At 72.3% G+C, this 57671-nt stretch carries 45 protein-coding genes (1 of these 45 only partly in view); 20 read left to right on the top strand and 25 right to left on the bottom strand.

Translation table 11 applies throughout. The annotated features are described in order from the left end of the window. The 3 genes from ACZ6QO_RS29560 to ACZ6QO_RS29550 form a co-directional block, all read right to left on the bottom strand. On the bottom strand, nucleotides 1-1489 hold the 5' portion of the coding sequence (locus ACZ6QO_RS29560; protein WP_465855324.1) for an alkaline phosphatase D family protein. Its footprint begins 20 nt before the window's first position; only the first 1489 of its 1509 coding nucleotides appear in the window; it begins with the start codon at nucleotides 1487-1489; its stop codon lies off the left edge, out of view. A gap of 201 nt (nucleotides 1490-1690) precedes the next feature. Next, entirely contained in the window at nucleotides 1691-2608 is a 918-nt protein-coding gene (pdxS, locus tag ACZ6QO_RS29555) for a pyridoxal 5'-phosphate synthase lyase subunit PdxS (protein WP_465855322.1), read from the bottom strand. A gap of 233 nt (nucleotides 2609-2841) precedes the next feature. After that, entirely contained in the window at nucleotides 2842-3858 is a 1017-nt protein-coding gene (locus ACZ6QO_RS29550; protein ID WP_465855320.1) for a DUF3048 domain-containing protein, read from the bottom strand. A 689-nt stretch (nucleotides 3859-4547) separates the two neighbouring features. Here ACZ6QO_RS29550 and ACZ6QO_RS29545 point away from each other — a divergent pair. Then, nucleotides 4548-4943, top strand: coding sequence for a VOC family protein (locus tag ACZ6QO_RS29545; protein WP_465855319.1), 396 nt, complete (start codon nucleotides 4548-4550; stop codon nucleotides 4941-4943). Nucleotides 4944-5020: 77 nt separating this feature from the next. On the opposite strand, the gene ACZ6QO_RS29540 is transcribed toward ACZ6QO_RS29545, so the two are convergent. From ACZ6QO_RS29540 to ACZ6QO_RS29525, 4 genes are all read right to left on the bottom strand, one after another. After that, complete coding sequence (locus ACZ6QO_RS29540; RefSeq protein ID WP_465855317.1) at nucleotides 5021-6067, bottom strand: hypothetical protein; 1047 nt, start codon at nucleotides 6065-6067, stop codon at nucleotides 5021-5023. Continuing rightward, nucleotides 6064-6612, bottom strand: coding sequence for an RNA polymerase sigma factor (locus ACZ6QO_RS29535; RefSeq protein ID WP_465855315.1), 549 nt, complete (start codon nucleotides 6610-6612; stop codon nucleotides 6064-6066). The genes ACZ6QO_RS29540 and ACZ6QO_RS29535 overlap by 4 nt, the downstream gene beginning before the upstream one ends. Nucleotides 6613-6699: 87 nt before the next feature. Continuing rightward, nucleotides 6700-7596, bottom strand: a complete 897-nt coding sequence (locus ACZ6QO_RS29530; RefSeq protein ID WP_465855313.1) for an aminoglycoside phosphotransferase family protein — start codon at nucleotides 7594-7596, stop codon at nucleotides 6700-6702. A 266-nt stretch (nucleotides 7597-7862) separates the two neighbouring features. After that, on the bottom strand, nucleotides 7863-9239 hold the full coding sequence (locus ACZ6QO_RS29525) for a helix-turn-helix domain-containing protein (protein ID WP_465855311.1): 1377 nt from the start codon (nucleotides 9237-9239) through the stop codon (nucleotides 7863-7865). A gap of 257 nt (nucleotides 9240-9496) precedes the next feature. Between ACZ6QO_RS29525 and ACZ6QO_RS29520 the strand changes: the two genes are divergently transcribed. From ACZ6QO_RS29520 to ACZ6QO_RS29510, 3 genes are all read left to right on the top strand, one after another. After that, nucleotides 9497-10252: an ATP-binding protein gene (locus tag ACZ6QO_RS29520; RefSeq protein ID WP_465855310.1), complete on the top strand. Its 756-nt coding sequence runs from the start codon at nucleotides 9497-9499 to the stop codon at nucleotides 10250-10252. A gap of 358 nt (nucleotides 10253-10610) precedes the next feature. Continuing rightward, the gene (locus ACZ6QO_RS29515; protein WP_465855308.1) at nucleotides 10611-11198 is read left to right on the top strand and encodes an RICIN domain-containing protein; all 588 of its coding nucleotides are present in this window, start codon (nucleotides 10611-10613) and stop codon (nucleotides 11196-11198) included. Next, entirely contained in the window at nucleotides 11198-12223 is a 1026-nt protein-coding gene (locus ACZ6QO_RS29510) for a hypothetical protein (RefSeq protein WP_465855306.1), read from the top strand. Before ACZ6QO_RS29515 ends, ACZ6QO_RS29510 begins: the two co-directional genes overlap by 1 nt. A gap of 148 nt (nucleotides 12224-12371) precedes the next feature. Here the strand turns inward: ACZ6QO_RS29510 and ACZ6QO_RS29505 are convergent, their stop codons facing one another. The 4 genes from ACZ6QO_RS29505 to pgsA form a co-directional block, all read right to left on the bottom strand. Then, nucleotides 12372-12917 (bottom strand): hypothetical protein, encoded by a 546-nt coding sequence (locus ACZ6QO_RS29505; RefSeq protein ID WP_465855304.1) that lies wholly within the window; start codon nucleotides 12915-12917, stop codon nucleotides 12372-12374. Nucleotides 12918-12999: 82 nt separating this feature from the next. Then, nucleotides 13000-14145, bottom strand: a complete 1146-nt coding sequence (locus ACZ6QO_RS29500; RefSeq protein WP_465855302.1) for a glycosyltransferase family 4 protein — start codon at nucleotides 14143-14145, stop codon at nucleotides 13000-13002. Then, the gene (locus ACZ6QO_RS29495; protein WP_465855300.1) at nucleotides 14142-15053 is read right to left on the bottom strand and encodes a phosphatidylinositol mannoside acyltransferase; all 912 of its coding nucleotides are present in this window, start codon (nucleotides 15051-15053) and stop codon (nucleotides 14142-14144) included. Before ACZ6QO_RS29495 ends, ACZ6QO_RS29500 begins: the two co-directional genes overlap by 4 nt. 93 nt (nucleotides 15054-15146) lie before the next feature. Then, a complete protein-coding gene (pgsA, locus tag ACZ6QO_RS29490; RefSeq protein WP_465855298.1) occupies nucleotides 15147-15746 on the bottom strand; it encodes a phosphatidylinositol phosphate synthase in 600 nt (199 codons plus the stop codon). A 291-nt stretch (nucleotides 15747-16037) separates the two neighbouring features. Between pgsA and ACZ6QO_RS29485 the strand changes: the two genes are divergently transcribed. From ACZ6QO_RS29485 to ACZ6QO_RS29475, 3 genes are all read left to right on the top strand, one after another. Beyond that, nucleotides 16038-18197, top strand: coding sequence for an elongation factor G-like protein EF-G2 (locus tag ACZ6QO_RS29485; protein ID WP_465855296.1), 2160 nt, complete (start codon nucleotides 16038-16040; stop codon nucleotides 18195-18197). 496 nt (nucleotides 18198-18693) lie between these two features. Beyond that, the gene (locus ACZ6QO_RS29480) at nucleotides 18694-20394 is read left to right on the top strand and encodes a glycoside hydrolase family 10-like protein (RefSeq protein WP_465855294.1); all 1701 of its coding nucleotides are present in this window, start codon (nucleotides 18694-18696) and stop codon (nucleotides 20392-20394) included. Nucleotides 20395-20635: 241 nt separating this feature from the next. Beyond that, nucleotides 20636-22783: a hypothetical protein gene (locus ACZ6QO_RS29475; RefSeq protein ID WP_465855292.1), complete on the top strand. Its 2148-nt coding sequence runs from the start codon at nucleotides 20636-20638 to the stop codon at nucleotides 22781-22783. A gap of 40 nt (nucleotides 22784-22823) precedes the next feature. On the opposite strand, the gene ACZ6QO_RS29470 is transcribed toward ACZ6QO_RS29475, so the two are convergent. From ACZ6QO_RS29470 to ACZ6QO_RS29460, 3 genes are all read right to left on the bottom strand, one after another. Beyond that, the gene (locus tag ACZ6QO_RS29470; RefSeq protein WP_465855290.1) at nucleotides 22824-23366 is read right to left on the bottom strand and encodes an HIT family protein; all 543 of its coding nucleotides are present in this window, start codon (nucleotides 23364-23366) and stop codon (nucleotides 22824-22826) included. Between the two features lie 69 nt (nucleotides 23367-23435). Further along, nucleotides 23436-25403 carry a threonine--tRNA ligase gene (gene thrS, locus ACZ6QO_RS29465; protein WP_465855288.1) on the bottom strand — a complete coding sequence of 656 codons (1968 nt, stop codon included), beginning with the start codon at nucleotides 25401-25403 and terminating at the stop codon, nucleotides 23436-23438. 85 nt (nucleotides 25404-25488) lie between these two features. Continuing rightward, nucleotides 25489-26106 (bottom strand): glycoside hydrolase family 25 protein, encoded by a 618-nt coding sequence (locus ACZ6QO_RS29460; RefSeq protein WP_465855286.1) that lies wholly within the window; start codon nucleotides 26104-26106, stop codon nucleotides 25489-25491. A gap of 146 nt (nucleotides 26107-26252) precedes the next feature. Between ACZ6QO_RS29460 and ACZ6QO_RS29455 the strand changes: the two genes are divergently transcribed. The 3 genes from ACZ6QO_RS29455 (at nucleotide 26253) to ACZ6QO_RS29445 (ending at nucleotide 27817) form a co-directional block, all read left to right on the top strand. After that, nucleotides 26253-26519 carry a DUF1876 domain-containing protein gene (locus ACZ6QO_RS29455; RefSeq protein WP_465855284.1) on the top strand — a complete coding sequence of 89 codons (267 nt, stop codon included), beginning with the start codon at nucleotides 26253-26255 and terminating at the stop codon, nucleotides 26517-26519. Nucleotides 26520-26660: 141 nt separating this feature from the next. Continuing rightward, the gene (locus ACZ6QO_RS29450) at nucleotides 26661-27086 is read left to right on the top strand and encodes an Hsp20/alpha crystallin family protein (RefSeq protein ID WP_465855282.1); all 426 of its coding nucleotides are present in this window, start codon (nucleotides 26661-26663) and stop codon (nucleotides 27084-27086) included. A gap of 89 nt (nucleotides 27087-27175) precedes the next feature. Further along, complete coding sequence (locus ACZ6QO_RS29445; RefSeq protein WP_465855280.1) at nucleotides 27176-27817, top strand: response regulator transcription factor; 642 nt, start codon at nucleotides 27176-27178, stop codon at nucleotides 27815-27817. Here the strand turns inward: ACZ6QO_RS29445 and ACZ6QO_RS29440 are convergent. The 3 genes from ACZ6QO_RS29440 to ACZ6QO_RS29430 form a co-directional block, all read right to left on the bottom strand. Beyond that, the gene (locus ACZ6QO_RS29440; RefSeq protein ID WP_465855278.1) at nucleotides 27795-29234 is read right to left on the bottom strand and encodes a GAF domain-containing protein; all 1440 of its coding nucleotides are present in this window, start codon (nucleotides 29232-29234) and stop codon (nucleotides 27795-27797) included. The genes ACZ6QO_RS29445 and ACZ6QO_RS29440 overlap by 23 nt on opposite strands. Nucleotides 29235-29306: 72 nt before the next feature. After that, on the bottom strand, nucleotides 29307-30200 hold the full coding sequence (locus tag ACZ6QO_RS29435) for a universal stress protein (protein WP_465855276.1): 894 nt from the start codon (nucleotides 30198-30200) through the stop codon (nucleotides 29307-29309). Between the two features lie 199 nt (nucleotides 30201-30399). After that, nucleotides 30400-31068 carry a CBS domain-containing protein gene (locus tag ACZ6QO_RS29430; RefSeq protein ID WP_465855274.1) on the bottom strand — a complete coding sequence of 223 codons (669 nt, stop codon included), beginning with the start codon at nucleotides 31066-31068 and terminating at the stop codon, nucleotides 30400-30402. A gap of 240 nt (nucleotides 31069-31308) precedes the next feature. Between ACZ6QO_RS29430 and ACZ6QO_RS29425 the strand changes: the two genes are divergently transcribed. After that, nucleotides 31309-31755, top strand: a complete 447-nt coding sequence (locus tag ACZ6QO_RS29425) for an Hsp20/alpha crystallin family protein (protein ID WP_465855272.1) — start codon at nucleotides 31309-31311, stop codon at nucleotides 31753-31755. Between the two features lie 73 nt (nucleotides 31756-31828). Then, complete coding sequence (locus ACZ6QO_RS29420) at nucleotides 31829-32146, top strand: MerR family transcriptional regulator (protein ID WP_465855270.1); 318 nt, start codon at nucleotides 31829-31831, stop codon at nucleotides 32144-32146. 76 nt (nucleotides 32147-32222) lie between these two features. On the opposite strand, the gene ACZ6QO_RS29415 is transcribed toward ACZ6QO_RS29420, so the two are convergent. The 3 genes from ACZ6QO_RS29415 to ACZ6QO_RS29405 all read right to left on the bottom strand — a co-directional run bounded on the left by ACZ6QO_RS29415 (nucleotide 32223) and on the right by ACZ6QO_RS29405 (nucleotide 35324). Then, nucleotides 32223-33398 carry a zinc-dependent alcohol dehydrogenase gene (locus tag ACZ6QO_RS29415; protein ID WP_465855268.1) on the bottom strand — a complete coding sequence of 392 codons (1176 nt, stop codon included), beginning with the start codon at nucleotides 33396-33398 and terminating at the stop codon, nucleotides 32223-32225. Then, a complete protein-coding gene (locus tag ACZ6QO_RS29410) occupies nucleotides 33395-33868 on the bottom strand; it encodes a hypothetical protein (protein ID WP_465855266.1) in 474 nt (157 codons plus the stop codon). Before ACZ6QO_RS29410 ends, ACZ6QO_RS29415 begins: the two co-directional genes overlap by 4 nt. A 1123-nt stretch (nucleotides 33869-34991) precedes the next feature. Next, the gene (locus ACZ6QO_RS29405; protein WP_380842871.1) at nucleotides 34992-35324 is read right to left on the bottom strand and encodes a histone-like nucleoid-structuring protein Lsr2; all 333 of its coding nucleotides are present in this window, start codon (nucleotides 35322-35324) and stop codon (nucleotides 34992-34994) included. Between the two features lie 423 nt (nucleotides 35325-35747). On the opposite strand from ACZ6QO_RS29405, the gene ACZ6QO_RS29400 reads away from it, so the two are divergent. The 4 genes from ACZ6QO_RS29400 (at nucleotide 35748) to ACZ6QO_RS29385 (ending at nucleotide 37965) form a co-directional block, all read left to right on the top strand. Beyond that, nucleotides 35748-36611, top strand: a complete 864-nt coding sequence (locus ACZ6QO_RS29400) for an NAD(+)/NADH kinase (protein WP_465855264.1) — start codon at nucleotides 35748-35750, stop codon at nucleotides 36609-36611. A gap of 148 nt (nucleotides 36612-36759) precedes the next feature. Continuing rightward, a complete protein-coding gene (locus ACZ6QO_RS29395) occupies nucleotides 36760-37179 on the top strand; it encodes a fluoride efflux transporter FluC (RefSeq protein WP_465855262.1) in 420 nt (139 codons plus the stop codon). Then, the gene (locus tag ACZ6QO_RS29390) at nucleotides 37176-37529 is read left to right on the top strand and encodes a DUF190 domain-containing protein (protein WP_465855260.1); all 354 of its coding nucleotides are present in this window, start codon (nucleotides 37176-37178) and stop codon (nucleotides 37527-37529) included. The genes ACZ6QO_RS29395 and ACZ6QO_RS29390 overlap by 4 nt, the downstream gene beginning before the upstream one ends. A gap of 73 nt (nucleotides 37530-37602) precedes the next feature. Next, on the top strand, nucleotides 37603-37965 hold the full coding sequence (locus ACZ6QO_RS29385; RefSeq protein WP_465855258.1) for a fluoride efflux transporter FluC: 363 nt from the start codon (nucleotides 37603-37605) through the stop codon (nucleotides 37963-37965). Here the strand turns inward: ACZ6QO_RS29385 and ACZ6QO_RS29380 are convergent. The 5 genes from ACZ6QO_RS29380 to ACZ6QO_RS29360 form a co-directional block, all read right to left on the bottom strand. Beyond that, complete coding sequence (locus tag ACZ6QO_RS29380; RefSeq protein WP_465855256.1) at nucleotides 37955-38929, bottom strand: alpha/beta hydrolase; 975 nt, start codon at nucleotides 38927-38929, stop codon at nucleotides 37955-37957. The two genes, ACZ6QO_RS29385 and ACZ6QO_RS29380, sit on opposite strands and share 11 nt — an antisense overlap. A 231-nt stretch (nucleotides 38930-39160) precedes the next feature. Further along, nucleotides 39161-39985, bottom strand: a complete 825-nt coding sequence (locus ACZ6QO_RS29375; protein WP_465855254.1) for a DUF3618 domain-containing protein — start codon at nucleotides 39983-39985, stop codon at nucleotides 39161-39163. Continuing rightward, complete coding sequence (locus ACZ6QO_RS29370; protein WP_465855252.1) at nucleotides 39982-40404, bottom strand: phage holin family protein; 423 nt, start codon at nucleotides 40402-40404, stop codon at nucleotides 39982-39984. The genes ACZ6QO_RS29375 and ACZ6QO_RS29370 overlap by 4 nt, the downstream gene beginning before the upstream one ends. Nucleotides 40405-40458: 54 nt before the next feature. Beyond that, nucleotides 40459-41457 (bottom strand): DNA topoisomerase IB, encoded by a 999-nt coding sequence (locus ACZ6QO_RS29365; RefSeq protein ID WP_465855251.1) that lies wholly within the window; start codon nucleotides 41455-41457, stop codon nucleotides 40459-40461. 123 nt (nucleotides 41458-41580) lie between these two features. Then, nucleotides 41581-42006: an SPW repeat protein gene (locus ACZ6QO_RS29360; protein ID WP_465855249.1), complete on the bottom strand. Its 426-nt coding sequence runs from the start codon at nucleotides 42004-42006 to the stop codon at nucleotides 41581-41583. A gap of 380 nt (nucleotides 42007-42386) precedes the next feature. Between ACZ6QO_RS29360 and ACZ6QO_RS29355 the strand changes: the two genes are divergently transcribed. The 4 genes from ACZ6QO_RS29355 to ACZ6QO_RS29340 all read left to right on the top strand — a co-directional run. Continuing rightward, a complete protein-coding gene (locus tag ACZ6QO_RS29355; protein WP_465855247.1) occupies nucleotides 42387-43106 on the top strand; it encodes a GNAT family N-acetyltransferase in 720 nt (239 codons plus the stop codon). A 116-nt stretch (nucleotides 43107-43222) separates the two neighbouring features. Further along, entirely contained in the window at nucleotides 43223-44563 is a 1341-nt protein-coding gene (locus tag ACZ6QO_RS29350; RefSeq protein ID WP_465855245.1) for a lysine N(6)-hydroxylase/L-ornithine N(5)-oxygenase family protein, read from the top strand. Beyond that, nucleotides 44560-48330 (top strand): amino acid adenylation domain-containing protein, encoded by a 3771-nt coding sequence (locus ACZ6QO_RS29345; RefSeq protein ID WP_465855243.1) that lies wholly within the window; start codon nucleotides 44560-44562, stop codon nucleotides 48328-48330. The genes ACZ6QO_RS29350 and ACZ6QO_RS29345 overlap by 4 nt, the downstream gene beginning before the upstream one ends. Continuing rightward, nucleotides 48323-57671 (top strand): non-ribosomal peptide synthetase (locus ACZ6QO_RS29340; protein WP_465855241.1); only part of this gene is annotated, 9349 nt, incomplete at its 3' end. The genes ACZ6QO_RS29345 and ACZ6QO_RS29340, both read left to right, overlap by 8 nt.

Raw genomic sequence — 57671 nt, 5'->3', positions numbered from 1 at the left:
CGGGGAGCCGGTCGGCGACGGTGAAGCCCGCGGCGGTCAGGGCGGGGGCGCCGGGGACGCTCACCCGCCGCACGATCTTGAAGTCGGCCCTGACCGAGGCGGGCTCCACCTTCAGCAGCAGATAGCCGCGCCGGCGCAGGTGGAACTGCAGGTGCGGGTTGGTGTCCAGGAGGGCGTCCCTGGCGTGGTCGTGGTCGTGGCCGTCGCCGCCGCTGGTGATCGAGGTCACGGCCAGTTCGGTGCCCACCAGGGGCGAGTCCTCGTCGTCGTAGTCCACGGCCAGGTCCCCGGCCCAGTGCGAGTGCACGTCGCCGGTCAGCACGACGGCGTTGCGGACGCCGGCGTCGAGCCAGCCGCGGGTGACCCTGGTGCGCGACGCGGAGTAGCCGTCCCAGGCGTCCTGCCGCACCACCCTCTCCGGCCCGGGGTACCTGGTCCGCTGGCCGAAGAAGACCTGCTGGCCGATGATGTCCCACCGCGCCTTGGACTCGCGGAACCCCTCCAGCAGCCAGCGTTCCTGCTCGGTGCCGGTGATCGTGCGGTCGGGCTCCTCGGCCTCTGGGCACTCCGCGAAACCGGTCCCGCACAAGGGGCGGTCGCGGTACTGGCGGGTGTCCAGCAGGTGCAGGGTGGCGAGGGTCCCCCACCGCAGGCGGCGGTACAGGCGGATCACCGGGCCCTTGGGGATGGCGGCGCGGCGCAGCGGCATGTGCTCGTAGTAGGCGCGGAAGGCCGCCTCGCGCCTGGCGGCCGGCAGCAGGCTCGTCCAGTTGTTGCGCACCTCGTGGTCGTCCATGATCGGCACCCAGGGCGCCGCGGCGTGGGCGGCCCTCAGGTCGGGGTCGGTCTTGTAGAGGGCGTGCCTGCGCCGGTAGTCGGCGAGGCTGGTGGCCTCGCCCCCCTCGTGCTCGCGCACGTTGCCGCCGGGGCACGGATGCTCCCCCTTGCCGTGCTCGTAGATGTAGTCGCCGAGGTGCAGGACCAGGTGCGGGTGCTCCTGGGCGACCCTGGTGTAGGCGGTGAAGTGCCCGTGCTGGTAGTTGGCGCACGAGGTCACCGCGAGGGTGAGCGCCGTGACCGGCGAGCCGGGGGCGGGGGCGGTCACCGCGCGGCCGATGGGCGAGATGTAGGGGCCGGCCTTGAACCGGTACCAGTACTCCCGGCCCGGCTCCAGGCCGCCGACCTCGGCGTGCACGGCGTGGGCCCATTCGCGTACGGCGTCCTCGCTGCCGCGCCGCACGACGCGGGCGCAGGCGGGGTCGGTGGCGACCTCCCAGTACACCGGGACCGGCGCGGGCGGCATGCCGCCGTAGCCGTCCTCGGCGAGCGGCACGGGGGCGAGGCGGGTCCATAGGACGAAGCCGTCGGGCGCCGGATCTCCGCAGGCGACGCCGAGCGTGAAGGGCTCGCCGTAGGGAGCGCTCAGGGGTGGCACCCCTGGCACTCCCGCTATCAGCCCCATCACGAGGAGCGATCGCCTGTCGATCACATGACGATCATCAACTATGCCCAGCAAACGCCAGGTATAGCCACACCCAGGTCAGAGCGGATATTTCCGGACGATCAGCACCGGACGCCGATCAGGCGGCAGATCCCGGGCGACATATCAGCATTCCGGATGGCAAATCATCACGTACTGGCATAACGCCCTCCCGGTGGCCGCACGGCGGCGCCGGGAAGGCGTGGAAGACTACCAGCCGCGGGTGGCCAGGCGCTCGGCCTCGGGCAGCGTCGCGACGTTGATGCCTACCATGGCCTCGCCCAGGCCGCGGGAGACCTTGGCGATCACGTCGGGGTCGTCGTAGAAGGTGGTGGCCTTCACGATCGCCGCGGCGCGCTTGGCCGGGTCGCCGGACTTGAAGATGCCCGAGCCGACGAACACGCCCTCGGCGCCGAGCTGCATCATCATCGCGGCGTCCGCCGGGGTGGCGATGCCGCCGGCGGTGAACAGCACCACCGGGAGCTTGCCGGTCTTGGCGATCTCGGCGACCAGCTCGTACGGCGCGCGCAGCTCCTTGGCGGCGGCGTAGAGCTCGACCTCGTCCAGGGTGGACAGCCGCTTGATGTCGCCGCGGATCTGCCGCATGTGACGGGTGGCCTCCACGACGTTGCCGGTGCCGGCCTCGCCCTTGGAGCGGATCATCGCGGCGCCCTCGGCGATGCGGCGCAGCGCCTCGCCGAGGTTGGTCGCCCCGCAGACGAAGGGCACCGTGAAGGCCCACTTGTCGATGTGGTTGGCCTCGTCGGCGGGGGTCAGCACCTCGGACTCGTCGACGTAGTCGACGCCGATGGCCTGCAGGACCTGCGCCTCGACGAAGTGGCCGATGCGGGCCTTGGCCATGACCGGGATCGAGACGGCGGCGATGATGCCGTCGATCATGTCGGGGTCGCTCATGCGCGAGACGCCGCCCTCGGCCCGGATGTCGGCGGGCACGCGCTCCAGCGCCATGACGGCGACCGCGCCGGCGTCCTCGGCGATCTTGGCCTGCTCCGGGGTGACGACGTCCATGATCACGCCGCCCTTGAGCATCTCGGCCATGCCGCGCTTCACGCGGGCGGTGCCGGTGACGGCGGTGGTCTCGGTGACTTCGGGGGTGCTGCTGGACACGGTCTTACCTCACGAGCGTGACGACGGGTTCCCGTCCCATGTTAGGCGCTGATCAGCCCCGCCCTTGACGTCCGGATCGTCACAACTCGACGGGGACTTTGGACATGTTGTACGAGTGGCGGCGGCCCGCCCGGCCGACCAGGGCCGCACGGCTGCGAGGCCGCGCGGGATCAGGACCGCATGGATCAGGGCCGCGAGGGATCAGGGTTGCACGGGATCAGGGTTGCACGGGATCAGGGTTGCACGGGCTTGGGGGCGGCCAGGACGACCCACACCTGGCCGCGGCTGAAGTTCATCGGCTCGCCGTCGGCGGTGGTGAACGTCGTGCCGTCCTTCTCCGAGGAGCGCGACCATTTCGCCTTGTAGGCCTTGCCGTCGCGCAGGACGACCGCCTTGCCGGTGCCGGTGGTGTGGATCAGCGGCGTGTAGCTGCCGGTGAAGTCGTGGAACTCCGAGCGGGTGGTCTTGGCGTACTGGACGACGATGGTGGGCGCGCCGAGCTGGCCGCCCTCGGCCGCCATGTCCTTCTTGCCGTCCTGGGTCACGAGCCAGCGCTTCTGCGTGGCCGACCAGGCGAAGGTGAAGGTGGCGGCCGGATACCGCACGGTGTACGACTTCCTCGCGGTGCCGCCCTCGGGCGCGTCGCCGAAGGTGAAGCCGATGTCGCGCGCCCTGGTCGCCTTGGGCGCCTTGGCCAGCAGCTTCTTGGTGTCCGCGAACAGGTTGTAGGGGGCGAAGCGGCCCGGCTGGCGGAAGTAGGCGCCCGGCGCGGCGCTGTCGGACACGTCGAACAGCGACGCCTGCTGTACCAGCGGGATCATCTTGCTCTGGACGCCCGAGTAGGCCAGGGCCGGCTTGCCGAACATCGACAGCAGGTGCAGGTCGGAGATGCGGGCGCTGCGCACGGGGCCGACCTTGGCGGGGATCTTGGAGGAGAAGACCGCCATGAGACGGGTGAGGCCGCCCTCGACCTGCTCGACGAACACCAGGTCGGCGCTGCGCAGGCCGAGCTGCGGCTTGCCTGCGGAGGTGTTCTCGATCTTCACGGCGAGCACCGGCCTGCGGCCCGCCACCGGCTGCCCGGTGAACGGGTGCTCCGGCGGCGGGGTCGGCGTCGCCGACGCCGAGGCGGCGGGCTCGACGCCCTGCGACGCGGGCGACGCGCCGCCGCCGGAGGAGGAGCAGGCCGCCACGGGCGCGAGGACGGCCGCCCCCGCCAAGACGACGCCGATCACCCGTTTTGCTGGCACAGCTGCGGCTCCTCCCGATACGTCGTGAAACGCCACGAAGCTTACCTATGGAGGCCCCAGCGAATACGCAAGATCGGTCGTATCGTCCGAATAGAGGGCAAGTCGTTGCCAGGACTTGCCTAATCCGTACCAACGGCGGTGCCCAGCCTGCCACCGCCGGACATCCCCGCCCCTCCACCAGCCCCTCCACCGCGCGCCGTCCCCCCAGGCGACCACGCACCCGAAGCCCCAGCCCACTGGTCCCCACGGCCCGCCATACAGGACCGTTGACCGGCGCCGCGACGGCGGGTCGTGGTACGGCGAATCCGGCGCCCCGCTACGGCGCCCAGCAGGACCGGGCGGGTCGAAGGGGGGCCGGCACTTCGCCGTAGGACGGCGCCGACGCCGCCGACCACCTTCCCCCCGCGTCGGCGCCGCTTCGTCCCATCAACGCGAAGCGGGCGGCGCGATCGCCCGCGTAGCGGAGCCGATCCCACCACCCGCCATGCAGGACCGTTGACCGGCGCCGCGACGGCGGGTCGTGGTACGGCGAATCCGGCGCCCCGCTACGGCGCCCAGCAGGACCGGGGGGCCTGACCCTCCGGCCCTGCGGAAGGGCTTTCCACCCACCGCAGGTGGGCGGCGGCACCGGAGATACGGCACAAGGTCCGGCCGTACCGACGCTCCAGACGGACATCTATACTCCGGGCGTGCGAATCGATCTTGTAACGGTCGTCGTCGACGACTACGACCGCGCCATCGAGTTCTTCACCGGAGTCCTCGGCTTCGAACTGGCCGAGGACTCGCCGTCGCTGACCAACGACGGCCGTCCGAAACGATGGGTCGTCGTCAGGCCGCCGGGCGCGGAGACGGGCATCCTGCTCGCCCAGGCGGACGGCGAGCGGCAGGCCATGGCCGTCGGCGACCAGGTCGCCGGCCGGGTGGGCTTCTTCCTCCGCGTGGACGACTTCGACGCCGCCTACGAGCGGATGACGGCCGCGGGCGTCCAGTTCGTCACCACACCGCGCACCGAGCCCTACGGGCAGGTCGCCGTGTTCCTCGACATAGCCGGAAACCGCTGGGACCTGCTCGGCCCTGCTCACTGACCGCCGAGGAAGGCCACCGGCCAGGACACGCCGGGTCTCGTCGCCCTGCCCTCCGCCGCCGCGATCCTGCGGCGGGGTCATCCGAAGGCGGGTGGTGGGGCGCTGCCGTTGTAGAAGGGGTTCTCGGGCAGGCGCTCGGGCGTGACCAGCAGCCGGATCACCCCGGCCTTCACCTGCCAGGCGTTCCAGACCGTCCAGCCCCCGCCCACCCGATCGGGCGGCAGCGGCTCGAATGACAGGCCGCCCGTCTTCGAATCGATCCGGATGTGGCTGAACACCACCGACAGGTCGCGCCTGCGCGCCTCGGCGAGGACCTCCTTGACCGGATGGCCGTCCCGCAGGCGGACACCGTCGAACATCTCGCCCGGCGCCATGGCCGCGTCGAAGTTGGCGTACTCCTCCCCCGGCCTGGCCTGCCGGCCGATACGGACGTCCACTCTCGCGGCCAGCCCGGCCGGGACCCGGATCACCATGACGCAGCTGGGGGACCGTCCGGGTGCGCACCCCTGGGGAGCCGTTCCCAGCGTCAGCGGGACACCACCGAACCGAGGCCCGGAGGGATCCGGCGTCGCCTGCCGGTCCGGGGCCTCCTTCCCAGCGATCACCATGCCGAGGATCCTCCCCACGTATCCCGGCGAGACTGGCACCGGGCGCAGCTCCACCCGCAGGCCGACCGCCCTGAACGCCTCGGTGTACAGGGCGTACTCGGCGAACGGGTCCTTGATGCGGGCGACGTACTGGTCGCCGTCCCGTTCGATGTCCACCGCCGCGTTGGCGTAGGACACCGCGACGCCGCCTCCGTCCCGCACCAGGCTCGGTCCCACGACGACGCCCGTCGCGAGCAGGGCCGCGGCGGACAGGCCGAGCCCCAGGCGGCGGGGGCCGAGCCGCCCCGACCGGCGCCGCCCCGGCGGAGGTGCACCCGGACTCCCGGTGGCCATCGCCTCCGGCCGCGCGACGGTGATCGTGCCGGGCCCGTGGGCGGCCGACGCGTCGGTCCGCCGGCCCGTGATGGAGGCCAGCAGCGCCTGCGCCCCCGCGCCGGACGCCCCGCGCCCCGCTCTCCCAGGCTCGACGCGGTCCAGCGGCCGCAGCAGTCGGCTGATCTCTTCTGCGTCGTTCACAGCGACCTCCCCGCCGGGATCATCCGGCTGCCCGTCGTCAGGTGGACATCGGCCGCGCTCAGCGCGGCGGAGAAGCGCCTGCGCGCGCGGTGCAGCCTGATGCGCACCGCGTTGCGCGACACTCCCAGCATCGTCGCGATCTCGTCCCGGCCGAGCCCTTCCCAGGCGACCAGCGACAGCAGCTCGCGATCGTCGTCGGGCAGGCTCCGGAACACCGCCGCGACGACCCTCAGCTCAACGCCGGCGTCGGGTGGATCGCCGTAGAGATCGGCCATCTCGGCGTCGAGCTCCACGTCGCGCATCCGCCGCCGCGCCGTCTTGCGGCGCTGGTCGGCCAGCACCCTGCGCGCCACGCCGTACAACCAGAGCCGCGCCCCGTCCCCTGGCGGCAGGTCGGCGAGCTTGCGCCAGGCGATGGCGTAGGTCTCCGCCACCACGTCCGCCGCGTCCTGCGGCGAGTCGCAGCGGCGCACCGCGTATGCCGTTATCTGGTCGTACGTCTCCCGGTACACGCCCTCGAACCGGGCCACCTCGTCCTCATCCACGCGCCGTCCCCAAGACCGTCTCCTTCGTCAGTACGAAACGCCGACATCCCGTACATGGCACGAAGGGCCCCACCATTTCCGGCCGTGTCAGGCGAGAACGGCCGCGAGGGTGCGGCGGCCGATCTCCGCTATGAGCGGATCGTCGGCCGACTGAGCCAGGAACGCGAGCGACAGCGCGAGCGCCCAGCCTTTGGCGCGCGTCCAGAGGCCGTCGCCCCCCGCATGCCCGCCCGCCGCGCGATAGGCGTCCCTGAATGTCTCGTGGCATGTGGTGGGCAGGAGCATCCAGGCGGCCGACAGGTCCGTGGCGGGGTCGCCTGAGGTGAGGTCACCGAAGTCGATCACGGCGCTGACGCGGCCGTCGTGGACCAGGATGTTGGCGGGATGAAGGTCGCCGTGCACCCACACCGCGGGCCCGTCCCACTGCGGCGCCGCGACCGCAGCCTCCCATACGCGCGTCACGGCCTCGTGGTCGACCAGGTCGCCGAGTATTTCGAGGCTCCAGGTGACCGCCGCGTGGCGCTCAGCGAGCGACCCCCCTCGGAAAGGATTGACAGGAAGCTCCGGGACGGCGGGGGTGTGCAGTGCGCCGAGGAACGCGCCCAGGGTGACCGCGGCCTCCAGCGGGTCGGCGGGCGGGTTCCGGGCGGCGATCCGCCCTGGCAGGAACGGGACGACGCTCCACGGCCAGGGGTAGCCGGAGCCCGGCCGCCCGGTCCGCAGGGGCGCGGGAACCGGCAGCGGCAGCCGGGACCGGAGAATCGGGAGCCACCGCTGTTCGAGCACCAACGACCGGATGGCCACCTGACGCCGGGGCAGCCGCGCGACCAGCGCGTCCCCGACCCGGCACATCACGTTGTCCCATCCGTTCGCCATCGTCTCGACGGGGAGATGCGCGAGGTCGGGTTGCTGGTCGGCCAGGAGCCGCCGGACCAAGTCCGGGGAGACGTCCACCTCCGCCGCCGGTTTTGAGTGAGGAGCCATCCTGGGAACCTAGCCGAGCCGACGTCCGGATCGCGGCCTATTTCCGGTCCGCGCGGAGCCCCCGAACCCGCGCCGGTCGTGGACGCCGAACCCCGGACGGGTCGCGAGGAACGGAGAGAGGCCGGGAACGCACCGGCGTACCCTCCGCTTTCGCAGGGTGACCGAGGGCTCGGCTTTCGCAGGGTGACCGGGCGCCCGGGGCCGGGCCCTCGGGACCGGGCCCTCGGGACCGGGCCCCTCGGGGGCCGGACGGCGACGGTGTCGGCTCAGGAGGCGAGTTCGGCGGCCAGGTGGGCGCGGAACTCCTTGACCTGGACGGTGGTCGCGTAGGGCTCCAGTCGCTCGGAGAACGTCCTGACGCGCTCGACGGCCCGCACGGACGTCAGCGACCGCGCCATCGGCACCGCCGCCCGCGCGGACGCGACCGCCTGCTCGACCTCCCCCATGCCGAGATAAGCGTCGGCCATGTTCATCCGGTTGATCTGCGCCGAGCGTGGGCGCCGCTCGGAGAACTCCCGCGCGGCGAAGTCCGCGCGTTCGACGGCCCGGTCGAACCGGCCGAGCAACTCCCAGCACAGGCCGATCTCGGAGCCCAACTCCGGCTCGTCCGCCCATATCGTCCAGGCCGGATCACGATCGGTGCGTCCCTGGGCGTGCACCTGCTCGGCTTCGGCGAGCAGCCGTTGCACTCGCTGGGCCGAATGCCTGTCCCCGCCGTCGTTCGGCCTTGACTGAAGCGCCGTCGCCCACGCCTCTCTGACGAGCAGCGGAGCCAGTACACGCGGCGGCGCCTGGCCACGACGGGCGGACTCGACGGCCGCGCGAGCCAACCAGACCGCGTGCGACGAGTGCTCCAGCCAGATGGCCTGGTGGGTCATGCTCGTCAGCACCCACACGCCGGTCAGGGCGTCTCCTCCGGCACTGGCGAGTTTGAGCGCCTGGCCGAAGTAGTGCTGTGCCACACCGTGCCAGCCGAGATCGAACGCCGTCCAACCGGCCATCTGCGTCATCCCCGCCGCGGCCGACATCAGCGCGGAACCGACCTCATCGGTGTAGCGGCCTCGGAGCAGGGGTGCGACGGCGGTGTTCAGGTAGTCGACCACGGCGGGGCGGACCAGGCCCGCGCCGAAGCGGTGGTCCATCTGGCCGAACGCCTGGCGCGCCTCGTTGATGCGCTGGACGTCCGACATGCCGACGGCGGGGCCGGAGGCGTCGTGGGCGGCCGAGGGGACCGGGGTGCCGTAGCTCCACGCCGACAGCCAACTGCCCAGGGCCGCCGGCACGAAGGGCAGGGCGGCGAGCACATGACGGCGATCGGGGTCCATGTCGCACCTCCACAGTCGTCCGGCGGCCTCGACCGTAGCCGCGAGCGACAGGTCGCTGAAGCCCGGGCAGAGCCAGGCTTCCGTATCGACCGGGGCGCCGCCCTCCACCCACCGCTCGACCTCGGCGGGATCGACTCCGAACACCTCGGCCATCCGCGCCCGGTACACCGGCCTGATCGACTGCCTCCCCCGCTCCCACCGGCTCCAGGTGGTCGGAGAGACCCACAGCGCCTCGGCGATCTCCTCCTGGCTCATGCCCATCCGCCTGCGCGCCCGCGCCGGCTCCGGACGTGCCGCGCCGCGCCTCGATCCGCCCACGACCCACCTCCACGACAATCCGTTACTCAACGGCGACTCATTGTCAACGGACGTGCCCTGGACGCCCGGCCGTCCGTCCTGAACGACCGGGAAACGACCACTCGGCGCGCAGACGCGCGCGGCGGGCGACGAGAGGTTTGACGGACGCTTGGAGGGCTTGGCGAACGGCGACGCCGAGGAGGGGACCTGGGCTGCGGGCGCCCGATCAGGTCTCCTGCTGAGCACTGTCGCCGAGAGCCGAGAACAGGAGCAGCCCGATGCGGCCGATCCCCCGCTGCACAGCGGACGCACCCCGCGTCCCCTCCGGACGCCCGACGATTCCCGCGCAGGGATCCGCCGGCCCCGAAGGGCGCGCCGCCGACGTCCCCGCGGACGGCAGGACCGGAAACCCTCACGACCGCCCGTCGGACTCCGGTCCGTCCGCCGGCGCGGCGGCTGAGCACGGGCGCCGCGCCTCCGAGGGGAACGGGCGGCCCCGCCACGCCGGCGAGGCGGATGAGGAGGAGTCCCCTTTCGCCCTGGTCGGCATGACCGTCACGGTGCTCCACCCTGGTTCGGCGTGCCGTCGCGCCCGCTCCCTCGTCCGGGAGGTGCTGTGCGGCGAGGGCCTGACGGGAGAGGAGGTCTCCGACGCCGAGACGATCGTGTCCGAGCTGGCGGCCAACGCCGAACGGCACGGCCGGCCGCCCTACGAGTTGCGCGTCTATGACCTCGGCGGCGTGCCGACCTGGTGCGAGGTGGTGGACGGTGACCCCGACCTCCGCTGGATCCCGGCCGTCCTGAACCGCTCGCACGGCCAGACCGCGCTGGAGTTGTTCGCCGAGGGCGGCCGGGGGCTCATGCTCACCCGTGAGCTGTCACAGGCCCACTGCCGCGCGTATGTCACGACGACCTTCACCGGCGGCGAGCCCGCCAAGGCCGTGGCCTTCGCGCTTCCCACGCGGTCCGGAACCCGGCTGACCTGTCCCCCGTTGCTGCGCCACGCCCGCTCCCGCGCCCGTCTGCTGCCCTGAGCGCATACGCGACCCGAGAGGTACCGAGAATGCCGTCGATCGCGTGACACAAGGCATGTGACGGAGGGCGGCTTTCTCTGATTCCGGCCTATTGGGCGTGGCTTGGAATGGGAGCCGTTTCCAGCGGAGACGCCTGCCGGAAACAGCTGTCAGCCGCGCCCGAATTCCTCCGCGCCGGCCCTCGTCATGGCGTGTCACCCCGCCTGTCGGGAAGCCGACACCTTCTCGCACGACGCTTGTACCGGCCTCCGGCGACGATGCATGCTCGGGCCGACGCCGCACCTTTCCACCGCCCTGCCCCTGAGGATGCCGGCATTCCGGCGCGTCAAGAATCATCGCCTGCCGAGGAGAAAATGTCGTGAGAGATTTCCTGCGACGATCGTCGCGGACCGTCCTGAAAGCGTCGCTCCTGTTATCCGCCACCGCCGCGCTCATCGCCGTCCTCCCGGCCGCCGCACACGCCGACGGCGTATATCGCTGGCAGAACGAACGCAACCAAGGATGGATGGAGATCTGGCAGAGTTCCACCGCCGACCAGGCCCGGGTGGTCGCGTGGCCGGCGAGCTACGTCACCAACAACCAATGGTGGTCGGACTTCAAGCTCAGCGAAGACGGCTACTACGCCATCATCAACTACAACAGCCAGAAAGCCCTCGACCGGTATGACTATTACCAGGATCTCGGACGGGGCAAATGCAGTGAGATCATGCAGTACACCTGGCTGGGCAGCGACTGGCAGCGGTGGAAGTACCGGCGCATCACCGCGGACGGCCGCGACTGGGTGCTGTGGATCAACAAGTACGGCTGTAACAACAATCCTTACTGGGACGTGCTCTCCGGGGACATCGACGACACTCAATGGATGTATCTCCACACCGAGGCCTATTGCGACGACACACGGTACGGCTATCCCAACCATTGCTATTGGAAGAGGAACGGCGAGTGATGGACACCAGAACGAGAGCATCCCGCCGTCGCGCGGCGGTCCTGGCGTTGGCGGCCACCACGACGGTCCTGCTGACCGGCTGCGGAACCGAGAGCTGGCAGACTCCGGCGGCGGCGCCGCCCGGCACTCCGACGCCCGGGCCGGTCGGCCCCACCACGCCCTCGACGACCGTTCCGCCGTCGAACCCGGTGCCCGTGCCGACCGGCGAGCCGACCCTGGGGCCCGTGCCTGTGGTCACCAGCAGCGCCCATGTGCCGCTGCCGCTGGACCCCTACATGACGTCGATGCAGGACATCGCCACCCTGGACCGGGCGCACGACGCGGCGGCGGCGACCTGCATGAGGACGCTGGGCTTCGGTGAGTGGACCGCGGAGACCATCGGTTCCGGCAGCCCGGAGAACTACCGGGAGTACGACTACGCCGAGTACCTCGACCCCGCGTCGGCCTCGGCCAACGGCTATCCGAGGCCGGCGTCCGAGGTCTCCGCGGTCTCCCGGAGCCCGGAGAAGGGCACCGCCCACCAGGCCACCGCGGAGGAGAAGAAGGTCTACGCCGGCTCGGTGGCCGAGACCCGGAGCGGGCGGGCCGTGCCGGAAGGGGGATGCGACGGCGACGCCGAGCGCAAGGTGCGCGGCAAGACCGCCAAGCTGCCCGTGGACCCGCGCGCCCTGGCGGTCCAGTCCCGTATATCGACGATGCAGGACAGCAGAGTGCGTCAGGTCTTCGCCGCCTGGAGCTCCTGCATGGCGAAGGAAGGGCTTCGATATCCCGATCCGGTGCTGCTGAGGAACGACCCGAAATGGGTGACGCGCACCGCCTCGACCCCCGCCGGCGCGGAGGAGAAGCGCGTCGCCGGCCTCGACGCGGCCTGCCAGCGACAGGTCAACCTCGTGGGCGTGTACAAGGCGGTGCGAGCCGCGTATGAGGAGCGTCTCGTCGCGGCCGAGAGACAGCGGCTGGAGGCGGCCGGACCGGTCTTCCAGTCCTGGGTCAAGAACGCCAAGGCGGTCCTCGCCAACGGGTAGCGGACCGGCCGAGCGGTTCGCCGACGCCCGAGCCTCAGGCTTGCTGGACGCGGGCGCCTCAAGCCTGCCGGGCGAAGCCCCAGCAGGCCTGCTGGGCGAACGCCTCAGGCCCGCTGGGCGAACGCCTCAGGCCCGCTGGGCGAACGCCTCAGGCCTGCTGGGCGAACGAGGCGGGCTCGGCGTCGTCGATCTCGAAGTAGGACGGCGGGTCGGTGTGGCCGGCCAGGCGGAGGGTGCGCGCGAGCCAGCGGCGCTGCGCGTGGCGGGTCACATCCACGGCGTTGTTGTAGAAGCGCCGCGAGTAGATGACCTTGGTGACGGCGGTGTCCAGCTCGCCGATCAGGGCGGCGCCCTCCGGGGTCTCGGCCAGCCGCTCCCTGAAGCGCTCCTGGTCCAGCACGGCCCTGATCGTGCGCGACAGGTCGCTCTCGGCGTGCTCGCGCTCCTCGGGCCCCGCCGTCCGGGCCTCGTGGGTGGCCGCGGCCAGCACCAGGCTGGTGGCAGGGTCGAGGACGCGGGAGGCGGCCAGTTCCAGGCAGACGGCGGCGCGGCTGATCAGGGCGGCGTCCAGCGCCGCGCGCGCCGTCTCCAGGCGGATGTGCATGCGGTCCAGCCGCCCGGCCCGCCACGAGATGTACACGGCCGACAGCACGATGATCGCGCCGACGAGCAGACTGACGGTCATGGCGCTCATGTGTCCTCACGCGGGTGGAAGCGGCCGGACGGAGCGGTCGCCGGACGGACGGACCACCGCGCACGCGGCGCCGGCGGGACGGTCACAGGATCGCTCCGCGGCGTTCCTCTTCGACGCCGCCGGTCGTGGTCGCCGTCACCGTCTCGTAGACGCGCACCACGTCGCGGGCCACCGTCGACCAGTCGTACTTGCGGACGGCCAGGCGGGCCTCGTCGGAGAGCTTGGCGCGCCGCTCGGCGTCGTCGAGCAGCGCGGCCGCCTCACGGGCCAGGGACGCGGCGTCGCCGGTGGTGAACAGCGCGCCCGCCTGGCCCTCGCCGAGCACCTTGCGGAAGGCGGGGATGTCGCTGGCCAGCACGGTCGCCCCGGCCGCCATGGCCTCGGCGAGCACGATGCCGAAGCTCTCGCCGTGGGTGTTCGGCGCGCAGAAGACGTCCACGGAGTGGTAGGCGCGGGCCTTGTCGTCCTCGCTGACCATGCCGAGGATGCCGACCCGGTCGCGCAGCGGCGCGGGCACCTTGGACAGCACCTCGTCGGCGTCGCCGGGCCCCGCGATGAGCAGCCGCAGCCCGGGACGGTCGGGGCCGAGCAGGGCGAACGCCTCCAGCAGCACGGGCAGGCCCTTGCGGGGCTCGTCCATGCGGCCGAGGAAGCCGATCACGCCGCCGTCCGGACCCCAGCCTGGCAGGGCCTCGGCCTGCTCGTACCGGCTCACCGTGACGCCGTTGGGGATGAGGACGGCATCGCCCCCCATGTGCTCCACAAGGGTTTTGCGCGCGGCGTCGGACACCGCGATGCGGCCGGAGATCTTCTCAAGCGCGGTGTGCAGCACAGGCGCGGTGACGGCCACGGCGCGCGAGCGCTGGTAGGAGGCGTGGAAGGTGGCCACGATCGGGCCGCTCGCCGCCCAGCAGGCCAGCAGGCCGACCGACGGGACGGCCGGCTCGTGGACGTGCAGCACGTCGAAACGGCCCTCGCGCAGCCACTTGCGCACCCGGTTGGCCGACAGGAACCCGAACGCCAGGCGCGCCACCGAGCCGTTGTACGGCACGGGGACGGCCCGGCCGGCGGAGGTCACGTAGTAGGGCAGCAGCGCGTCGTCGGAGGCGGGCGCGAGCACCGACACGTGGTGGCCGTCGGCGATGAGCGCCTCCGCCAGGTCGCGGACGTGCGCCATCACCCCGCCCGGGACGTCCCAGGTGTAGGGGCACACCATGCCGACCCTCACGACGCGCTCCGGGGCTCCAGGTCGTCGAGCCAGAGGCGCTGGAGCATGTGCCAGTCTTCGGGGTGCTCGGCGATGCCCTCCTGGAAGACGCGCGCCATGCTCTGTGTCATGACGGCGACCTTCTCCTGACGGGAGCCCTCGGCGGGGACCGGGATCTCCTCGTGGATGTGGATGGCCCAGCCGTCGCCCTCGAACCAGATCGTCGCCGGGTGCAGCGCGGCCCCGGTCTGGATGGCCAGCAGCGCCGGACCGGCGACCATGCGCGTCCTGCCGTCGAAGAAGTCGACCTCGATGCCCTTCTCGGTGAGGTCGCGCTCGGCGGGCAGGCAGACCGCGCGCCCGGCGCGCAGCCGCTGGGCGAGGGTGCCGAAGGCGTGCGCGGTGCCCCCGCCCTTGGCCGTGAGCGGCAGCACCTCCATGCCGAGGCTCTCGCGGAACGCTACGAACCGCTCGTACAGCGACTCGGGCTTGAGGCGCTCCATCACCGTGGTGAAGGTGTGCCCGCTGTGGATCAGCCAGGCGCCGGAGAGATCCCAGTTGCCCATGTGCGGCAGGGCCAGCACGATGCCCCGGCCGCTTTCGAGCGTGGAGAAGATGCGGTCGCCGTGGATGGCGTTCGTGCCGGCGAGGATGCGCTCTTTGCCGATCACCGGCAGGCGCAGCGCCTCCATCCAGTAGCGGAAATAGGACCGCAGGCCGGCCCTGCTGAGGTCGCGGATCGACGGATCGGCGACGTCCTTGCCGGTCACCCTGGCAAGGTTCGACTCCAGACGGCGGACGAGCTTGCCGTGCCGCCACCACATGACGTCGGCCACGCGGCGGAAGACCCACGCGGCCACCGGCTCGGGCAGCTTGGGCACCAGCACCCAGCCGAGGTGGAAAGCCCAGACGACGAGCCGATCAGTCACGCGAGGTTCACCCCCAGGGGTCGGTCAGAGATCCAGCGGGCGGATCGCCGGTCGGAATGCAGAGTCATCGCCAGGTGCGGTGAGCCCGTAGGTTCATGTTGGCACCGTCTGACGGTAAACGTGCAAGATGCGCTGCCCGGCGGTGAACGCGCTGGCGGCGGCGAGCAGCCACAGGCCCGCGGCGAGGATGTACGGCACGCCGAGCCCGCCGAGGCCGGCGGCGACCAGCACGACCACCAGGCGCTCGGACCGCTCGGCCAGGCCGACGTCGCAGTTGAGGCCGAGCCCTTCGGCGCGGGCCTTGGCGTAGGACACCACGGCGCCGGCGACCAGGCAGAACAGCGCGACCCCGGCCAGAAGGCTCTGGCCGCTCGCCATGAACCACAAGATGAGGCCGGAGAAGACGGCCGCGTCGCCGACGCGGTCGAGCGTCGAGTCGAGGAACGCGCCGAACGTGCTGCCGGTGCCGAGCATGCGGGCCATGACGCCGTCGAGCAGGTCCGCCAGGACGAAGAAGGTGATGACGACCGACCCGAGGAACAGCTCGCCGCGCGGATAGAACCCCAGGGCTCCGGCCGCGACCCCGAGCGTGCCGAGGACGGTGATGACGTTCGGAGTGATCCCCAGGCGGGCGAGCGCCCGGCCGAGCGGGGAGAGCACGCGGGTGGCGGCGGGACGCAGGAGCTTCAACATCGCCGTCCGATCGTAGGCCACACCGGCCGCGACCTCCGAACCAAGCCCGCGGCCTCCGGCACGAGTCGCCCGCGGCCGGACGGGGAACGCTGTCAGAGAACGCGGGCGACGTGGTGAGGTACAGGCGGGAGAGTGCGGTTGTCTTCCCGCTGGCACTTTTGCCTTCAGGCCCTTGTGATCCGCGCCGGACGGGTGAAGGGTGAATGCACCGCGCTCTTTCGGGCGGCGGGCGCGGCGGCGGACGATGCGACCGCGCGCGGCCGCATCTCACGGCGAGACGCGGGAGGCGTAATGCCAGAGAGAACAGCGGGAGGACCAGCGGGAGCCGCGGGCAGGGCGCCCTCGGCCGACCGGCCGGATGCCGTGCGAAACGTCGTGCTGGTCGGCCATTCCGGGTCCGGGAAGACGACGCTGGTGGAGGCACTGCTCGCCGCGACGGGCACCGTCCAGCGCACCGGACGGGTGGAGGACGGCACGACGGTCAGCGACTTCGACGAGGTCGAGGTGCGCCAGCAGCGTTCGGTCAACCTGTCCCTGGCCCCGGTGACGTACAACGGCATCAAGATCAACCTTCTGGACACCCCGGGGTACGCCGACTTCGTGGGCGACCTGCGGGCGGGCCTGCGCGCGGCGGACGCGGCCCTGTTCGTGGTCTCGGCGGCGGAGGGCATCGACGGGCTGACGCGCATGCTCTGGGAAGAGTGCGCCACGGTCGGCATGCCCCGCGCGGTCGTCATCACCAAGATCGACCACCAGCGGGCCGACTTCGACGACGTGGTCGCCGCCTGCCAGGACACCTTCGGCGACGGCGTGGCGCCTCTGTACCTGCCGGTCGTGACCAACGGCCATGTGAACGGCCTGATCGGCCTGCTGTCGCAGAAGTTCTTCAACTACGCGACCGGCACGCGCACCGAGAACGCGGCCGGAGCGGCCTACCAGGAGCAGATCGACGCCTACCGCGGCACGCTGATCGAAGGGATCATCCAGGAGAGCGAGGACGAGTCCCTCATGGACCGCTACCTCTCCGGCGAGGAGATCGACACCAAGGTGCTGATCGACGACCTGGAGAAGGCCGTGGCCAGGGGCGGCTTCTATCCCGTGCTCGCCACGTGCGCGGTGCAGGGCTCCTGCCCGGTCGTCGGCATGCAGGAACTCCTCGAGGTGATCACCCAGGGGTTCCCCTCGCCGATGGAGCACCCTCTTCCCGAGATCACCACGATCGCCGGCAAGCCGGTCGCCGGCCTCGCCTGCGACCCCGACGGGCCGCTGGTCGCCGAGGTGGTCAAGACCACCAGCGACCCCTACGTCGGGCGCATCAGCCTGGTCCGGGTCTTCTCCGGCACGCTGCGCCCCGACATGGTGGTCCACGTCTCCGGGCACGGCCTGGCCGAGCGGGGCCACGAGGACCACGACGTGGACGAGCGCATCGGCGCGCTGTCCTCGCCGCTGGGCAAGCACCAGCGCACCACCACCAAGTGCGTCGCCGGCGACATCTGCGCGGTGGCCAAGCTCAGCAGGGCCGAGACGGGCGACACGCTGTCGGACAAGGACAACCCGCTGCTGGTGACCTCCTGGACGATGCCCGAGCCGCTGCTGCCGGTCGCGATCCGCGCCAAGTCCAAGGCCGACGAGGACAAGCTGTCGCAGGCCCTGGGGCGGCTGGTGGCCGAGGACCCGACCCTGCGCCTGGAGAACAACCCAGAGACGCGCCAACTCGTCCTGTGGTGCATGGGCGAGGCCCACGCCGACGTGCTGCTCGACCACCTGGCCAAGCGCCACAGCGTGGAGGTCGAGCGCGTCGAGCTGCGCGTGCCGCTGCGCGAGACCTTCGGCGGCAAGGCCCAGGGGACCGGACGCAACGTCAAGCAGACCGGCGGGCACGGGCAGTACGCGATCTGCCACGTCGAGATCGAACCCCTGGCGTCCGGCGGCGGCTTCGAGTTCGTCGACAAGATCGTGGGCGGCGTGGTGCCGAGGCAGTTCATCCCCTCGGTCGAGAAGGGCGTGCGCGCCCAGATGGAACGCGGCGTGCTGGCCGGCTATCCGGTCGTGGACATCAGGGTGACGCTGTTCGACGGCAAGGCCCACTCGGTGGACTCCTCCGACATGGCCTTCCAGATCGCCGGGCAGCTGGCCCTGAAGGAGGCCGCGGCCAAGGTGCCCGCCCTGCTGCTCGAACCGGTGGACGAGCTGTCGGTGCTGGTCGAGGACGAGCACGTCGGCGCGGTGATGTCCGACCTGTCCTCGCGCCGTGGCCGCGTCCTCGGCACCGAGGCGGTCGGCACCGGGCGCACCCTGGTCAAGGCGGAGGTCCCGCAACTGGAGATCACCCGGTACGCCATCGACCTGCGGTCCATGTCACACGGCACGGGCAGCTTCCACCGGTCCTTCCTGCGCTACGAGCCGCTGCCGTCCCACCTGGCCGAGAAGCTCAGGTCGGCGTCCGACTAGACCGCCCCGGCGGCCCCCGAAGCCCGCAGAAGCGGCCGCCGAACCCGATGCGAGCGGCCCGGCCGGCCAACCCCGGCCGGCCACTCGCCCCCGCCCCCGCTGGCCGCCGTAGCGGGGCGCCGGATTCGCCGTACCAAGACCCGCCGTCGCGGCGCCGTCGAAAGTCCCGCATGGCGGGCGATGGGATCGACTCCACTACACGAGCGACCGCACCGTCCGCTTCGTGCTGATGGGGCAGAGCGGCGACGTAGGTAAGGCAGTTGTCACCCTTGGCGGGTCGCCGGGCCGGGGGTTGAGGTGTGGTGCGGGGGACGCCGGGGCGGCCGGGGTGTGAAGGCGCAGGTGCTCGCCGGGAGGAGGGGGTCCGGCGGGGGCGCCGCGCGCGGCTCCGTTTCGGCACGGCGGCCTCACAGGTCACATCGGTCACGATGACATCACGATGCGATTTCTTTTATCGGGCCTTACCAGTGTTTTGCCGATGCCACACTGATGTCCCATGCGAAACGGACATCGGCCTCTGCTCGCCGCCACCACCATGGCGGTGGTCACCACCGGCGTCGCCTACATCTTCGGACCTGGCGCTGCTCCCGCCGACAGCGAAGCGAAGCGCGCGGCCGCCGAGGCCAAGGCCGCGACCGCCGGCGCGAAACCCGCGACCGGCCGATCCGCGCCGGCGGCCCGCGAGGGGAAGAACGCGACCGGCGACGGCAAACCCGCCGCCCACCCCGCCACCGCGAAGTCAGGGCAGGCCGCGGGCGCCCAGGAGTGCGCGGTGAGCGCCAAATATCCCAAACGGCAGTTGCGCGGCGTGTGGATCGCGACCGTGCACAACGTGGACTGGCCGTCCAAGACCGGCCTGGACGCGGCCCGCCAGCAGGCCGAGTACGTCCGCATCCTCGACAACGCGGTCAAGCGCAACCTCAACGCGGTGTTCGTCCAGGTCCGCCCGGCCTCCGACGCGATCTACAAGTCCCCCTACGAACCCTGGTCGCAGTGGCTGACCGGTACCCCCGGCCGCGACCCCGGGTGGGAGCCCCTGCCCTTCCTGATCGCCGAGGCGCACAAGCGCGGCCTTGAGTTCCACGCCTGGTTCAACCCCTACCGCGCGGCCGACAAGGATGACCTGTCCAAGCTGCCCGCGAGCCACCCGGCGCGGCAGCACCCGAGCTGGGTCGTCAAGCACGAGGGCCGGCTGTACTACAACCCCGGCCTGCCGCAGGTGCGCGCCCACACCGTCAAGGTGATCAAGGACGTGGTGCAGCGCTACGACATCGACGGCGTCCACTTCGACGACTACTTCTACCCCTATCCCGGCAAGGGCACGAAGTTCGCCGACGCCGCCGCCTTTACAAAGTACGGCAAGGGCATGGCGCTGGCCGAATGGCGGCGGGAGAACGTCAACACGCTGGTCGCCCAGGTCGGCGCGGCCGTCCACCAGACCAAGCCGTACGTCAAGTTCGGCATCAGCCCGTTCGGCATCTGGCGCAACAAGTCCGACGACCCGTCCGGCTCCGACACCAAGGGCCTGTCGGCCTATGACGCCATCTACGCCGACGCCCGGGCCTGGATCACCTCCGGCTCGATCGACTACGTCATGCCCCAGATCTACTGGCCCCGCGGGTTCGCCGCCGCCGACTACGCCAAGCTGGTGCCGTGGTGGGCGAACCAGGTCAAGGGCACCGACGTCCACCTTTACATCGGTCAGGCGCTCTACCGCGTGGGCACCAAGGACGTCGCGGCCTGGACCAGGGCCGGCGAGCTGCCCGCCCATCTGACGCTCAACCGCAAGTACCCCGAGGTGCGGGGCGACGTCTACTTCAGCGCGGCCCAGCTCGCCAAGAACCCGCTGGGCGTGCTCGACGCGCTGGTCAAGGAGCACTACCCCCGCCCCGCGCTGCCGCCGTTGGTCAAGGACCGCGGCGGCCGGGCCCCGGCCGTCCCCTCCGGCCTCGCTCTGGCCGGCGGCACGCTGAGCTGGAAGTCCTCCCCCGAGGCCCGGTCGTACGCCGTGTACCGGGTCGCCGGCGCCAAGCCGGACGGGTGCGCGACCGCCGACGCCGGCAACCTGCTGGCCGTGGTGCCCGCCGCCGGCACCCCGGCGCAGTCCTACGCCGTCACGGGCGGCGGCGCCTACCTGGTGACCGCGCTCGACCGCCTCGGCAACGAGAGCGCCCCGGCGGCCGTCGTACTGCCCTGACCACGGCGCCCTGATCACGGCCGGGCGTCCCGGGGTGTCCGGACGGGCGAGTGAGGTCCCCATGGCGGCAGCCTTCCGGCGGCGCCGCGGCCGCGCGCCTGGACGCGTGCCGCTGGGAGCGGCGCCGAGCTCCGGGTGATGTTCACCCCGATTCCCTGGACCGGGCGACGCGGTTTCCCGTACGGTTCCAGGGATTCGCCGGTGGACGTCGCCGGTGGACGTCATGGGAGGTCGGTCAGTGGTGAGGCGGGCGCTGGGCGCTTTGGCGGTGATCATGCTGTGCCTGACCACGACCGGCGCCGCATGGGCGCAGGCCCCTGGGCGGGCCGGGGACTCGCGAGAGGCCGACGCCCCCGCGCGGGTGGCGCTCATCGGCGTGCCGGGCCTCCGGTGGGACGACGTCAGCGCCGCGACCACTCCGAACCTGTGGCGGCTCGCCGCGCAGAGCGCGATCGGGTCGCTGTCGGTGCGCACCGTCGGCAGGGTCACCTGTCCCTACGACGGCTGGTTGACGGTCTCGGCCGGCGTGCGCTCCTCGGTCGGCGCCCGCTGCGGGCCGCCGCCCGCCGTGGAGGTACAGGGCGGCAAGACGGTCGTCCCCGGCTTCGACTGGCTGTGGACGGTACGCGACAACGACTACGCCGGCTCGCTCGGCGCGGCCCTGCACGCGGCCGGCCGGTGCACCCAGGCCGTCGGCCCCGGGGCGGCGCTCGCGCTCGCCGACCGCTCCGGCGCCGTCGATGTGTACGCGGCGACGCCGCGCGCCGTCTCCGACTGGTCCGCCTGCCCGGTCCTGGCCGTCGACATCGACGACCTGATCCGTCCCTACATCGACGGCGAACTGCTCTCAGACACCCCCGAGAGGCTCTCCCCCGCTGACCGCCGGGGGGCTCTAGCCGCGGCCGACGCCAAGGTCGGCGAGGTCGTGGGGCACCTGCCCGCCGACACGAAGATCGTGCTGACCGGCCTGTCCGACCACGGCTCCGAGCCGCACCTGCGGGTCGCGATGTGGCGGGCTCCGGAGGCCGAAGACCGCTTTCTCGGCGCCAGGTCCACCCACCGCGACGACATGGTGATCCTGCCCGACGTGACCGCGACGGTCCTGCGGGCGGCCGGCGCGGCCGTCCCGGGCACCGTCATCGGCGTGCCGTGGGAGGCCGGTCGGCAGACCGGCACGGAGGAGGGCGTGGCCGCGCTCGGCCACGCCGACGTCGCCGGGCAGACCATCCGCGCCGTCGGCGGCGGGTTCTTCACCGGCCTGGCGGTGCTGCAAGTGCTGTTCTACGCGGTAGCGTTCCTGCTGCTGCGCCGGCGCAAGGGGCTCGGCGCGGTACGGGTCGCGGCGCTCACGCTGGCCTCGCTGCCGGCGTCGACCTACCTGGTCAACCTCACCCCGTGGGAGCGCGCCGGGGCGCCCGCGGTCACGCTGGTGGCCGGGGTCCTCGTCTGCGCCGCCGCGCTCACCGTGCTGGCCCTGGGCCTGCCGTCCGCGTGGGCGCGGCTGCGCGGCCGTCCCGGCGCCGGCGAGGTGCTCGGGCCGCCGTCGGTGATCGCGGCGGTGACGGCCGCCGTGCTCGTGGGAGACCTGCTCAGCGGCACGCCCCTGCAGCTCAACAGCATCATGGGCTACACCGGCGTGGTCGGCGCGCGCTACTACGGCCTGGGCAACATCCCCTTCGCGCTGATGGCCACCGCCGTGCTGCTGCTGACGACAGCGGCCGCCGACGGGCTGGTGCGGGCGGGCCACCGCCGCGCCGCCGTCGTCCTGGTGGCCGGGCTGGGCGGCTTCGCGATGATCCTGGACGGCTGGCCCGGTGTGGGCAGCGACTTCGGCGGCGTGATCGCCTTCGTGCCGGGCATCGCGGTCACCGCCCTGCTGGTGGCGGGCAAGCGGGTCTCGATCATCAAGCTGGGCGCGTTCTGCGCCGCCGGCGGGGTCATCGTGATGGGCATCGCCTACCTGGACCACCTGCGGCCGGCCGCCTCGCAGACCCACCTCGGCCGGTTCGTCGGGCAGGTGATCGACGGGACGTTCCTGCCGGTGATCGGGCGCAAGCTCGGGGCCATGCTGAGCACGCTGCTGTCGCCCAACCTCATGCCGATCGTCATCGCGGCGTTCGCGTTCCTGGTCTTCGCGCTGCTGCGGCCGGGCACCGCCAGCGCCGGGGTGCTGCCGGTGGCCTTCGAGCGGGCGCCGATGCTGCGCGCCGGGCTGATCGGCGCGCTGGTCAGCGGCGTGGTCGGCATGCTGGTCAACGACTCGGGCGCGGCCGTGCTGTCCATGGCGCTGGCGCTGGCCGTCCCGCTGGTGCTGTCGGCCGGCATCCGCGCCCTGGCCCCCGGGTCGCCGCCCCTCGCGGCCCCGGCGCTCGACCCGCTGCCGGCCTGAGCGGCCGGGTGAAGCGGCCGGCCCGGCGGGGCGGGCCGCGTCAGGCGGGCCAGGCGCCGGCGAGCAGGTCGCGGGTGTCCTGCAGGAGCTGCGGCAGCACCTTGGTGTGGCCGACCACCGGCATGAAGTTGGTGTCGCCGCCCCAGCGCGGCACGACGTGCTGGTGCAGGTGGGCGGCGATGCCCGCCCCGGCGACGTGGCCGAGGTTCATGCCGACGTTGAACCCCTGCGCGCCGCTCGCCTTCCGCAGCGACAGCATCGCGCGCTTGGTGAAGTCGCCCAGCTCCGCGGTCTCGCCCTCGTCCAGGTCGACGTAGTCGGGGACGTGACGGTACGGCACCACCATCATGTGGCCGGAGTTGTAGGGGTAGAGGTTGAGCACCGCGAACACCGAGGAGCCGCGGGCCACGATGAGCCCGTCCTGGTCGCTCATCTTGGGGATCTCGCAGAACGGGCAGCCGTCACCAGGGCCCGAGCCGCTCGGCTTGTTCTCTCCCTTGATGTAGGCCATGCGGTGCGGGGTCCACAGACGCTGGAAGTTGTCGGGATCTCCGGCACCGGGCTGCTCAATCGGCTCCTGCATGCCATGCAGCATAGGACGCGGGGCCGCGGCTTCGCCTCCCGGGCACCGCCGCCGCCCCGCGCCCTGATCTCACACCTGGACGCGGCGCTCCACGGCGTCGACGATCTCGGCGATGGCGTCGTCCACCGGGACCGCGTTGTTCTGCTCGCCGCTGCGGTAGCGGAAGGACACCGCCCCGGCCGCGATGTCGTCGTCGCCGGCCAGCAGCATGAACGGCACCTTGGACTTCTGCGCGTTGCGGATCTTCTTCTGCATGCGGTCGGCGGAGGCGTCGACCTCGACCCGGATGCCGCGCTCGCGCAGCCGCGCGGCGACCTCCTCAAGGTAGGCCACGTGCGCCTCGGAGATCGGGATGCCGACCACCTGCACCGGGGCGAGCCAGGGAGGGAACGCGCCGGCGTAGTGCTCGACCAGGACGCCGAAGAACCGCTCGATCGACCCGAACAGCGCACGGTGGATCATGACCGGGCGCTGGCGCGCCCCGTCCGTCCCCTGGAACTCCAGCTCGAACCGTTCGGGAAGGTTGAAGTCGAGCTGGATGGTGGACATCTGCCAGGTGCGGCCGATGGCGTCCCGCGCCTGGACGGAGATCTTGGGGCCGTAGAAGGCGGCGCCACCGGGGTCGAGCACCAGTTCGAGCTTCTCGGACTCGGCGACCTCGCGCAGCGTCGCGGTGGCCTCCTCCCAGTCTTCGTCGGTGCCGACGAACTTGACCGGGTCCTTGGTGGACAGCTCAAGGTAGAAGTCGTCGAGCCCGTAGTCGCGCAGCAGGTCGAGCACGAAGCGCAGCAGCGAGGTGAGCTCGTCGCGCATCTGCTCGCGGGTGCAGTAGATGTGCGCGTCGTCCTGGGTGAGGCCGCGCACGCGGGTGAGGCCGTGCACCACGCCGGACTTCTCGTACCGGTAGACGGTGCCGAACTCGAACAGCCGCAGCGGAAGCTCGCGGTAGGAGCGCCCGCGCGCCCGGAAGATCAGGTTGTGCATCGGGCAGTTCATCGGCTTGAGGTAGTAGCGCGCGCCCTCGAGCTCCATGGGCGGGAACATGCCGTCGGCGTACCAGTCGAGGTGGCCGGAGACCTGGTAGAGGTGCTCCTTGGTGATGTGCGGGGTGTTGACGAAGGAGTAGCCGGCCTCCTCGTGCCGCTTGCGGGAGTAGTCCTCCATCAGCTTGCGGATCACCCCGCCCTTGGGGTGGAACACCGGCAGGCCGGAGCCCAGCTCGGGCGGGAAGGAGAACAGGTCGAGCTCAGCGCCGAGCTTGCGGTGGTCGCGCTTCTCGGCCTCCTCCAGCAGGCGGAGGTACTCGTCCTGCTTGTCGCGCGACTCCCACGCGGTGCCGTAGATGCGCTGGAGCTGCGGGTTCTTCTCGCTGCCCCGCCAGTAGGCGCCGCCGGAGCGCATGAGCTTGAACGCCGGGATGACCCGGGTCGAGGGCAGGTGCGGCCCGCGGCACAGGTCTTTCCAGCACAGCTCGCCCGACTTGGGGTCGAGGTTGTCGTAGATGGTGAGCTGGCCGCCGCCCACCTCGACGCTCTCTTCCTCGCCCGCGCCGCCCTTGAGGCCGATGAGCTCCAGCTTGTAGGGCTCGGCGGCGAGCTCCTCGCGCGCGGCCTCGTCGCTGACGGCCCGCCGGGCGAAGGTCTGGCCCTGCTTGACGATCTCGCGCATGCGCTTCTCGATGCGCTTGAGGTCGTCGGGGGTGAACGGCTGCTCGACGTCGAAGTCGTAGTAGAAGCCGTTCTCGACGGGCGGGCCGATGCCGAGCCGGGCGCCGGGGAAGATCTCTTGGACGGCCTGCGCCATCACGTGCGCGGTGGAGTGGCGCAGGATGGCCCGGCCCTCGTCGCTGTCGATGGCGATGGGCTCGACGACGTCGCCGTCGGCCACCACGGTGGCCAGGTCGCGCGGCTCCCCGTTGATCCTGGCGGCGACGACCGAGCGGCCGTCGGCGGAGAGCGCCTCGCCGGCCGTCGTACCGCCCGCCACCACACGCTCGGCTCCGGCGAGGGTGACGCGTATGTCGAGGGCGGCAGACACGGTTGCTCCAATGAGATGGGTGGGCGCGGGCACTCCGCTTGTCGTGCCGATGCTACCGGGAAACCGCCTCGCCTTATCGCGCCGCCTACGCCTTGCTGCGGCGGTCTTCGACCGGTTGCGCACCGAGCGCGGTGAGCTCCGCGCGGGTGCCGCGGAAGACGTTGCGGTCGATGGGGCCGTGCGCGTACTGGTGGATCGCCCACCGGTCCCACGGCGGCGGCACCACCGGGTGGCCCTTGGGATGGCTGGGCGCGGCGATCCACAGCGGGTAGTCGGCGAGGCCCGCGCAGTACCCCTTCTTCGCGAACGACAGGAAGGTGTAGATCAGCGGCCGTATCCCGGTGATCACGTTCAGGACGTGGCACCAGCGGCGGGCGAACGCCGCCACCTGGTGGGGCGGCAGGTGCCCTGAGTGCTCCAGGTCGAGGGCGATCAGGTCGCCGCGCCGCAGCCCGCCCGCCGCGTCGACCACGTCCAGGAAATGGCGCACCTGGTCGTCGGGGTCGCCCTTGGGGTGGGCGAAGTGATAGGCGCCGCAGACCAGCCAGTTCTCGCGCATGGCCGCCCAGTTGCGGGCGAACCACTTGTCGGTGAAACGGGTGCCTTCTGTCGCTTTGGCGAAGCCGAAGTCGACGCCGTCGCCGGCGTGGCCGGCCCAGTTGACGGCGCCCTGCCAGTTGGACACATCGATGCCGTGCAGCATGAAGCGTTCCCACACTCCCCCGAACTCGCCCCCGGGGGAGTTTAGTGAGCGCACCCCCGCGTGGCCCGCCGGACACGCCCGGGGCGGCGCACGGGCGCGCCCGCGGGTGAGAGATGGTGGAGATAGGACACCGGAAGGAGGCCCCCATGCAGGCCAAGCAGTGGACTGTGGAGATCTACATAACCGAGGACGACAACGACGACCGCACAGTCGCCCGGGCCGTCCTGCTCAACCGCGCGGGCATGCGCCACGAGAGCGTCGGGTACGCCAGGCGCAATCCGATCGACCGGCCGGTCCCGGAGATCGGCGACGAGCTGGCGGCGGGCCGGGCTCTCGCCGACCTGGCCGGCAAGCTGACCGAGGACGCCGCCGAGGACGTCGCCCAGATGGCCGGCCATTCCAGGCGCGTGTGACCGCCCGCGGCCGCGGGGAGCGGCGGGCGCCGCTCCCCGCGGGGCGAACGTCCCGCCGATTCGGGACCTACGGCCATGACCCCGGCTTCCGCCGAGGAGTGGGATGGAAGTGAAGGTCCGGACACAACCAGGGAGGTTCTCATGTCAGTGCCGACGCGCAGGGAGTCCAGAGGCCTGGTACCCGACCTGCTCGACTGGCTGGAGGCGCCCTTCACCGGCGGCGGCCGTCCGTACTCCGTCGGCCAGATGGTGCGGTTCGAGGACACCGTCAGGGACGGCCACTACATCGTCCGCGCGGAGCTGCCCGGCATCGACCCCGAGAGCGACGTCGAGGTGGTCGTCTCCAACGGGATGCTGACGATCCACGGGGAGCGCAAGGAGGAGCGGTCGGAGGCTCATCGGACGGAGTTCCGGTACGGCGAGTTCAGCCGGTCCCTGCCGCTGCCGCCGAACGCCGGAGAGCAGGACGTCAGGGCCGTCTACCACGACGGGATCCTCGAAGTGGACATCCCACTGGCAGAGGAGAAGCAGCAGACCAAGCGCGTACCGATCGAGAAGTCCGGCTAGCGCCATCGGTTGTTCCAGAGGCCCGCGGGGCGGTGGTGTGGGACCTTCGCCTCTTCTGGGGCTGTGGGGGGCGTGAGTAGGGTCGCCATATGATTCGGGTGTTCCTGCTGGACGATCACGAGGTGGTCCGCCGGGGCGTGGCCGCTCTGCTGTCGTCCGAGGACGACATGGAGATCGTCGGCGAGGCCGGCACGGCCGAGCAGGCCATCGCGCGCATTCCGGCGCTCAGGCCGGACGTGGCGGTGCTGGACGTGCGGCTGCCCGACGGCAACGGGGTGGAGGTGTGCCGCGAGGTCCGCTCCAAGATCCCCGGGCTGGCGTGCCTGATGCTGACCTCCTTCGCCGACGACGACGCCCTGTTCGACGCCGTCATGGCCGGCGCGGCCGGTTACGTGCTGAAGCAGATCCACGGGTCCGACCTGGTCGGCGCGGTGCGGACGGTGGCGGGCGGCCAGTCGCTGCTCGATCCGCAGACCACCGCGTCGATGCTGCGGCGCCTGCGCGACCAGGCCGTCAGGAAGAATCCGCTGGCGGCGCTCACGGGCCAGGAGCGCCACATCCTGGAGCTCATCGGCGAGGGACTGACCAACCGGCAGATCGGCGAGCGCCTGTTCCTGGCGGAGAAGACCGTCAAGAACTACGTCTCCAACCTGCTGGCCAAGCTGGACATGCAGCGCCGCACCCAGGCGGCGGCGCTGGCGGCCCAGCTCAAGGCGGGCCGCCACGACTGACGCCGTCCCCGGCCTCCGGGGGCTGCGGCGGGGAGGTGGGCGCCGGTGGCAGTGGCGGGCAGGCGTGGCGCCATGCCATGCGCGCGCCCGCCGGGGCCGCGCCCGGGGCGGGAGGGCTCTGCAGCGCGAAGATGGCCGAGCGGATCCGCCGGATGGTGCCGTCCAGTTCGTCGATGGCGTGCCGCACCCGCTCGGAGGCCTCTGGGCGGTCGACCAGCCGCGCCGCGCCCATCAGCGTCATGGCCACGCCGAACAGGCGCTGGATGACCACGTCGTGCAGGTCCTTGGCGATGCGGTCGCGGTCCTCCAGCAGGAGCAGCCGCTCGGCGTCGGCGCGGGCCTCGGCCAGTTCGAGCGCCAGCGAGGCCTGTCCGGCGAACGAACGCAGCATCCGCACGTGCGGCCGGCCGAAGGGAGCCCGGCCGGGGCGCCTGCCGAGCGAGAGCACCCCGCGCACCGCTCCCGCGGCGCCCAGCGGCACCGCCACGGCCGGTCCGGCGCGCGAGCGCTCGCACACCACGGCGGGGATCGCCGTCTCGGCCAGGTCGGCCACCACGACCGGCTCGCCGCCGCTGAACGCCCGGCCCGGCAACGAGTCGCGGACCATGACCTCGGCCGGGGCGACGTCCTCGGCCCGCACTCCGTCGGCGACCGTGACGCGCAGCCGCTCACCGCCCGCGCAGGGCAGCAGCACCACCGCGACGTCGGCGCCTGACATCTCGCGCGCCCGGCGGGCGACCAGCGTGAGCACGTCCCGCGCGCCGGCCCCCGACAGCAGCGTGGTGGTGACCTCGGAGGACGCCTGGAGCCAGACCTCGCGCCTGCGGGTCTCCTCGTACATGCGGGCGTTCTCGATGGCGACGCCCGCGGCGGCCGCCAGGGCGACGACCAGGGCCTCGTCCTCCTCCGTGAAGTCGCCTCCGCCGCGCTTCTCGGTCAGGTAGAGGTTGCCGAAGAGCTCCTCGCGCACGCGGATCGGCACGCCGAGGAAGCTGCCCATGGGCGGGTGGCCGGGCGGGAAGCCGGAGGACTCGGGATGCTCGGCGATGCGGTGCAGGCGCAGGACGCGCGGCTCCTTGATCAGCAGGCCGAGCAGGCCCAGCCCGTGCGGCCAGTGCTCGACGCGGGCGACCTCCTCCTCGCTCAGACCGACCGGGACGAACTGCACCAGGGTGTTCTCCTCGCCGACCACGCCGAGGGCGCCGTAGGTGGCGTCGGCCAGGGTCGTGGCCGTCTCCACGATGCGGTGCAGGACGGTCTGCAGGTCGAGGTCGCCGCCGACGGAGACGACCGCGTCGAGCAGCGCGTGGACCCGGTCGCGGGTGGCGAGCACGGCGTCCAGCCGGAGCCGCAGCTCCGACAGCACCTCGTCCAGCCGCATGTGCGGCATGAGCGAGCGCGGTTGGACATCCGCCATAAAGGGAGTGTCCCCACCCACCCTCCCTCACGAATCTGGACGGAAGGGATGTTTCTGACATTTACCCATTAATCAGACAGCGGCCCGCGACGGCTCGCCGGCGGGCTCGCGGGGGTGGACCACCGCGACAGGGCAGCGGGCGTGTTGCAGCACCCCGTACCCGACCGAGGTTCCCATGCCGGAGCCGTACACGTCCCCGTGCGCGCCCGAGCCGACGACCACGAGGTCGGCCCGCCGCGAGGCGTCCGACAGGGCCGGGACCGGATGCCCGCGCACGGTGTGCCGCCGCATCATGACGCCCGGGTACCTGTCCCGCCACATCTCCAGGCGCAGCCGCACCTCTCTGTCCACCTCCCCGGACGCCTCGGTCAGACCGCCCGCGGCGGCCGTCGCGTACGGCGAGAACGGCGGCGTGCGCCAGGTGTGCAGAACGCGCAGCCGCGCTCCCCGCAGCATGGCCTGCCGCAGGGCGTAGTCCATGGCCGCCTCCGACACGTGCGAGCCGTCGTAGCCGACGACGATCTCGCCGTGGCGGGCGGGCGTCGCGCGGCGGACCACGACCACCGGTCCCACGGCCCGCCAGGCGACCGACCGGCCGACCGAGCCGAGCACCACCCCGGCGAAGCCGCCCAGGCCGCGGCTGCCCAGGATCAGCTCGTCGGCGTCCTCGGCCTCGGTGCGCAGCCTTTCTGCGGCGGCGCCGGTGACCAGGGCGGTGCTCACCTCAAGGCCGGGCGCGTAGCCGCGCACCCATTCGACCGCGGCCGCGAGCACGGCCCGCCAGTACGCCGGCAGGGCGTCGCGGAACCAGGGCGCCGCCCTGTACGGGTAGTCCGCCGTCCACGGCTCGCGCACGTGCACGATGCGCAGCCGCGCCCCGGTGCGTACCGCGTCGTCCGCCGCCCACTCGACCGCGGCCGCGGCCGACGGGGAACCGTCGACGCCGACGACGATCTGTCCGGCCATGGCGCACCTCCCCCTCAGTGCCCTCGCTGCTGCCCTCAGTGCCTTAACGGCCCATCACGCCCTGTCCGCTGCTTCCACCATCACACGACCGCCCATCGGCGACGACCGGCGCCCTCCCCTCCCAGGGCCAGGCTCCCCGCTTCGGCCGAGCGACGTTCGGCGTTCGGGCGTTCGGGCGTTCGGAGGGCACGGCGGAAGTTCAGAGGTACAGCGGAGGCACGCTGATCAGGTCGTCGGTGCCGAAGCCGAGGCGGTCGTCGACCTCGATGACGCCGTCGACCTCGTGCACGCCCCCGACCACCAGCGGGATCTGCGAGCGCAGCGGGACCGTCCCCGCGAGGACCACCAGCCCGTGCTCCACCAGGATGGACAGCTCGCGCGGCTCCACACCGGCCCGGCGGACGGCCTCCTCGACATCGGCGAGCACCTCGGCGGGCGGCCGGACGAAGATCTTGAGGAGGTCCGCCTGGTGCACGGTTCCGACGATTTTGCCGGTGACGCCGTCCACGACGGGAAGCTGCTTGATCCGGTGCTCGTGCATCAGCCGGGCCGCCTGCCTGACCGGCGTCTCCTCGGTGACGGTGATGGCGGGACTGGTCATGACCTGGGCGGCCGTGCTCCCGGCGGCCTTGACGTGCTCCCTGCGCCTGCCGCGGCCCTCGAAGACCGCGCCGGCGCGCTCGGCGTCGATCTCCTTCAGCAGCAGGTCGTCGGCCGAGACCACCCCGATCGGCCGCCGATCGGGGTCGATGACGGCGACGGCGCCGACCTTGAAGCGGCGCATCGTCTCGACCAGATCGGCGAAGGAGGTGTCCAGCCTCACCGCTATGGCGACCCTGCCCATGACGTCGCCGACATTCATGATCATGGCTGCCTCCCCTGTTGGCGTCCTGTTTCCGAGCATCTCGCCGGCCGGGAAGGGCTGTCAGCGGCGAAGGTCCCGGTGGCGAGGGACCTTAGGCTCGGCGCCTCTCACCCCCGCCCGGAGGGCGGGCGCGGCGACGAAGATGGACTCGGAAACAGGACTTGCATCGAGCGGAGGAGCCAGGTAACCTACAACTGAACTTGGAGGTTTCCTCAACCTCGACACACAAAGGAGGTTCCGGAGATGCTGTTGACGTCGATCGATCCTTTCGTCCAGGAGGTGGAACGCCAGTTCGACCGCCTGACTCGCGGCACCCTGGGTCGAGCCGAGGGAAGCGTTCACGGAGTCATGCCCCTCGACGGCATCCGCCGCAAGGATGACGTCGTCCTCCGCTTCGACCTTCCCGGCGTCGACCCCGACTCGATCGAGGTGACCGTCGACCGCGGCGTGCTGACCGTCAGCGCGCGCCGCGAGGAGGAGCTCTCCGAGGACGACCGCATGTTCGTCCGCGAGCGCCAGATGGGCACCTTCACCCGCCGCGTGTACCTGTCGGAGCACCTGGACAGCGACGCCGTCGACGCCGCGTACCACAACGGGGTCCTGCAGGTCCGCATCCCCGTCCTGGAACGCGCGAAGCCCCGTAAGGTCGAGATCCAGCGCGGGGGCGACACCAGGGCGATCCGCGCCTGACCCGACACGACCGTCAGACGATGGGCCGGCGCCGCCTGAGCGCGGCGCCGGCCCGACGCGCCTGGAGGCGCCCATGAACCGGCTTCCCATCGACGACCACCACGCGCCGCTGTACTCGCTGGGGCAGGTGGCCGACATGCTCGCGGTGCAGCAGTCGTTCTTACGCCGCCTCGACGAGTTCGAGGTCGTCCGCCCGCAGCGGTCCTCGGGGGGACAGCGCCGCTACTCGCGCGCCGACATCAGTCGCGTGCAGTACGTCGCCGAGCTGTCCGGAGAGGGCATGACGCTGATCGCGATCCGCCGCATCCTGGAGCTCGAACAGCAGGTGAGAGCGCTGAAGGCCGAGCTGGAAGCCACCCGCCGCCTCCTCCCCCCCGCACCCCCCGGCTGACCGCGCCGGCGCATTCGGCCCGGCGGGCCGGGGTGTCGGCGCGCAAGGTGTCCAGGGTGTCCGTCCATGGGAGCGTTCAGGCCCAGGGGCGGAAGACCGCTCGGACGCAGCCGTCCCTCTTGTTCTTGAACAGGTCGTAGCCGCGGGGCGCGTGCTCCAAGGGCATGGTGTGCGTCGCCAGGTGGCCCGTGCGCAGATCCCCCTTGCGCACCATCTCGAGCAGCTTGGGGATGTAGCGCTGTCCGTGCTGCTGCGCCGCCCGGACGGTCAGCCCCTTGTTCATCATCGCGCCCAGCGGGAACTTGTCGACCAGCCCCGCGAAGACGCCCAGGATGAACACCGACCCGCCCTTGGAGCAGGCGTAGATGGCCTCGCGCACCGCGGCCGGGCGGTCGAGTTGCAGGCCCATCCGCTGCTTGGCCTTGTCGTACAGGCGCTGCGGCCCGGTGCTGTGCGCTTCGAGGCCGACCGCCTCGATGCAGACGTCCGGCCCTCTGCCGCCGGAGCGCTCCTTGAGCTCGGCCACCACGTCCGTGCGCGTGTAGTCCAGCGTCTCGGCACCCACGTGGCGCTCGGTCATCATCATGCGCTCGGGGAACCGGTCGATGGCGATCACCCGCTCGGCGCCCATGAGCATCGCCGCGCGCGCCGCCATCTGGCCGACCGCGCCGCATCCCCACACCGCGACGACGTCGCCGGGCTTGACCCCGCCGAGGTCGGCGCCCATCCACCCGGTCGGCGCCGCGTCCGAGCAGAACAGCGCGTCCAGGTCGCTCACCCCGTCGGGCACGGTGAAGGCGCCGTAGTCGGCGAACGGGACCCGCACGTACTGCGCGTGGCTCCCCTTGAACTCGCCCATGGAGTGGGAGTAGCCGTACACCGCGCCGGGCGTCTGCCCGTACAGCATGTCGGTGAACGCCGGGTTGGTGTTGGAGTTGTCGCACGCGGCCCACAGGTCGTTCTGGCAGTACCAGCAGCGTCCGCAGCCGATGAACGAGGCCACGACCACGCGGTCGCCGACCTTGTGCCTGCGCACCTCCGTGCCGACCTCGACGATCTCGCCGAGGAACTCGTGCCCGATGACGTCGCCCGCCCGCATGGCCGGAATGTAGCCGCCCAGCAGGTGCAGGTCGGACCCGCAGGTCGTGGTCAGGTTGACCCTGACGATGGCGTCCTGGGCGTTGAGGATCCGCGGGTCGGGGACGTGCTCCACCGCCAGCTCGTTCACACCCTGCCAGCACAGTGCCTTCACAGCCGTCCCTCCCCGCCCGCGCGCTGCGTCGCGAGATCCAGCATCCGTCCGGGGACGGTGGGCCGCCTGGTGACGGGCTCGTCGCCCCGCAGCACCTCCCCGGTCTCCAACAGGCACTTGGACTCCCGCAGTGCCCTGCGCACCGCCTGGCGCGGGTCCTCGCCGCCGAGACGGGCGAGCACCTCGTCGACGCCCGTGGGCACCACCGCGAGCGGGCGGGCGCCGAGTTCGGTGCCGCGCCCGCCGGGCGCCTCGCGCACCCGGACCTCGACGGTGTCGCCCAGCCGGGCCAGCGGCTCAGGGAGCCGCCCGTCGGACACGACCTCTTCCGGACGGCGGTTGACGGTGACCATCAGCCAGCGGCTCGCCGCCTGGTGTGCCCTGACCTTGGTACGGCGCGACGAGAGCCATCGCATCACGCCCAGGCCGATGCCCCCCAGCGACATCGCCCCCAGAACAGCACGTTTCATTGCCCTCTCCCCCTTGATGGACAACTGCTCCGATGGCTACCCGTTCCACCCCGGCGCTACGTCGGCGCGGCGGGCACTTGAGGAGGAGTTGACGCCGCCGTGATCGCGTCGTGGTCACCACGGGGCGCGTGATGGCCGCGTCCGGCCCCGTGACGCCGGGGGCTCCCTGAGTGCGCGGGGAGTCATGCTCCTATGACTTATAGGAGTAGAAAGGTGCGACATACAGCCATACGCCGGACCGTACGCCCGCAAAGGTACGGGAGGCATTCGAGCCCGCGGCGGGGGGTCAATACGCCCGAGGCGCGACATTGCGTTATCGCGATCGCCGGCGGCGCGGACGACTGGGAAGGGCGCGCGGCGGCGAATGTCCGGAAGCGGACAGCGGGAGCGGCCCGCCACGCCGGCCGCGATTGGCCGGTCCCGGAAATGCAGGACAATCCCGCCCGCCGTGGTCATTCCATTACCAGGCATGAGGTCAGGGCAGGTGCGAGACCGGCGCCCTCGCCGGATCGGTTCGGCGGCCTCCGGCGGACAAGACGGGGTGCGAGCGGCCCGAGGCTGGAAGCGCTCTCACAAGATAGTGATGGGGCAAGCTCGGCGCGTCAAGCGCCATGGCGGGACGGATGAGTTCGGATTGGCATGGGCGCCGGCCGCCGGCATACCCGGCGCCTCGGCGCGCCAAGGCACGGGAGTGCTTGTTGTGCGGTGATCGACGCCCTCGCGCACCCGTTAAGCGCGGAAAGCAACCCTGTCGACGGCGTGCGGCCTGCCCACGATTTCCGGGAACTCCTCCAGAGCCGGGCGGCGCACGGCTAACACGTAACCACGGTAAGGAATAGTGCTCATAGTGACAAAATCGCTGAAGTCAGCACTACCCTCTCGCGAATGACGACCATCGGACGCACCGACGAGCCGGCCGGACGGACACGCGTGGACGCCGCGAACCCGCAGGTCAGCCCCGTCGTCCAGGAGACGCCGGAGATGGGGCGGGGCCGTCCTCCCCACTCGGACGGCCTCTGCCCGCTGCGAGCACGGCGGCCGCAAAGGCGGTCCGCGTGCGGTGATCCAGACGGCGGATCACCCGCTCGCCGGGCGACTAAACCGGGCGGGACGGGTTAATCATTCACTGCGCCGCTTCGTACTGCGCCACGATGTGCGAGGCGATGCGGCCCCGCTCGCTGACGTTCAGGCCATGCGCCTTGGCCCATGCGCGGATCTCGGAGCTTTTGTCACGAGAGGGACGCTGGGAGCCGCCACGCTTGCGCCCCCGCGCGGGGGCGCTCTCGGCACGGCGAGCGCTGGAGACGAAAGGCGAAAGAGCCTCGCGGAGATTCCTGGCGTTTTTGTCGTTCAGGTCGATCTCGTAGCTGGTGCCGTCAATCGCGAAGACCACGGTCTCTTTTGCTTCGCCGCCTTCCAGGTCGTCGATGAGAAGCGTCTGGATCTGTGTCGCCATCTTCCACTCCTTTCACAGAGCTTAGTTCAACACCTCAAGAATATACCCGATTTCCGCGCCCTCCCACGCGCGGAACAGGGCGATGCATTGGCCGTCTCTTGGCCTAAGTTAGCGAGGTTTCCGGCGCGCACCCCGTTTATCCGCGCCGACCAGCGCGTCATCCGCCCAGAACAGCGGCTCATCGACTGCCAAACTGGTGTCAGCACCACTTAAATAGGCGATCGCGGATGGTGTCGACTACACAATCAACGCGGCGACCGCCTTCTCACCGCACAACGCGGCGGCCCCGCGCTATCGGCGAGCGGCTCACGAACGCCGGCCGGCGGGCGGCCCGGCGGACGGGCGGCGGGCGTTCGGGACGGCGGCGGGCGGACGGGCGGACGGCGGCGTCGTGAGGGGCGCCGCCCCCGTACAGTTGCGAGCATGGGCATGGTCAAAACCGTAGGGCTGGTGCTGCACCCGCAGCGGGACTCCAAGGAGGCCATCGACACGATCGTCGAGTGGGCCCGCACCAGGAACGTCACCGTGCTCGGCCTGCCGGACGAGGTCGACCGCATCGACTGCAGCGCCGTGCGCGTGGACGCCGCCACTCTGGTGGAGCGCGCCGACCTGCTGGTGAGCCTCGGCGGCGACGGCACAATGCTGCGCACCATGCGGCTGGCCTCCGGGCGCACCACTCCCGTCCTCGGCGTCAACCTCGGCAAGCTCGGCTTCCTCGCCGAGATCGACGTCGACGAGCTTCCGCCCGCGCTCTCGGCCATCGACAACCACCACTTCACCGTCGAGCCTCGTATGGCGGTGCGGGCCTTCCTGCCCGACGGCCAGATGGTCACCGCGTTCAACGACATCGCGCTCGTGCGGATCCCCGGCGAAGGGCTGTCGGCGGTGTCCATCTCGGTGGCCGGACAGCCGTTCGTCCGCTACGCCTCAGACGCGGTCATCGTGGCCACCTCCACCGGCTCCACCGCCTACAACTTCTCCGCCGGCGGCCCGCTGGTCTCGCCGCTGGTCGAAGGCTTCCTCGTGGTCCCGGCGGCGGCCCACTCGTCGTTCAACCGGGCCCTGGTGCTGTCGGCCGACGAGGAGGTCGCCCTCGAACTGCTGCCGACCAGCGGGCAGCTCGCCATCGAGGTGGACGGCTCGGTCGGCGGGCGGCTGTCGCCGGGCGACGAGCTCACCGTGACGGCGGTGCGCTCGGCCGGCCGCGTGGTCCGGCTCGGCACCACCACCTTCTACGAGCGGGCACGGCGCAAGCTCCGCGTCAGCGGCAGCGCCGAGGTCGACTGACGGAGATGACGTAGGTGAGCACCTCCGGCCGGGTCTGACGCCGGGCCTCCGCGCCGGCCGCCGTGACGACCGGTTGGGCGGCGCCGCGCATCCCGGCCCCTCGCGACCCGGCGATCGGCCGTCCCGCCTCCGTGGATAAGGTCGGTTCATGGACGCGTCGCCTGGCCCGTGGGGCACGCTCGGGGTGATCTCCGCAGGCGGGGTGATCGGCACCCTCGCCCGGTACGGGCTCGGCCTGGCGTTCCCGCACCCGCCCGGCGGCTTTCCCTGGGCGACGTTCTCCGTCAACGTCGCCGGCTGCCTGCTGATCGGAATCCTGATGACCACGATCACCGAGGTCGGCCAGGTCCACCGGCTGCTGCGCCCCTTCCTCGGCGTCGGGGTGCTCGGCGGATTCACCACCTTCTCGGGGTACGTCGTGGACATCGGCGGCGCGGCCACCGCGGGCGCGCCCGGCATCGCGCTCGCCTACCTGGCAGGGACGGTGCTGTGCGCGGTGCCCGCGGTGTACGCGGGAGCCGTCCTCACCCACGCGGCGCTGCGCCTGATCCGTACGAGGCGGTCATGATGAAGATCGAAGGTCCCGCGGTCCGGTTGTCCGTCTTCGTCGGCGAGTCCGACCAGTGGCACCACCGGCCGCTCTATCACGAGATCGTGCGCCGCGCCCACGAGGCCGGGCTGGCGGGGGCGAGCGTCGTCCGCGGCATCGAGGGTTTCGGGGCCGCCTCACGCATCCACACCTCCCGCATCCTGTCGCTGTCGGAGGACCTTCCCGTTGTGATCATCATCGTGGACGCGGAGGAGCGGATCCGCGCCTTCCTTCCCCGGCTGGACGAGCTTGTCACCGAAGGGCTGGTGGTCCTCGATCCGGTCGAGGTCATCCGCTACGTCCCCCACGACGAGCAGGACCGGCCATGACCGTCCCGCGCACCGCCGTCACGCACACCGCCGCGCCGACCGTCGCGGCCACCGTCCGCGCCGGGGGCACAGCGTGAACGTGCTGCTCGTGGCCGTCGGCGCGGCGGTGGGCGCGCCGCTGCGCTACCTGGCCGACCGCGCCGTGCAGGGGCTGCACGACGCGGCCTTCCCCTGGGGCACGTTGACCGTCAACCTCGCCGGGTCGGCGCTGCTGGGTTTCCTGGTCGCGCTGCCGGCGGGTGACGGCGCGATGGCGCTGCTGGGCAGCGGGTTCTGCGGCGCGCTGAGCACGTACTCGACCTTCGGCTACGAGACGCTCCGCCTGATCCAGAACGGCGCCCGGCTGCTCGCGGTGGTGAACGTCGCCGCGAGCATCGCGGCCGGCCTCGCCGCCGCCGGCTGCGGCGCGCTGCTGGCCCACCTCATCAGCGGCTGAGCGCGCGGCGCAGGGCCGCCGTCCGTTCCGCGGTGGCCCTGCGGCTGAGCTCGGCGCCGGGCACCAGCGCGTCGAAGCCGTGGAACGCCCCCGGGTACAGGTGGAACTCGGTGGACACCTCGGCTTGGGCGAGCCGCAGGGCGTAGCCGGCGCACTCGTCGCGGAAGACCTCCAGCTCGCCGACGTCGATGTAGGCGGGCGGCAGCCCGGCCAGGTCGGCGGCCCTGGCCGGCGCGGCGTACGGCGGCACGCCGTCGGCGCCGACCGCGTCGCCTAGCAGCATCCGCCAGCCGAAGGCGTTGGCCGCGCGGTTCCACGCCACCGCCTCCTCGAACCGCACGGCGGAGGGGGTGGCGTTCCGGTCGTCGAGCATGGGCGACAGCAGCAACTGGAAGGTGACGGCCGGGGTGCCGCGGTCGCGGGCCAGCAGGGCGGTGGCCGCGGCGAGCCCGCCGCCCGCGCTCGAACCGCCAACGGCGATGCGGGCAGGGTCGACGCCGAGTTCGCCCGCGTTCTTCGCCGTCCACACCAGGCCGGCGTAGCAGTCCTCGACGGGCGCCGGGTGCGGGTGCTCGGGCGCCAGGCGGTACTCCACCGAGACCGCGACGCAGCCCAGCTCGCGCACGAATGCCGCCACCCTGGCGTCGTCCATCTCCACCAGGCCGAGGATCATCCCGCCGCCGTGGATCCAGTACAGGCACGGCACCGGCTGCGGGCCGCGCCGCTCGGCCGGACGGTAGACGCGCACCCTGACGTCGGGCGCTCCGTCCGGGCCGGGCACCAATCGGTCCTCCGTCGTCACGGCGGGCCCGGTGAGCGGCGGCATGGCCGCGAACGCGCCGGCCATGCGGCCGCGCAGCTCGGGCAGGTCCCGCGGGGACATCCGGGCGAAGTCCACCGGTGGGACGAAGGCGTGCTCCAGCCCGGCGGCCAGCTCGGGGTCCATGTTGGGATGCGGCGGCATGCGGTTCACCTCGTGCGGTCTGCCGCGGGCCGGCGCGGCGGAGCGGTGGGCTCCGCCGCGGCGGGCGGCGGGGCGGGCGGATGCCAGGTGGCACGCCTTCTCCGAGCATCCGCCCGCCCCGCCGCCGCTCACAACCACGACATGCGGCCCATGACCTGGTGTTTCCCAACCGGTCGCCGGTCCGGGAGCACGATCGGCCGCGGCCCGTCATCATGCGGTCCGGGAGCGCGGTCAGCGGCGGCTCGTCATCATGCGGTCGCGGGCCCGCCTGGCCGCGTGCCAGGCCTCGTGCGTGGTGCTGGGGCGGGTGCGCCGCCGCACCCAGGCGAGCAGGCCGGCTCCGGCCATGGTGGCGGCGCCCGCCGCGATGATCGCGCCGGGACGGCGCCTGGCCTGGTCCGAAATCTGCTCGGCCATGCTCCTGAGCCGCCCGGGCATCGGCTCGCCGGTGCTCGCGCCGAGGCCCAGCCCGGTGTCCATCTGCGCGTCGGTGCTCGTGGCGCCCTCGCCGGACCGCGCGTGGGAGGCGGCGCCGCGCAGGCGGTCGGCCATCTCGGCGGCCTTCTCCTTGGCGGCAGCCTTGGTGCCGGCCACCTTCTCCTTGGCCGCGGCCTTGGTGTCGGCCACCTTCTGCTGCGCCCTGGACTTCACGTCGGCCTTGTACGCGAGCGCCTCCACCGTGCGGCCGAGCTCTTCGCGGGTGCGCGAGATGTCGTCGCGCAGCCGGTCGGCCTCGGAGACGCGCGTGCCGCCGCGCTCGCCGTCCGGCGAGGAGTGGCCCGGTCCGGTCGCGGCCCGGCCGGGCTCGCCCGCCGTCCCGCCGGACATGCCGCCGGACTCCGCGGCCCTGACCGGCGTCTCGGACAGACCGGCGAGCGGGTCGCCCCTGCCGTGGCTGACCACGGGTTTCACGTACGGCTTGGGCGGCGCGTGGACCTCGGGCACGTTGAGCGACGGCCCGGCGGACTCCGGGGTCGCGGTGCCGGGTTCCTGCCTGTGCAGGCCCACCTCGCCCGCGGTGGGGCGCTGGGTGGCGCCGATCGGGTCTTCTGTCATCGGTGTGCACTCTCCTTCACGGCGTCGACGTCTGCCTTGATGCTGCGGATGGCCTCCTCGGGCAGCGGCGGCGTGGCGCCCGCGACCTGCCGCTTGCCGACCAGCGCGAGCACCGCGGCGACGATCAGCAGGACCACCCCGACGATGAGGGCGGCGATCCACGGCGGGAGCACCAGGGCGATCAGCATGATCAGCGCGGCGACCAGCGCGCCGCCGCCGTACAGGGCGACCACTCCGGCGCCGCCGAACAGCCCGGCTCCGCGGCCTGCCCTCTTGCCCTTCCTGGTGAGCTCGATGGTGGCCAGCCTGATCTCGTCCCGCACCAGCCGGGAGACGTCCTCCGACAGATGCTTGACCAGGTCGGCGGTCGAGAGGGAGGCGTACGGGTTGGTGGCGGGGCGTTCCTTCAACTCGGTCATGACGGTTCCCCTTCCTTTCCCCTGGCACCGGCGGGCGGCGCCGGCGGGGAGCGGCTATGAACGACGGAGCAGGGCGATCACCGCGCGTTCGACGGCGCCGTGCGTGGCGAGTTGCCCGAAGTCGGTGTCGGCGCCGAGATCGACGAGCGCCCGCTCGATCGTGCGGCCCCTGTCGAACGCGTCGATCACCCGGGGGTCGACGTAGGAGGCCCGGGCGACGGCCGGAGTGTTGCCGAGGTAGTCGGCGACCTCGTGCATGACGCGGCTGATGGCGCGCTTCCTGCCCGTCCTGTTACGGGTCCTGGCGGAGACCGCGAGGCCCACGGCGGCCAGCACGGTGGCGTGCCAGGTGCGGAAGTCCTTGGCCGTCACCTCGAAGTCCATGGTCTCCCGCAGGTAGGCGTTGATGTCCTCGCTGCGCACGTCGACCCATACCGACCCCTCCTGGTAACGCAGCAGTTCCCCGTCCCCGTTGTCGCGGTGGAGCGCGGAGACGATCTCGCACACATCGGCGTCGATGAGCCGTACCTCGCGGAGTTTGCCGCCCTTGGCGGGATACGCGCAGGTCACCTGGCCGTTGCCGCAGGACACGTGCTCCGTGCGCAGCGTCGCGAGCCCGTAGGACTCGTACGACTCGCCTCCGACGCGGAAGAAGCCGATGTCCAGCATGCGCGCGGCGGCCGCCAGGACGCGATCGCGGGTGAGACCGTCTCGCTCCAGGTCCTTGCCGACGCGTTCGCGGAAGGCCGGCAGCCGCCGCGCCATCTCGCACACGCGGTCGAACTTGGCGCGGTCCTGCTCCTCCCGCCACACGTCGTGGTACCGGTACTGCCGCCTGCCGGCCGTGTCGGTGCCGACGGCCTGCACATGGCCCTCGGCGTCCCGGCAGATCCACACGTCCCGCCACGCCGGCGGAATGGCGAGTGCTCTGATCCTGACGAGGGCGCGCCGGTTCTTGACCGGCCGTCCGTCAGGCCAGTGATAGCTGAACCCGCGTCCCCGGCGCTTGCGGCGGATGCCCGGTTCGGCGGGGTTGCTCTGTCGCAGCTCCACGACGACCCCATACCCGTGCTGAACGCGGCAAACGGCCGGACAGCCGCCGAGGCCGCCGCGCCGCCCGGCGAGAGAGCGCTCCGGGTGTGGGGGCAGGCCCGCCACACCCGGTCGGCCGCTCCTCTACTGCCGCATCGGCATCTTGCGGGTTCCCACCGCCATGGCGCCGAGGCCGAGCAGCAGGATGACGATGCCGGTGATGACGTTGTTCCAGATCGACCCGGTCGTGTGGGATCGGATGATCCACGGGGACAGGATCGTCCAGACCCCGAGGATCGGCGCGATCCATGTCAGCCCGTACGTCCGGCCGAACGCCGACGCGAACCCCAGGGCGAGGGCGGCCAGGGCCAGACCGGTGACCATATTGCTCACCGATAGCCGGGACAGGCCGTTGAACCCCACCACCCACGGGGATATGGCCAGGTAGAGCCCGGCTAGAAGCGTCAGCCCGTCTATCACCTGCGCCGCCGTGCTGGAACTTGCCCGCTCATACTTGGCCCGCATGGCCACGATGTCGGGGTGCGCTTCCAGGCCGGTCGGTCTAGTCATGACCTCACCGCCTCCCGTTTTTCTTTCGCGGAACGGATCAATTTCGCCATACCCGTAAAGAGGTCGCGGTCACGGTGACCTGGGCAAATAATTCCAATCGTCATGACTGATCATCAGATTAGCCCGCATAGGCCGACCATTCCGTTCAACCCCACCGTCCGGCCGGCGTAACCCACCCCGCCCCCACGGAGCCCGCGCCACCCCGCCCTCGCGGGGCCCGTCCGGGGCCGGGCGGCTTCGACGACCCCACACCGGCCGGCGCGGCCCCAGTCGAGCTTGACAGCCCCGAACCCCGGATGGTTACTTAGGGCTGCCTTACCTTATTTAGGTTAGCCATACCTAACCTTTACCTGCCCCTTCCTCAGACATCCGGAGGCCGCATGCCGGCGCACGGCAGCACCACGTCCAGCACTGGCCCCGACCATGTCGGACGACAGGACGCCGACCCGGCCGGCGCGGCCGACCTGGCCGGCGCGATCGGCGCGGCCGGTTCCCTGGCCGGGCCGCCTCCCCTGCCCGCGATGACGGCGCCCTGGCGGGTGACCGTCGTGGACCCGGGAGCGGGCGAGGTGCAGTTGGTGCAGCGTTGGATGAGCACCCCGCACGTCGCCGACGCCTGGGACCAGGCATGGCCGCTGGAGCGGTGGGAAGCCGAGATCACACGGCAACTGGCCGGCGCGCACTCCCGCCCCTGCCTCGCCTACCGCCACGACCGTCCGGTGGCCTACCTGGAGATCTACCGGGTGGCCCGTGACCGGCTCGCCTCCCTCTACCCGTACCGGCCGCACGACCTGGGCGTCCATGTGGCCATCGGGTCCCCCGAGGACACCGGGCGCGGCCTCGGCAGGGACCTGCTCAGGGCCGTCGCCGAGGGGCTGCTGGAAGCCGAACCCGCCTGCGCCCGCGTGGTCGCGGAGCCGAACATCGTCAACGGCCGCTCCCTGCACGCCTTCGCCCACGCCGGCTTCACCCGCGTCGGCGAGGTGACCATGCCGCACAAGACCGCCGCGCTGCTCGTCCGCCCCCGCACCCCGGACGACCTGCCGTCACCGCGCCGGCCCGCCACGACCACACGGGCACCCGGCCACGCCGCGCCATGACCGTACCGGCACGTGGCCACCCCACGCCGTGACCACCGTGCCATGACCACACCGTGCCATGACCGTTCCCGATCATGACCACCCCCACCATGCCCTCACCCTGACCACCCCCGACCATGACCACGCATGAAGGAGCGGACGCCGTGACCCGCGTCTACGATCTGGCCGGCATCGGCTTCGGCCCGTCCAACCTCGCCCTGGCCGTCGCCCTCGCAGAACGCCGGGACGGCCCCCTGGACGCCGTCTTCCTGGAGAAACAGGACGCGTTCGGCTGGCACCGCGACATGCTCATCGACGGCGCCACGATGCAGGTGTCCTTCCTGAAGGACCTGGTCACCATGCGTAACCCGGCCAGCCCCTACAGCTTCGTCAACTATCTGCACGCCAAGGGCAGGCTGGCCGACTTCATCAACCTCAAGACCGTCTACCCGACGCGCCTGGAGTTCCACGACTACCTGTCCTGGGTGGCCGCCGACTTCGACGACCGGGTCCGGTACGGCGCCGAGGTCGTCACCGTGCGCCCGGTGGAGGACGCGGACGGCAGGGTCGGGGCGCTGGACGTCGTCGTGCAGCGCGGCGGCCCGGACGGCGAGCTCGCGACCTACCGGGCCCGCAACCTGGTGGTCGCGGCGGGGCTGCGGCCCATGCTGCCCGACGGAGTGGTGTCCGACGGGCGGGTGTGGCACAGCCAGGAACTGCTCACCCGGCTGGCCGGACTGCCCGCCGCGCCGCGGCGGTTCGTCGTGGTCGGCGCCGGGCAGAGCGGCGCCGAGGTCGCCGAGCACCTGCACCGCAGGTATCCGGAAGCCGAGATCTGCGCCGTCTTCGCCCGCTACGGGTACAGCCCGGCCGACGACAGCCCCTTCGCCAACCGGATCTTCGACCCGGCCGCGGTGGACGACTTCTACGCCGCCCCCGACGAGGTGAAGCGGATGCTGCTCGACTACCACGCCAACACCAACTATGCCGTCGTCGACCTCGACCTGCTGCGGGAGCTGTACCGGCGGGTCTACGAGGAGAAGGCGGCCGGCGTCGAACGGTTGCGGATCATGAACATGTCGCGGGTGGCGGGGCTGAACGACGAGGGCTCGCACGTGACCGTGACCGTGCGAGCCCTGGCCGACGGGCGGACGGAGCGGCTGCGGGCCGACGCCGTCGTGTACGCCACCGGGTACCGGCCGGTCGACCCCCTGGACCTGCTCGGCGCGGCAGGCGCGTACTGCCTGCGCGACGAACGCGGCGGCCCGCGGGTGGGCCGCGACCACCGGATCGAGACGGCCGCGGGCATGGACTGCGGCATCTATCTGCAGGGCGCGACCGAGCACACCCACGGGATCACCTCCACGCTGCTGTCCACCACGGCCGTGCGGGCAGGGGAGATCCTCGGTTCGATAGTGAACCCGGCAGCACGCCCTGCCGTCCCCACCGCCGCCTCGTCCACCACGGCGCCCGCGTGAACGGCCACCACGACCCCGAGGTGAACACCGTCCGCGTGAACGGCCACCACGACCCCGACGTGAACGCCGTCCACGTGAACGGCCACCATGACCACGATGGGAACGCCGCCCGCGCCGGGCGGGGCCGGACGCTGACCGGACTGCTGGAGGCACAGGCCGCGCGTACGCCGCACGCCGTCGCCGTGCGCTTCGCGGGCAGGTCCATCGACTACGCCGCGCTGCACGCCGCCGCCGACCGGCTGGCGGCGCGGCTGGCCGCCCGCGGCGCCGGGCCCGAGCGGATCGTCGCGGTGGCCCTGCCCCGTTCAGTGGAACTGGTCGTCGCGCTGGTGGCGGTGCTCAAGACCGGCGCGGCCTACCTGCCCCTGGACCTGGACCATCCCCCGGCCCGCATCATCGGCATGCTCGGCGACGCCTCCCCCGTGCTCACCCTCACCATGCCGGGCGCGGCCACGCCGTTCACGGGCCCCGTCATGGAGGTGCGCGCCGACGAGACGGACGCCGCCATGCCAAAGGAACGGCGCCCGGACGACGATCCCCAACAGGACAACCGGCGAACGGACGCCGACCCCCGGTCACCGGCATACGTGATCTACACCTCTGGCTCCACCGGCCGACCGAAAGGGGTGATCGTCCCGCACGAGGCCATCGTCAACCGGCTGCGGTGGATGCAGCACGAATACCGCCTCGGCGCGGACGACCGGGTTCTGCAGAAGACGCCCGCCGGGTTCGACGTGTCGGTGTGGGAGTTCTTCTGGCCGCTGATCACCGGCGCCACGCTGGTGGTCGCCGAACCCGGCGGGCACCGCGACCCTGCCTACCTGGCCGCGCTGATCCAGGACGAGAAGGTGACCACCGCGCACTTCGTCCCCTCCATGCTGCGCGCCTTCCTGACCGAACCCGCCGCCGCCGGGTGCCGGACGCTGCGCCGGGTCATCTGCAGCGGGGAGACGCTGCCCGCCGACCTAGCGGCCCGCTTCCACCGGTTGCTCGGCGACCGCCTGCACAACCTGTACGGGCCGACCGAGGCCGCCGTGGACGTCACCTCCTGGCACTGCCCGCCGGGTGAACCGGCGGTGCCGATCGGCCGGCCGGTCTGGAACACGCGCGTCCACGTGCTGGACGCCGAACTGCGGCCGACGCCACCCGGCGAACCGGGCGAACTGTACATCGGGGGCATCCAGCTGGCGCGGGGCTACCTCGGCCGGCCGGGCCTGACCTCCGAGCGCTTCACCCCTGACCCCTACGGCCCGCCCGGCAGCCGCATGTACCGTACCGGCGATCTGGCCCGCCGCCGCACCGACGAGGTGGTCGAGTACATCGGCCGAGCCGACGACCAGGTGAAGATTCGGGGATTCCGCGTCGAACCGGGCGAGATCGAGGCCGTGCTCGCCGCCAACCCCGGCGTGGCGCACGCCGCCGTGGCCGCCCGCAGCGACCCACGCGGCACCGTCCGCCTCATCGCCTACGTCGTCACCAACGACCTCAACTCCGGCACCGCCCAGTACAAGAACACCGGCTACGCCCCCGGCCCCGGCGCCGGCCCGTACAAGGACGCCGGCCACTCCTCCGGCGGCTCTGATTTCGGCCGCTTCGGGGACGCCGGTCGCGACGTCTCGGTTCCGCTGCTCGCGGGGACTCCTTGGGCGCAAGAGCTTCGGGAGTACGCTGCGGCGCGGCTGCCTGAGCACATGGTGCCCGCGGTCTTCGTCCCGCTGCCCGAGCTGCCGCTGACCCCCAACGGGAAGCTCGACCGCGCGGCGCTGCCCGACCCGCCGGCCGCCCCCGCCGCCCCGGCGGGCGGCCGCACGGGCCCGGCCCCCGCCACAGAGGCCGAGCGGCTGCTCTGCCGGCTGTACGCCGAGTTGCTCGACCTGCCCGAGGCGACAGTGGACGACGACTTCTTCGAGATGGGCGGGGACAGCATCGTCGCGCTGCATCTGGTGGCCCGCGCCCGCCGCGCCGGACTGGCCGTCACCGCCCGGCAGGTCTTCGGGCTGCGCCGCGTGCGGCCGCTCGCCGCGGCGTCCCGGCCGGTCACCGGATCCGACGCGGAAGACCCCGCGGACGCGATCGGCGAGGTGCCGGCCACGCCGATCATGCACTGGCTGTTCGAGCGCGGCGGGCCGACCGACGCGTTCAGCCAGTCGACGACCCTCCGCCTGCCCGCCGGAGTGCGGCAGGACCGCCTGGTGGCCGCGCTCCAGGCTGTCATCGACCACCACGACATGCTCAGGGCCCGCCTGGTCACCCCCCTCCCCGACGCTCGGCACGCGTGCCCGCAAGAGACCGGGGCGCCCGACGTGGCTCCGGCCGTGCTCGAGGTGCCGCCGGCGGGGACGGTGCAGGCGGCCGAGGTGCTTCACCGGGTTGAGGCCCATCACCTGCCGGACACCGAGGCGCGAGCCCTGCTCGCACGGCAGGCCATCGCGTCTCGGGAACGGCTGGCGCCTCGGCAGGGCGGGCTGGTGCGGGCCGTCTGGCTGGACGCCGGTCCTGGGAGGCCGGGACTGCTCCATCTGACCGTCCATCACCTCGCGGTCGACGGCGTCTCCTGGCGCATCCTCGCCGAGGATCTCGCCTCCTCCTACCAGGCGACCGCCGATCACACCAATGACGATCACGCGTACGACCACCACGCCGATGGCCGTACGAACGGCCACACCGATGGTGACCACGCCGACGGTCGCGCGAAAGGCGGCCACGTGGGCGGCTACAGAGGAGGGCTCGCGCGTTCCAGCCCGTTCCGGCGTTGGGCCGCCGGACTCGGCCGGGCGGCCCATGAGCGGGAGACCGAACTGGCGTACTGGACCTCTCTTGCCGACGCGGACGCGAACTCCGGCGCCGCCGTCAGCCCAGGTACGGCTGCGGCGTTCGCCGAGCTGAGAATCGACCCCGGCCGGGACACCGTGGCGACCACTGAGCGGCTGGAGACCTCCCTCGGCCCCGGGCTCGCCTCGTCCCTGATGAGCGTGGCGCCCGGCGCCCTGCGCGCCGAGCCGGCCGAGCTTCTGATCACCGCCCTCGCGGCGGCGGTGCCCGGCTCGCGCGCGGACCTGTGCACTCGCCCCCGTCCGCACGACGGCGCGACGGCGGTGCTGCTGGACCTGGAAGGCCACGGCCGCGAGGATCTCGTCCCCGGCACCGACCTGTCACGCACCGTCGGCTGGTTCACCAGTATGTTCCCCGTCCTGCTGGACGCCGGTCCGATCGACTGGGAGGACCTGGTGCGAGGTGGACCGGCCGCGGAGGAGGCCCTGCGCCGCGTCAAGGTGTCGCTGCGTTCGGTGCCGGGCAAGGGCGTGGGCTACGGCCTGCTGCGCTACCTGCACCCGCAGGCCGGCCCCGCGCTCGCCCGACTCCCCCGGCCACCGCTGTGCTTCAACTACCTGGGCCGTTTCAACGGCGTACCCGGCCTCGCCGGCGCGGGAGCGGCCGGCGCGGGTGGGGATTGGGCGGTCGTCGCCGGGTCGGGCGCGTTCATCGACGCCGGTGATCCCGGCCTGGCGGCGGCCCATCCCCTGGAGATCGACGCCCTGATCGTCGACACGCCAGAAGGTCCGTGGCTGCGTACCACCTGGTCATGGTGCACGGCGCTGTTCACACGGGCGGAAGTGGAGGACCTGGCCGGACGCTGGTCCGACGCCCTGGACGGCCTGGTCGCGCGCGCGGTGTCCGGCGGCGCGAGCCTGACGTCGTCCGATGTGTCCCTGCTGTCCCTGGACCAGGACGAAATCGACGCTTTCGAGGAGATGTTCCGTGACTGATCGACGCCTGCCGGCACGGCCCCACGGAGGCGGCGCGGTCCAGGACATCTGGCCGCTGACCCCGCTGCAGGAGGGCCTGCTCTTCCACGCCCAGCACGACGCCGCGGACGCCTACACCGTCCAGACGGCCGTGCCGCTGCGCGGCGAGCTGGACCCGGCACGGCTGCGCGCTTCCGCCGAGGCGCTGCTCGGCCGTCATCCCGGCCTGCGCGCCGCCTTCCGGCGCCGCAAGAACGGGCAGCCCGTCCAGGTGATCCCCCGCCGGGTGGCACCGCCCTGGTACGAGGCGGACCTCAGCGGCCTTGACGCGGCGGCCCGCGACGCCGAGATCGCGCGGATCCGCGCCTCCGACCGCCGGTTCGACCCCGCCACGCCACCGCTGCTGCGCTTCAGCCTGCTGAAGACCGGCGTCGCCGAACACCTGCTGCTGATCACCAACCACCACCTGCTGCTGGACGGCTGGTCGCTGTCGCTGCTGTTGCGCGAACTGCTCGCGGGCTACGGCGGCGCCTCGCTGCCTGCTGCCGTCCCGTCCACGGCCTGTCTGGCCTGGCTGGCCGCCGCCGATCGTGAAAGGGCGGTGAAGGCGTGGGCCGAGGCCCTGGCCGGCCTGGACGGCCCGACCATGCTCCGCGCCCGCCACGGGGACCGCCGGCCGAGCGAATCCGAACAGGAACAGGCACAGGAGCACGACCAGCAGCACCGGCACCACCAGCAGCACAAGATCGAGGACGAGCAGGAGATCCACACCCTCCCGCATGACGATGACCGCCCGGGGAAGGACCCGCTCCGCCGTCCTCGGCCGGCGGAGCGGTTCACCGCCGAGATCGCCGAGGCGGCGACCGCCCGTCTCGCCGCGCTCGCCCAGCGAGCCGGATGCACGCTCAGCACGATCGCCCAGGCCGCCTGGGCGGTCACGCTAGGGATGCTGACCGGACGGGACGACGTGGTCTTCGGCACCACGGTCTCCGGGCGGCCCGGCGAGCTGCCTGGCGTCGAGCGGATGATCGGCATGTTCGTCAACACCGTGCCCGTGCGCGTGCGGCTGCGCCCCGACGAGCCGGTGACGGCGCTGCTGGCCCGCCTGTCCGCGGAGCGGCTCGACCTCTCCGATCACGACCACCTGGGCCTCGCCGACATCCAGACGGCGTCGGGGCACGGGGAGCTGTTCGACACCCTCCTGCTGTTGGAGAACCAGCCGACAGGCCTGGGCGATCTCGCCGCGCCTGCCGGCCTGATCGTCGGCGAGGCCGAGGAGGAGGACGCCACTCATTACCCGCTCGCCGTCTGCGTACGACCGGGGCCCCGGCTGCGGGTGGAACTGGTGTACCAGCGAGGCGCGTGCGATCCCGCGGCCGTCGCGGAGCGGCTCGTCCGGGTCCTGGAGCAGATGGCCTCCGATCCGGTACGGCCCGTGGCCGGGCTGGACCCGCTGGGCCACGACGAGCGCCGGCGGATCCTCGGGGACGGCGACGGCGCGGACCTGGCTGTGCCCTCGCTGTCCCTGTCCGAGGTCTTCCGCGCCCAGGTCCGCGCCACCCCGGACGAGATCGCCGTGACCGGACCGGGCAGCCCTCTGATGGCGGGGGGCGCGGGGCGGGTCGCGCTGACCTATGCGGAGCTTGACGCGCTGTCCGGCCGGCTCGCGGCGGCTCTGGCCGCCCGGGGTGCCGGGCCGGAACGCACGGTCGCGCTCGCGCTCCCCCGGACCGTGGACATGGTCGTGGCGATCCTCGCGGTCTGGCGGACCGGGGCGGCGTACGTACCGGTCGACGTGACCTACCCGGCGGACCGCGTCGCGGTGATGCTGGCCGACGCGCACCCCGTGCTGACCGTGGCCTCCCCTGAGACCGCCGCCCGGCTCCCCGGCCCAGACGCCGCCCCCGGCCCGGTGGTCACGCTGGAGGATCTCCTGTCTCCTCCCCCGCCCGCGCGGCCCGGGGATCGTCCCAGCGTCGACCCGAGGCATCCGGCGTACGTGATCTACACCTCGGGCTCCACGGGGAAGCCCAAGGGAGTCGTCGTCACGCATCACTCGGTGGTCAACCTGCTGCACTCCCACCGGGCGGACGTGATCGCCCGCGCCGAGGAGGCGGCGGGCGGGCACAGGCTGGCGATCGGGCACGCGGCGTCCTTCTCCTTCGACGCCTCCCTCGACCCGCTGCTGTGGATGCTGTCCGGGCACCGCCTGCACATCCTTTCCGACACGACGATGCGCGACCCTGAACTGCTGGCGCGCGCCGTCGCCGAGGACGGGCTGGACTACCTGGACGTGACCCCGTCGATGCTCGCCCAGCTTGTGCCCACCGGAGTCCTCGACGCCGAGCGGGACGGGCACCGGCCGCTCGTCGTGGCCGTCGGCGGCGAGGCGGTCCCCGCGCCGCTGTGGGAGCGGGTGACCGCCGTCCCCGGCGTGGTGGCGCGCGATCTGTACGGGCCGACCGAGTGCACGGTCGACGCCTACGCGCGCCGCGGCGACGGCACTGCGGCCCCGATCGCCAACACCCGCGTGTACGTGCTGGACGGCATGCTGCGTCCGGTCCCGGCCGGGGTCACCGGCGAGCTGTACATCGCCGGCGCCGGCCTGGCACGTGGCTACCTCGGGCGTCCCGGCCTGACGGCCGAACGGTTCGTCCCCGATCTGTTCGGGCCTGCGGGCCACCGCATGTACCGTACGGGCGATCTCGCCCGTTGGCGGGCGGACGGGACGCTGGAGTTCGCCGGCCGCGCCGACGGCCAGGTGAAGATCCGCGGCTTCCGCGTGGAGCTGGGCGAGGTGGAGTCCGCCTTGCTGTCGCACCCGGACGTGGCGGAAGCCGTCGCGGTCGTCCGCGAGGACCGCGACGGCGATCCCCGCCTGACCGCCTACGTCGTCCTCGCCGCACCCGACGTGGTCCGAACCGACACGACCGAAGCCTCGTCGTCCGGAGCCGGCGCGGCTGGAGCCGGCGCAATCCGAGCCGACGGGGTCGGGTTCGTGGCGGCTCGGGACAGCGCCGTCGAAGGGGAGTCGGTGGGGCTCGGTGCCGTGGGAAGTGAGGGAGACAGGCTGCGCGGCCGCCTCGCCGAGCGGCTGCCCGCTCCGATGGTGCCGGCCGCGATCGTCGTTCTGCCCGCCCTGCCACTGCTCCCCAACGGGAAGATCGACCGCGGAACCCTCCCTGTCCCCGCCCTGGGACCGGCGGCAGCCCGTGCCGGCCGTCCGCCTCGCGGACCGGTCGAGACGCGACTGCGCGAGCTGTTCGCCGAGGTCCTCGGCCTCGACCGGTCCGATGCGGTCCCCTCCCCCGGCGCCCACCCGGACCGTCGCATCGGCGACGCCGTGAGCGCCGACGACGACTTCTTCCGGCTCGGCGGGCATTCCCTGCTGGCCGCGCGGCTGGTCACCCGGGTCAGGGCGGAGCTGGGCTCGGCCATCGGCGTCCGGGACGTGTTCGAGGCCCCGACGGTGGCCGGCCTCGCCGCCCGGCTCGCGACCTCGCGGAGCGAGCGGCCCGCCCTCACCGCGCGTCCCCGGCCTGAACGGCTCCCGCTGTCGTACGCGCAGCGTCGCCTGTGGTTCCTGGACCGTCTTGAGGGGGCGGAGGCCGCCTACACCATGCCCGTGGCCCTGCGGCTGCGCGGCACGCTGGACGTCCCGGCCCTGACCGAGGCGCTGCGCGATGTCGTAACCCGGCACGAGGCCCTGCGCACGCTTATCGCCGAGCACGACGGCGAGCCGTGCCAGGTGGTCCTGCCCGCTGAGGAGGGCCGGCGCCTGCTCACCCTGCGGACCGTCGCCGACGACCAGGCCGCGGCGGGCGGCTCCCCTGAGGCGTTCGTGGCCGAGGCCGCGGGACGGCCGTTCGAGCTGTCCGCGGAGCTTCCGGTACGGGCGTGGTTGCTTCGCCCTCCGCCGGCCTCCGGGCGAGAGGGTCCGGAGCCGCACGTTCTGCTGCTGGTGTTCCATCACATCGCGGGGGACGAGTGGTCGATGCGCCCGCTGCTCGCCGACCTCGCCGCGGCGTACGCGGCGCGCGCCGGCGGCCGGGAGCCGTCCTTCGCACCGTTGCCCGTGCAGTACGCCGACTACACGCTGTGGCAGCGGGAGCTGCTCGGCGCGGGAGACGACCCGGCCGGCGTCCTCGCGCGCCTGCTCGCCTACTGGCGGCACGCGCTCGACGGCGTCCCCGAGGCGATCGCCCTGCCGGCCGACCGTCCACGCACCGCCCTTCCTTCGGGCAAGGGCGGCGTGGTGCACACCCGCCTCGGCGCGAGCACGCTCGCACGGGTCAAGGAGCTGGCTCGCAAGCGGGGGGCGACCTCGTTCATGGTGGCGCACGCGGCGGTGGCCGCCCTGCTGTCCAGACTGGGCGGCGGAACCGACATCCCGCTGGGGACGCCGGTCGCCGGACGCGACGACGAGGCGCTGGCGAACCTGGTCGGATTCTTCGTCAACACCGTGGTCCTGCGGGTCGGCACCGAAGGGGATCCGACTTTCGCCGAGCTGGTCGACCGGGTGCGCCGGGCGGATGTGGCGGCCTTCGAGCACGCCGAGGCGCCGTTCGAGGCGGTCGTGGAGACGGCCTGTGCGAACCGGGTGCCCGGCCTGCATCCGCTCTTCCAGGTCATGATCGCCTACACCCACGCGGCCGGGCCGGCGCCAATGCTTCCCGGCCTGACCGCCACCGTCGAGGAGGTGGACCAGGACGTCGCCAAGTTCGACCTGACCTTCTCCTTCACCGAGACAGGGAATACGGACGAGGAGAAAGGCGGAGCCAGAGGCAAGGCAGGGGACGAGGACGGAACCGGGGACAAGGACGGAGCCGGGGATGGGTTGACGATACAGGTGGAGTATCGGGCGGCCATGTTCGACCGATCGACCGCCGAGGCCCTGGCCGCCCGGCTCACCGCCCTGATCGAGCAGGCCGTGACGGACCCCGGCCGACGCGTCGCCGAACTGCGCGTCCCTCCCCTGGCCGCCCTGCGCACCGCGAACACCCGGCCGATCACGCCGACCCGAATCCACGCGAACCGTCCATCAGACCGCCTCACGGACCGCGCCACGAACCATCCGACAAACCACCCAGCAGACCGCCCCGCGAACCATCCGGCGGACCGCCCAGACCGCCCGGCTGACCACTCCGTGGACCGCTCGGCAGCGCCGTTGTCGGCGCCGTCGGACGACGGGCAGGCGACGGGGACCGGCGCGTCCGCTGTGTCGGCGAGCGGTGATTTCGAGGCCGAGCGGCTGATCCGCGGGTTGATCGCCGAACTGGTCGGCGTGCCGTCGGTCGAGCCGGACGACGACTTCTTCCGTCTGGGCGGTCATTCGCTGCTGGCCGTACGGCTCGTCGCGCGGATCCGTGCCACCTTGGACGCCGAAGTGGCGCTGCGCGACGTGTTCGAACACCCCACGGCGCGCGGCCTCGCCGCCGTGCTCACCGCGCCCGGCGGCGTGAACGAGCCGGAAACGGAGCGCGACCATGGACGGCGAACGGAGCCGGACCATGGACCGCGAGCTGAGCGAGACCCCGGGCCGCGAACTGAGCCGGATCATGGACCGCGAACGGGAACGGATGGGCAGGCGCCGGTGCGGCCGGAGCGTCCGCCGCTCTCGTTCGAGCAACGGCGGCTGTGGTTCCTGCACCGGTTGGAAGGACCATCCGCCACCTACAACGTCCCCTACGCGGTGCGCCTGCGCGGACCGCTGAACCCGGCGGCGCTGGCAGAGGCGCTGCGGGACGTGGTGGCCCGGCACGAGCCCCTGCGCACTCTGATCGCCGAGGAGGACGGGGAGCCGTACCAGGTCATCCTTGATCCGGCCGCCGCCCGCCGGCGGCTGAACCTGCACGCGGTGACACCGCCCGGGAACGAGGCTCTGTCGCCGGAGTGGATCTCGCCGGCGGACGCGCCCTCAGGCGACGACGCGTCGATGACGCGGTGGCAGGCGGAGGCGGCCGCATGCCACTTCGACCTGGCCCGCGACCTGCCCATCCGAGCATGGCTGCGCGGCCCGTCCGAGCCATCACGGGCACCCGAACCGTCCCGACGTCCGGAGCATGTGCTGCTGATCGTCATGCATCACATCGCCTGTGACGAAGGCTCGATGGAGCCGCTGCTCGCGGACCTGTCCGCCGCCTACGCCGCCCGCATCGAGGGGCGCGCCCCCTCCTTCGAGCCGCTGCCCCTCCAGTACGCCGATCACGCACTCCTGCGGCTGGGACGGCCGGCGTCCGCCGACCCGGCCTCGTCCGCCGCGCCGCGCGACGAGGATCTGGACTACTGGACCAGCACGCTGGAAGGGCTTCCCGAGCGGCTGAACCTGCCCGCCGACCAGCCGCGCGGCCGGGTCGCGGCCGGATCGGGCGGGACGTGCGCTTTCGGACTTCCCGCAGCGCTGCGCCGCGATCTCGCCGAGGTGGCGGCCGCACACGGTGTCACCATGTTCATGCTCACCCATGCCGCGACGGCCGCGCTGCTGACCAAGCTGGGCGCCGGCACCGACATCCCTCTGGGCACTCCGGTCGCCGGCCGGGACGATCCGGCGCTGGACGGGCTGGTCGGCTTCTTCGCCGGCACGTTGGTGCTGCGCACCGACACGGGGGGCGACCCGACGTTCGCCGAGTTGCTCGCCCGGGTGCGGCGCGCCGACCTCGCGGCGTTCGAGCGCGCCGGCGTGCCGTTCGAGCTGCTGGTCGAGACGTTGAACCCCGACCGCTCCTCCGGAGCCCATCCGCTGTTCCAGGTGATGGTCGCCTACCAGAACCGGCCGACGCCACTGCCTGAGCTGCCGGGCCTGATGGCGACTCCCGTCGAGGTGGGCAACACCACGGCCAAGTTCGACCTGACCTTCTCCCTGGCGGAGCAGGGGATCGAATCGGCCGGCTTGCCGCACCGACCGGACCGGCCGGACCGCCCCGGTGGCGGGCTGGACGGCCTGATCGAGTACCGGGCCGACCTGTTCACGCCGGGCGCCGTCGAACGGATCGCCGGATACTACGCGCGCCTGCTGCGCCAGGTGGCCGATGATCCTGGACGCCGCCTCTCGGAGCTGTCCATCCTGCCGGAGGAGGAACGGCGCCGGATCGTGACCGAGTGGAACGACACCGGTGACGAGGAACCGCTGGCGACGCTGCCTGACCTGTTCGAAGCACAGGCGGCGGCCACGCCGGACACCACGGCCGTCATCTGCGAGCGGCGATCGCTGACCTACCGGGAGCTGGACGGCGCGGCCGAGCGCCTGGCCCGGCTGCTCACCGCCCGGGGAGCCGCGCCGGAGACGGTCGTCGCGCTCGCGCTTCCCCGGGGCGTCGACATGGTGGCGGCCATGCTGGCCGTGTCGAAGTCGGGGGCCGCCTACCTGCCGGTGGACACGGCGTACCCGGCGGAGCGGATCTCCATGATGCTCCAGGACGCCGAACCGGTGCTGCTCATGGCCACTCGGGCCACCGTCCGCGCCCTTCCCGACACGCGTGTTCCGGTCCTGCTGCTGGACGGCGCCGACGCACCGTATCTGACCGACACTCAGCGCACCTCGGAGCCGGTGGACGGCGGGGACGTACCGGATCTGGCCGATCGGGGTGGTCGTGCCGCTCCGTCTCCCGTTCACGCCGGTGCCTCCGCCGGGCCTCGCGGTTCGCGGCACGTGAGCGGCGGGGTGCGGCCGGAGCCGCGTCATCCGGCGTACGTCATCTACACCTCGGGTTCCACCGGCAGGCCGAAGGGCGTCGTCCTGGAACACGCGGGTGTGCGGGCGCTGGTCGAGACGGCCAGGCGGCGCTTCGGCGTCGGTCCGGGGCGCCGGGTGCTCCAGTTCGCCTCCATCGCGTTCGACGTGGCGTTCTGGGAACTCACCATGGCGCTGTGCACGGGAGCGACGCTGGTGGTGGTGCCCGAGGAGCGCAGGGTGGCCGACCAGGAGCTGACGGACTACGCGACCGGCATGAACGTCACGCATCTGGCGCTGCCGCCCGCGCTGCTGTCCGCCCTTCCCGAGGAGCTGACGCTCCCCGAGGGGTCCACGCTGCTGGTCGGCACCGAGACGGTGACCCCGGACCTGGTGCGCCGCTGGTCGGCCCGGCACCGGGTCTTCGACTGCTACGGCCCGACGGAGGCGACCGTGAACTCCACCCTGTGGGAGGCGCGCGGCGACCTGGAAGAGCTGGCCGTCGTCCCGATCGGCCGCCCGGACGTGGGCAAGCGGGTGTACGTCCTGGACGCGGCGCTGTGCCCGCTGCCGCCGGGGGTGACCGGCGAGCTGTACGTCGCGGGTGCCGGCGTGGCACGCGGTTACCTGCGCCGTCCGGGTCTGACCGCCGAGCGTTTCGTCCCCGACCCGTTCGGCCCGCCCGGTTCGCGCATGTACCGGACGGGCGACCTGGCGCGCTGGCGCGCCAACGGCGAGGTGGAGTTCGCCGGCCGCGCCGACGGCCAGGTCAAGATCCGCGGGTTCCGCGTGGAGACGGGAGAGATCGAAGCCGTACTGGCGGAGCATCCCTCGGTGCGCAAGGCGGTCGTCCTGGCACGGGAGGACCGTCCGGGAGACCGGCGCCTCGCGGCCTACGTGACGACGCCGCCAGGAGTGAGCGAGCCGGAGGTCTCCGACCTGCGGGCGTTCCTCGCCGCCCGGCTGCCGAACTACATGGTGCCCGCCGCGTTCGTCGTGCTGGACTCCTTGCCGTTGACGGTCAGCGGCAAAGTCGACCATAAGGCACTCCCCGCGCCGGGCGTCCGCGCCGGTTCTCGCCCGCCGCGCACCTCCACCGAGCGGGCGCTGTGCGGGATCTTCTCCGAGATGCTCGGCCTTCCGGAGACCGGTGACGCCGGGAGCCCGACGGCGCGGGTCGGCATCGACGACGGGTTCTTCCAGCTCGGCGGGCACAGCCTGCTGGGCGTTCGCCTGGTGGCGCGGATCCGCGCGCGGTTCGGCGTGGAGATGCCGCTGCGCGCCTTGTTCGACCATCCGACGGTCGCCGAGATCGCCTCCCTGATCGACCGGGACGCGGCCGGCTCCGCGTCACCCCACGGCGAGCGCGGCACCGATCCGGCCGCATCCCCGGCGAACCCCACTAAGGCGCGCACGTCCGAGGGGCGCAGGCCCGAGGCGAACACGTCGGAGGTGGGCACATCCGAGGCGGGCACATCCGGGGAGGACACGTTCCGGGCGAACAGATCCGGAAGGCGCGCAGCCGAGGTCGACGCGTCTGGCGCGGACACGCCTGGGGCGTTCCGGTTTCGGGAGGGGGCGGAGGATGACTCGGTCTCAGCGCCGTTGTCGCATGCTCAGCGGCGGATGTGGCTGCTGCACCAGATGGAAGGACCCTCGGCCACCTACAACGTCCCCATCACCCTGCGCCTGA

It is taken from the genome of Sphaerisporangium sp. NPDC049457 (assembly GCF_055586705.1).
This window is presented reverse-complemented; position numbering and strand designations above follow the sequence as displayed.

What these genes read in the sequence shown, in the direction of transcription:
- ACZ6QO_RS29530 (WP_465855313.1), bottom strand. Translation starts at nt 7,596, where the DNA reads ATGGCTCCTCACTCAAAACCGGCGGCGGAGGTGGACGTCTCCCCGGAC.
- ACZ6QO_RS29520 (WP_465855310.1), top strand. Translation starts at nt 9,497, where the DNA reads ATGCGGCCGATCCCCCGCTGCACAGCGGACGCACCCCGCGTCCCCTCC.
- ACZ6QO_RS29510 (WP_465855306.1), top strand. Translation starts at nt 11,198, where the DNA reads ATGGACACCAGAACGAGAGCATCCCGCCGTCGCGCGGCGGTCCTGGCG.
- ACZ6QO_RS29505 (WP_465855304.1), bottom strand. Translation starts at nt 12,917, where the DNA reads ATGAGCGCCATGACCGTCAGTCTGCTCGTCGGCGCGATCATCGTGCTG.
- pgsA (WP_465855298.1), bottom strand. Translation starts at nt 15,746, where the DNA reads ATGTTGAAGCTCCTGCGTCCCGCCGCCACCCGCGTGCTCTCCCCGCTC.
- ACZ6QO_RS29485 (WP_465855296.1), top strand. Translation starts at nt 16,038, where the DNA reads ATGCCAGAGAGAACAGCGGGAGGACCAGCGGGAGCCGCGGGCAGGGCG.
- ACZ6QO_RS29480 (WP_465855294.1), top strand. Translation starts at nt 18,694, where the DNA reads ATGCGAAACGGACATCGGCCTCTGCTCGCCGCCACCACCATGGCGGTG.
- ACZ6QO_RS29470 (WP_465855290.1), bottom strand. Translation starts at nt 23,366, where the DNA reads ATGCAGGAGCCGATTGAGCAGCCCGGTGCCGGAGATCCCGACAACTTC.
- ACZ6QO_RS29460 (WP_465855286.1), bottom strand. Translation starts at nt 26,106, where the DNA reads ATGCTGCACGGCATCGATGTGTCCAACTGGCAGGGCGCCGTCAACTGG.
- ACZ6QO_RS29455 (WP_465855284.1), top strand. Translation starts at nt 26,253, where the DNA reads ATGCAGGCCAAGCAGTGGACTGTGGAGATCTACATAACCGAGGACGAC.
- ACZ6QO_RS29450 (WP_465855282.1), top strand. Translation starts at nt 26,661, where the DNA reads ATGTCAGTGCCGACGCGCAGGGAGTCCAGAGGCCTGGTACCCGACCTG.
- ACZ6QO_RS29445 (WP_465855280.1), top strand. Translation starts at nt 27,176, where the DNA reads ATGATTCGGGTGTTCCTGCTGGACGATCACGAGGTGGTCCGCCGGGGC.
- ACZ6QO_RS29440 (WP_465855278.1), bottom strand. Translation starts at nt 29,234, where the DNA reads ATGGCGGATGTCCAACCGCGCTCGCTCATGCCGCACATGCGGCTGGAC.
- ACZ6QO_RS29435 (WP_465855276.1), bottom strand. Translation starts at nt 30,200, where the DNA reads ATGGCCGGACAGATCGTCGTCGGCGTCGACGGTTCCCCGTCGGCCGCG.
- ACZ6QO_RS29430 (WP_465855274.1), bottom strand. Translation starts at nt 31,068, where the DNA reads ATGATCATGAATGTCGGCGACGTCATGGGCAGGGTCGCCATAGCGGTG.
- ACZ6QO_RS29425 (WP_465855272.1), top strand. Translation starts at nt 31,309, where the DNA reads ATGCTGTTGACGTCGATCGATCCTTTCGTCCAGGAGGTGGAACGCCAG.
- ACZ6QO_RS29420 (WP_465855270.1), top strand. Translation starts at nt 31,829, where the DNA reads ATGAACCGGCTTCCCATCGACGACCACCACGCGCCGCTGTACTCGCTG.
- ACZ6QO_RS29410 (WP_465855266.1), bottom strand. Translation starts at nt 33,868, where the DNA reads ATGAAACGTGCTGTTCTGGGGGCGATGTCGCTGGGGGGCATCGGCCTG.
- ACZ6QO_RS29405 (WP_380842871.1), bottom strand. Translation starts at nt 35,324, where the DNA reads ATGGCGACACAGATCCAGACGCTTCTCATCGACGACCTGGAAGGCGGC.
- ACZ6QO_RS29400 (WP_465855264.1), top strand. Translation starts at nt 35,748, where the DNA reads ATGGGCATGGTCAAAACCGTAGGGCTGGTGCTGCACCCGCAGCGGGAC.
- ACZ6QO_RS29395 (WP_465855262.1), top strand. Translation starts at nt 36,760, where the DNA reads ATGGACGCGTCGCCTGGCCCGTGGGGCACGCTCGGGGTGATCTCCGCA.
- ACZ6QO_RS29390 (WP_465855260.1), top strand. Translation starts at nt 37,176, where the DNA reads ATGATGAAGATCGAAGGTCCCGCGGTCCGGTTGTCCGTCTTCGTCGGC.
- ACZ6QO_RS29380 (WP_465855256.1), bottom strand. Translation starts at nt 38,929, where the DNA reads ATGCCGCCGCATCCCAACATGGACCCCGAGCTGGCCGCCGGGCTGGAG.
- ACZ6QO_RS29375 (WP_465855254.1), bottom strand. Translation starts at nt 39,985, where the DNA reads ATGACAGAAGACCCGATCGGCGCCACCCAGCGCCCCACCGCGGGCGAG.
- ACZ6QO_RS29370 (WP_465855252.1), bottom strand. Translation starts at nt 40,404, where the DNA reads ATGACCGAGTTGAAGGAACGCCCCGCCACCAACCCGTACGCCTCCCTC.
- ACZ6QO_RS29360 (WP_465855249.1), bottom strand. Translation starts at nt 42,006, where the DNA reads ATGACTAGACCGACCGGCCTGGAAGCGCACCCCGACATCGTGGCCATG.
- ACZ6QO_RS29355 (WP_465855247.1), top strand. Translation starts at nt 42,387, where the DNA reads ATGCCGGCGCACGGCAGCACCACGTCCAGCACTGGCCCCGACCATGTC.
- ACZ6QO_RS29350 (WP_465855245.1), top strand. Translation starts at nt 43,223, where the DNA reads ATGACCACGCATGAAGGAGCGGACGCCGTGACCCGCGTCTACGATCTG.